The organism is Selenomonas sp. oral taxon 137 str. F0430 (genome assembly GCF_000183625.1).
GTDB classification, from domain to species: domain Bacteria; phylum Bacillota; class Negativicutes; order Selenomonadales; family Selenomonadaceae; genus Centipeda; species Centipeda artemidis.
Genome location: NZ_AENV01000015.1, coordinates 229257 through 285173 on the forward strand (window position 1 = coordinate 229257; position 55917 = coordinate 285173).

A 55917-nucleotide genomic window follows, 5' to 3' on the forward strand; every position below is an offset into this window, starting at 1 on the left:
CGGTCATTCGTACGCCGCAGGGCCTGTGCATAAATGATGCGCATGCTTCCCACGGATACTTGAAATATTATATCACTTATGTCCCCCCCCGTAAAGACACAGTATGATCATTTTTATTGGAATAAATTCCAATGGTTCGTTGTAAAATGAAGTTGAACAGCTAAACAAAAACAAAATCCATAGTGACATCCCGTGCTATAATGGTTCCGCTACAAAACATCAGCAAAGGAGCAATCACTATGGATTACGCCTATTCTACCACAATGGAAGCTGTTCGTAAATCGGGAAAGCACTTTACCCTTGACGAAAGGGGGCAAATACAGGCACTTCACCGCGAAGGATTCTCCCTTCGCGCCATAGCCGCACGGGTTGGATGCTCGCACACGGCGATCCACTATGAGCTTAAGCGGGGGACACCCGAACGCCAAGCTGCTCGCGGGCGGTCTCCACAATATACGGCAAGGCGTGGGCAACGGGCTTACCTCGAACATCGAAAGAACTCCAAACGACCGTATAAGCTTGACGGCGCAGACTGTGCGCCATTCCTGCGTTGGATGACCGAAAGAATCCGTAAGAACAAGCGGTCGATCGACATGTGCGTCGGGGATGCTAGGGCGAACAAACGGTTCGACGAGGATGGTATCCCATGCACCAAGACGCTTTACAATATGCTGTGGGCGGGTAGGATTCCGCTGACGCTGTTCGATGTCCCGCAAGCGCTCGGACGAAAGTGCAAGCGCAAGCCAAACCGCAAGAACAAGCGCCTGAAAGGGCGTAGCATACAGGAGCGTCCTGCCCTTGTGGACGAAGGCACGGAAATCGGACACTGGGAAGCCGACACCGTTGTCGGATCGCGAAAAGGGCGCGACACAGCCGTATTTACCGCTGTGGAAAAGGTGACGCACGACTACATCGCAATCCGCATCTCGGGTCGCACGTGCGCCGGCATTGAAGAAGCCATCGCCCATTTGAAATCGGAATATGGAGAGAACCGTTTCAGCCAAGTGTTCAAGACGATTACCGTTGACAACGGGACAGAGTGCGAGACGTTCACGCAGCTTGAGAGCCTCGGCACGAAGGTGTACTTCGCTCCCCCTACAGCTCATGGGAACGCCCGCAGAACGAGCGTCACAACGGCATCCTCCGCCAATATATCCCCAACGGGCATCGACGGATACAGTGACGAGGACATCCTAAACATAGCGGATGAGATAAACAGCCGCCCTCGTCGAGTGCTCGACTATCAAACACCAGCAGAACTGTTTAACACCTTCTTGGATGAAGTATACGCTATTGAAAACATTTCTTAATTAAATCACTGTTCAACTTGCTCTTGCAATTCACGGATTGAAAAAACTCCTCTCCTGTGTCAAAATTGGGAAAGAGAATGACAATGCAGGGGGGAGTATAGCAATGGCGAATTTGGGCATACTCGAGGAAATCAAGGACTTGCGGACGGTGTGGCCGCACGAGGCGGCGGATTTTACACCGTGGCTTTCGGAGGACGATAACATCGCGCTTCTTGCCGATGCCGTGGGGATTGATATTACGGTGGATGAAACGGAGTCGTTGGTCGGGGATTTTCATGTGGATCTTTCTGCCTCAGAAACCGGGACGGAGCGGAAAATCATCATCGAGAATCAGCTGGGTGATACGGATCACGATCATCTCGGCAAACTCATCACATATGCGTCCGGCAAATCGGCAGATGTCATTATCTGGGTCGTGAAGCGTGCGCGTGAGGAACACAAGGCGGCCATCGAATGGCTGAACTACCACACGGATGAAAAAATCGGATTTTTTCTCTGCGAGATCAAGCTGTACCGAATCGGCGATTCCGCGCCCGCCGTCAAGTTTGAGGTCGTTGAAAAACCGAATGACTGGACGAAAGAGGTCAAGAAGACCGAGATGACCGGCGCGACGCAGCAACAGAGATACGAGTACTGGGTGGCATTTCAGGACTACGCTTTCCAGAATGCACAATTCGCAAAAAACTTCAAGCGCAGAAAGCCCTCTACAGATCATTGGATGGACTTCAGCATTGGATCGTCTGCCTGCCATTTCGTTGTGTCTCGGATACAGAAAAGAGACGAATTGGACGTGGAACTTTATATTAACGAAGATAAGGATATGTTTCACGCACTGCTGCAGGACAAGGATGCCATCGAGCAGGAATGCGGACTCTCCTTTGATTGGCGGGAACTGCCGGAGCGCAAGGCGAGCCGAATCATTCTTGAGAAAAGCGTGTCCCTCTCAGACCGCAGTCAGTGGTCGGAACAGTTCGACTGGCTGATCGATGTCATGCTCAAAATGAAAGCAGTATTCAAAAATACATATGACGGGGCGACGAGATGTTCTGGTTCATTGTAAGGAGTGGAAACCTGTACGGTGCAGCCTCAATATGATGACCTGAACGCTCCGAATATAAATCATGAAAAACTCGGGTTCATGAGGCATACGGTACGCATAGATGCTGAAAATACAGAAACTCATATTCCGTAACGATGAACACGGCATCGTTATGAGGGAGGTGCAAATCTGCACACGGTGTGCGTGTGCATCGTTATGTGCGTTTGGGTGTTTCGTTAGATTGTATCAATTTAGATACAGCAATAGACCTCGCTGCCGGAGGATGCGCTCTGCTTACCGCCGTCTCCGCCGCCGCAGCCCATAACGCCCAGACAGAGCATCAGCCCTGCCGCGACGGCGGCGAATTTCTTTGATCCCTTCATGAAAATTCTCCTTTCAGCACTCGTCGGCGCTTACATGACGCCTTTTTGTAAGATCACACAGCCGTACGGCCGGCGTTCCCCTGTGGAAATGGTGACAAAGGCGGTCTTTGCCTTGTCGTAGAAACTGAAGCGGTCGATGAAGCCGACGCAGGATTTCCCCTTCGGCTCGTTCTTTTCGACGGCGGCGATGAACTCATCCCAGACCGCAGGTCTGCCGATCTCGGCGCGCTTTTCCTCCATCACGTCCATGATGAGCACGGGATGTTCCACATATTCGGTATCGAGCGGCATCAGCTGCAGGATCGCATCCAGCATGGCAGCGGCGCCGATGCCGTCCGCATCGACGGTGATGCCGTCCCGCGCCATCGACACGGAGGGATAAAAATCGTCCGCGATGACGACGAGATCTCCATGCCCCATGTCCGCAAGCGCTTTGAGCAGCGTCGGACTGATACACGACGGAATCCCCTTTAACATAGATAGGCCTCCTTTGCTCTCACTCGATATTGCGGTGGCGCGACTCCATGGTCTCCGGCGTCTGCCCCAGCCGCTCAGCCAGCATGATGATAATGATGTCAAACAGCAGGAAGAGATGCTGCTCGAATAAATTGCCCATCGGCTGTTCCGACGGCACGGTGCGCGGATCCGTTCCTTTATAGACGGCGGCGGGGACGAACACGCAGCATTCTGCTGACCGCGGCGTCCGCTCCTCCGGGGCGCCCGTGATGACGATCCGGCGCGCACCGGTGTGCTCCGCCCTATCGAGCAGATAGTCGATGTGCCCGATCCTGCCGGAGCCGTTCACAGCGAGGAACAGATCGCCCGCGTGCATCCCCGGGGTCGTGTCGTCCCACAGCCAATGCACTTCTTTGCCGAGATGCATGAGCCGCATGGCAAAGCTGCGTGCTGCAATACCCTCGCGCCCCGCTCCCGTGACAAAGATACGGCGTGCCGCGCACAACTCCTCAAGGAGCGTGGCAAGATCGTCCTCGCCCTGTGCGGCAAAGACCTGTTCGTGCTCGTGGAGCACACGTCGGAAAAGTTCTTCATAACGCTGCATCGGGACTTCCCCTCCATTTCTCAGAACCGCGCAGAATGAGCTCCGTCGGGATAAAGATTTCCTCCCTGCCCGTATCCGCGCTGCTTTGCATCCGCCGCACGAGCAATTTGACAGCGTCCCGCCCCATGCGGCAGGTATCGCGGTCAACGACGCTCAGCGAGATGCCCGCGTATCGGAGAAGATCGATGTCGTCAAACCCGATCAGCGAGACATCGCTGCCGAGCCGCAGCCCCGTCTCCGTGAAGTAGCGCACGCAGCCGAGCGAGGTCATATTGTTCGCGGAAAAAATCGCCGTCGGCGGTTCCTCCTGCTCCATGAGCATGTGCATCGCCTCATAGGCACGCTCCTGGTGGAAGTCGCCCTGCGCGATATAGCGTTCCTCCAAGGGGATGCCCCACTTCGAGAGTGCGGCCGCGTATCCCTGCCGGCGTTCGCTGCCGGGGCGGGAGTCCTCCGGGCCGCTGATCGTCGCGATGCGTCGGTGCCCCTCGCCGATCAGGCACTCCACTGCCGCCATCGCCCCGCGGAAGTCCTCGGAGAACACCCCGTCGAACCTGCCGTGCCTGAGGCTGCGGTCGACCAGTACAACGGGAACATGCTCTGTCTCAAAAGCGGTCAGCGCGCGGCACAGCGACTCGCTGCCCGCCTCTACGGGAATGACGAGCATCCCGCTCATGCGCTCTGCGCGCATAGACGCAAGATAGCGGCGCTCCTTCTCCGCGCTGTCCTCGGTACTGCACAAAAAGATGTTGTACCCGTGTTTGTCCGCCGCATCGGTGATGCCGCGCAGCAGATGCGTGAAAAACGGGTTCTCAATATCGGGGACAAGAAAGCCGATGCTGCCCGTATCGCCCGTACTGAGCTTGCGCGCCACTGCATTCGGCGTATAGTCGAGCTCCGCAATCGCCTTGACCACACGGCTCTTCGTGGTCTCACGCACATACGGGCTGCCGTTCATCACGCGTGAAACGGTCGCAGAGGAGACGCGTGCCTTTTTTGCCACGTCGTAAATGTTGACCCCCACAATACCCGCTCCTTACCGTTGCCCTCTTTCCTGTAACCGATTACAATTTTAGTCTATTTTATTTCTTGCAAATTGTCAATATATTTTTATATTACTTTCCATGTAATTTTCATATACTCGTATTGGAAGGAGATTCATCCCGCAGAATCTGTGCCTCCTTCTCAACGGAGAGCGCCGTCCGGTACCGATCGATGAATCGGTCGTACCCCGCGGTGCCCGCAGGATCCGGCACACAGACAAACGTTCGCGCCGTGCCGAAGACGACATTGTCGAGGAAGTCCGGCAGCATCCGCCCCTCCCGCGCACAGAGAGCAAAGACGGCGAGCACCACCATGCCCCACGGGCCGCCCTCATGCACCGTCTCCATGACGGCAATGGGCACGTTCAATGCATCCGCGAGGATTTGCTGCGCGACGACGGGTGTTTTGAAGAGACCGCCGTGCGCAATCATGCGCGTCGGGCTAACGCCCTCTTCCCGGACAAGGATCTCCATGCCGATCCGCAGCGGTGCAAACGCCGCGTAGAGCTGCGCCCGCATGAAGTTCGGCAGTGTAAACCGGCTGTGCGGCGTGCGGACAAAGAGCGGCCGCCCTTCGCGCACCCCCGTGATATGCTCTCCCGAGAGGCATGCATAGTTCAAGAGGTCGCCCGCATCCGCATCGCCTGTTCCCGCTGCGGCAAAGCGCTTTTGATAGAGCTCGTCCGGCGTGAGCGCGGTGCCGATCGCTGCGGCAAACGAGCCAAAAAGCGCCGCCCATGCGTTGATATCCGAGGAGCATTCGTATGCACCATCGCAACGGGCGCGCCGTCGGGCGTCATAACGATGTCGATGTCCTTATGTACCTTGCACAGCGGTGCTTCAAGGACGTTCATGGAGAACGCCGAGGTTCCGACGGAGATGTTCCCCGTTCCCCTGCGCACAGCATTCGCCCCCACCATGCCCGTCCCGGCATCACCCTCGGGCGGCGCCATCCGGCTGCCCGCACGAAGCTGCCCGCTCGGATCGAGAAGCGCCGCGCCGTGCGGTGTCAGCGTTCCGGCAGGCTCCCCTGCACGCAGAACGCGCGGCAGGATATCCGCAATGTCCCACGGGAGCGCTTTCACCGCTGCAAGGCATCGGAAGGTCTCCAGCACACTGCCGTCATAGGTGCCGCGCTCCGCATCAACGGGGAACATGCCGGACGCATCGCCGATGCCGAGCACCCGCTCTCCCGAGAGCTGCCAATGTATATAGCCAGCGAGCGTAGTGAGAAGCCCGATTTCTCCGACATGCTCTTCGCCCGACAGGATGGCATATAGAGATGCGCGATGCTCCAACGCTGCGGGATATGAAAGTGAAAACACGCCGTAAGCGTATCCGCAGCCTGTGCCGTCATATTGTTCCGCCATGTGCGGAAGGGAGCGAGCTGACGCCCATCGCGGTCAAAGGCAAGATAGCCGTGCATCATGCCGCTGATCCCGACCGCGCCGATGCGCGTGAGCAGCGTTCCATAACGCGCCTGCACATCTGCCGCGAGCGCCGCATAGGCAGCACGCACGCCCTCCCATGCCGTATTTAGGTCATACATCCAGACACCGTTTTCGAGACGGTTCTCCCATGTATAGCTGCCGCGCGCAAGGACGCGGCAGTTCATATCCGTGAGAACCGCCTTGATCCGCGTCGAGCCAAGCTCCAGCCCGAGCGCCGTTTCACCTGCGGCAATCGCCGCACGATGCGCGTCCATGATGCCCTCCTTTCTAGGAACGTGTGTCAAAGGAAAGAGGCTCGTGCGAGGCGATGAACGCTTCCACCTCCGCTTTCGTCGGATAGGACATCTGCGTCCCCTTCGCCGTAACGCTCAGTGCTGCAAAGGCGCTCGCCGTCTGCATGGCCGCCCGCACATCCCCGTGCCGCACATAGCAGCCTGCGAAACAGCCGATGAACGCATCCCCTGCCCCCGAGGTATCAACGGCAGCAACCTTGTACGCCTCCAGGCGGTATGTCTCCCCGCCCGTCATCCAAAGGCTCCCGCGTCCGCCCATTGTGACAATGACGTTCTTCAGTCCCCGTGCAAGCAAGGTCTCGGCTGCACGCTCGATCTCCTCAACGGTCTCCGCAGGCATTCCCGTCAGGATCGCAAGCTCCGTCTCGTTCGGCACGAAGAAATCGCACGCGCACACCTTCTCTATGGAGAGATCCTTTGTCGCAGGGGCAGGGTTCAGCAGAACGGGAATGCTGTGTTTCTGCCCGAAGTCGATGGCATAGTAAACGGTTTCAAGAGGAACCTCGAGCTGCAGCAGAATCATGCCGCATTTTTTCAGATCCGCCTCCGCCTCGTCGATGTCACGCGGCAGGAGACGATTGTTCGCGCCTTTGATGATCAGGATGCTGTTCTGTCCGCTGCGATCCACGAAAATGGGCGCAACCCCGCTCGAGCCCTCCGTTTTCCGCACGTAGGTTGTATTGACCCCGCACGCGTTGAAATTCGCGATCGTGTTGTCGGCAAAGATGTCGCTGCCGACCTTCGTCACCATCCACACGTCGGCATCGTACTTCGCGGCGGCAACCGCTTGATTCGCCCCCTTGCCGCCGCAGCCGAGTGCAAAGTCCGGTGCCTCGAGCGTCTCGCCGGGCGCGGGCATCCGATCAATATACGCCGTCAGATCCACCATGTTCGAGCCGATGACTGCGATCCTCATCACAGATCCCTCCTATCCCACAATATCCACGCCGCGGCTCGTACCGATGCGCGTGGCACCTGCGGCGATCATCGCCTCCGCGTCCGCGCGCGAGCCGATGCCGCCCGCCGCCTTAACGCCCATCTCCGCACCGACTGTTTCGCGCATGAGACGAACATCCTCCACAGTCGCACCGTGCGTACTGAATCCCGTCGAGGTCTTAACGAAATCCGCCCCCGCTTCCTTGGCGAGACGGCACGCAATTTTCTTCTCCTCATCGGTGAGAAGGCAGCACTCGATAATGACCTTGACCAGTGCCTTCCCCTTGGCAGCGCTTACAACGGCGGCAATGTCTTTCTTCACATAGTCCTCGTCGCCGTCCTTCAGCATCCCGACGGCGATGACCATATCGATCTCCGTCGCACCGTCCGCGATCGCCTTTTGCGTCTCGAACACCTTTACTTCGGTCGGTGTAGCGCCCTGCGGGAACCCGACGACGGTACAGACCGCAACACCCGTCCCCGCGAGCCGATGTGCCGCGTACGCCACGCGAATCGGGCTGACGCAGACGGAGGCAAATCGGTATGCCTTCGCCTCGGTGAGCAGTTTGTCGAGATCCTCTTTCCGTGCATCCGTCCGCAGCAGGGTATGATCGATACACTTTGCAAGTTCCATACAGCTGACCTCCTAAATTTTTAGATATTTCAATGCTTAAATTGTAACATTGAATCAAAAATAAGTAAATACAATAAATAGTCTGCACTTATAGAAAAATGATAGATTGATTAGTTTTTAAAACTGTGATATTATTCTATTGTTGTTAGAATCAATCTCATTTACTTGACGAATCCACAGGAGGTATTCCGATGACTCGAATGACGCGCCGCCGCATACTCCCACTCCTCGGTCTCTTGCCGGGGCTTGCGCTGATGAGCGCACATGCTTATGCGGCGGACACGATGCGCAATATGAATATGTCCGGTATGAACGGGATGACGGGGTCTGCACCTGCGCAGGCAGTCCCCGACGAGTCCTATGCGTTCACGCTGCCGGAGATCGTTGTGACGGGCTATCGCTCCGAATCGCCGTTGACGATCGTGACCGATCCGAGGAGGCCGCGCCAGCCGATCCCCGCGGCGGATGGCGGCGGCTATCTGAAATCCATCCCCGGCTTCTCCGTCGTGCGCAAGGGCGGTATCGGCGGCGATCCGATGATGCGCGGCATGGGCGGTTCGCGCATGGTGATGCAGATGGACGGCATGAGCATGGCGGGCGGCTGCCCGAACCGCATGGATCCGACGGCGACGTACGCGTTCCCGGAGACCTACAGCCGCATCATCGTGAACAAAGGACCGCAAAGCGTGCGCTACGGCGCAAGCATCGCGGGCAGCGTCATCTTTGAGCGCGAAACGGAGCGGTTCGAAAAACCGGGCGTGCGCGGCAGCGTCTCGCTGATGGGCGCCTCCAATCACCGTTTTGACGAGATCGTCGATGTCACGGCGGGCGGCAAGGAGGGCTATGCGCGCTTCATCCAGACGCGCAACTATTCGCAGGACTACAAGGACGGCGACGGGAACCGCATTCACTCCGGCTACGGGCGCCACAGCCTTTCAGGCATCATCGGTCTGACCCCCGACCGGGACACGCTGTTCGAGGTCGCCTATGATTCCAGCCGCGGCTGGGGCAAGTTTGCTCACGGCATGATGGACGGGAGCAAGTTCGACCGCGACAGCTGGGCGGTAAAGTTCGAGCGTGCGCATATGTCTCCTGTGGTTGAAAAGCTCACGCTGAATTTTAACCACGCCGATATCGATCATCTCATGGACAACTATACGTTCCGCAAGGGCATGATGGGTACGGATGTCAAGCGCCGTCAGTACGGTGTGCGCGTCGTCGCCGATCTGAAGTTTTCCCCGCGCACGACGGGTGCCGTCGGCATCGAACTCGGGCAACAGGCGCATTCGTTTGCCGAGGCGCATAAGAACAAACCGCAGAGCGCCTTCACGAACGACATGACGATCAAGAACCTCGGCATTTTCCTCGAGTACAACCGGGAGATGAGGGAGCGCGACCGCCTAAAGACCGGGCTGCGCTATGACCACATGACGGACGCGTACCATGCAAATATCTTTCATAACCCCATGGGGATGGTCACGCGAAATCTCATTCCCGGAAAGACCTCCGACAACGCCGTGAGCGGCTTCGTTCGCTGGGAGCACAGGGCGGCAAAACAGCCGCTGACCTTCTATGTCGGGCTCGGTCATGCCGAGCGCCCCGCCGACTACTGGGAATCGTTCCACACGTGGAATTTTTACAGCAACCGCAGAACAGGCGGCACAGTAGGCCCCGAGGCGCATCGCCCCAAAAAAGAGCGCAATACGCAGCTCGATCTTGGCTGGGTTTATACGACAGAAACGACAAATGCAAGCCTTTCGCTCTTTTACAGTCATGTGAAGGACTTTATCCTGCGCTATCCCACGGTCGGTACAGGCATGATGAGCCGCACGCGGTACGGCAATGTGAATGCGCGTCTCTACGGATTTGAGGCGGAACTGACGCGCAGCATATCCGAGCGCTGGACACTCGGCGCATCGCTCGCCTATACGCGCGGCGACGACCGCACGAACGACGCAGCGCTCCCGCAGATCGCACCGCTCGAGGCAAATCTCACGGCAAAGTACGCACGCGGCAAGGCCGAGGCGAACGCCGTGTGGCGGCTCGTTGCCCGGCAGAACCGTTTCCACAAGGGCTACGGCAGCGTCACGGGGACGGACAGCGGCGCAGCGGGCGGATTCGGCATTCTCTCGCTGAGCCTCGCCTACCGCCCCGACACGAACCTGACATTCTCGCTCGGCGTTGACAATCTCTTTAACAAGACCTACAGTGAATTCGTCAACCACACGGAGCTGGCGGATGTCGCCGGTTTCTCACCGCCCTCCAAGGCACATATCAACGAGCCGGGGCGCACCGTATGGTTCAAGACCAATTATCGGTTCTAAGACGGTATAAGAAAAATATCGTTCCGAGGCTTGTCATTCGGAAATGAACGTGCTGCAATGCAGTCAGCCAAAAGTGAAACAGTGTCAATGGCACAAAAAGCGAACCCCTAGGAGCGGCTACTCCTAGGGGTTCTTCTCATTTTGCGGTTGAGCATCCGAGGCTAGTTGCCGTGGAAGAAAGTTCTGTGTTTCGGATTTTTCGGGCGGCAACGGAGAGCGTACAGCAAATTTTATCATCTGCCGCAAAAGTATCCCGCGCCGCCTTTCACTTTTGTCCGCGGTATGTTATAATGATTTTAATTTCAACTGCGGCAGGAGGTGATTGGTCGTGACAGAGGCGGCCAAGGCATTCGAGGAATACATCAAGAAGGAAAACATCACGGGATTTCAGATTCGCGAGCCGGGAGATGAGCGCCAAACCACCGTCTTTGAGAGCGAGCTCGAGATCGAGGGGCGGCGACTCCCGATCCTCGTCATCATTGACGCCACCGCGTACGCGACCGTGCGTATCCGTCTCGCGCAGAACGCCGTCGACGATACGAACGCCATGCTCCTCACCGGCTGGCTCATGCGGCAGAACCAGGACAGCCGCCTCGTGAAGTTCTACCTCACCTCCGACACGACCATCATCGCCGACGTCGTTGTCCCGCATGCGCCCGAGCAGTTCGATCCCGACGTTATGGGGAGCGTCCTGCGCGTCTTTGTCCGCGACATCACCGCCCTCATGCCCGAGCTCATCCAGCTCCTGCCCGAGGCGGAATGAACGATTGACAAAACGCCGGGTGTCTGCTATCATGTAGAACGTCGCGGGCATAGTTCATCGGTAGAATGAAAGCTTCCCAAGCTTTAGAGGTGGGTTCGACTCCCATTGCCCGCTCCATAGGAAATGACAAGCCGTCCGTTTGGACGGCTTTTTTCGTATATTTTCATATTACAGATATACGCCATCAGCAAGAACCGAAGCATCGAAACTCGTCACATCACTAGTTAAATGGAAATGCTCACATGCCCCCCCTTCTTTCCTGCGACCGGATTCATGATACAAAAACCGTATAGAGTCCGCCGATGACCATCCCGAGCGGCAGCGGCCAAATCCAATACGTGCCGCGCGTCAGCCAAAGACTGAGGGAGCGATGCCGCGCATCCAGCGGAGGCAATTCGCCGAGAGCTGTTCCTTTCAGATAGCGCCGATACCGGCAGCCCGGGTACCAACTAGTTAAGAGTGTGCATCCTATATAGAACGTAAGCAATCCACTCCCGACATCCGTTAAATGTCGCGGCAGGATAAAAGCGGCGGCAAATCCCCATAGCGCCAACATCCCCGCGGCAAGCGTCTGCCCGATGAGCCAGCATACCGCCTGCCTGCTGACACGCCCCTCCCGCTGCGCCGCCCGCGCACGGTACGTCAGCCGGCCGAGGCCGACGGACATTCCAAGAAACAAAGATAACCAAAGCGCCGCAAAAATCATCCACATAGCGCGCATCCCTCCTCCCGGCGATACATTTTTCTCACGAACAGCTACAGCGATGCGGCGACCATCAATATCCCGATCAGCATGACGAGATGTTCATACCGATTTTGATACAATCGCATATCACTCAAAAAGCCAGAAACCCTACGGTACAAGCTGTCTCGGGCCTTTTTTATGTTGTGAATGGTCGTCTGGCTGGTGCCGAACGTCGGAAAGTCAACCTCCACTTACCGGAAAACGAGCCTCCTCTGAGGAGAGGACGGGGAATAATTAAAAGGTTGGGGGATTCGTTAAATTGTTTGAGGGAAAATTGAAAGGTATTGCCGCTTTTCCTTGACTTTTGATAGTTAGACTCAAAACTACAGATCTTTGAGTTTTGTTCCCTCTCCTGTTTTCCATGCTTCGTTACCATTTACGGAATGCCCCTTTACAACATCTGCGGCTGCCGGTGGAGATTTGAATTCATAATCCTTCTGAAACACACCATCGATAATCGTGCCATCATTCTCCAATTGCTGACGTAGCAATGCATAGAAATGGAGATCGTGTATCTTTTCTGTCTTCTTTGCCATGGCGACCACCTCGTAGCCAAGGCCGTGAATATTCAAGAGCGATGCCGGGGAACAGAACCATGTGTCAAACAGGACGTGGCGCGCCTGGATAGCGGTAGCCTTCGCTTCCTGCAGGAGCAGCATCACCTCGGTTGCCTTCTGCTGGGCGAGTTTTCGTTGCTTGCCGCCGGTGGAACGAGCGTCTGCTTTCTGTGATCCATCACGGAGGTGATTCTTCGCATTCTCGGCAGAGAGCAGCGTATGGCTGACGGGCAGGAGCGTATTGCCATCTGACCAGCAGAGCGTGAGCATGCGGAAGCCATAGGAGAACTCCTTCTTGGCATGGTCGTAGAAGCGGGCGAGAAGCTCCACCTTCTTGGAACGGACGCGATGGTAGATGGAATCGTCGAGGATGAGCACGTTGATGCGATCCGCCTGAGTCAGGGGAGCGAGCGTGGCATGAATGATGGCGGCGGCAAGCTCTGTCGTGAACCTGCGCCAGTGGATTCGGCAAGAGTTCATGAAGCGGTAGAACGTATCCTTGCCGAAAGGCATGGCGGCGCTTTGGAGATGCATCTGCGTGTAGACGGAACGCTGCTGGAACACCATGCGGAAAACCAGCAGGAAGATGCTAAGGACAGGGACGCCACGAAGCTTGTACGCATTTGCTGCACGGAGGATGCGACTGACTTGATAGCGACGGAAAAAGACCTGCATTTTCTTAGAAAGCAGCTTCTCGTCTTGGTGATTTTGTGTTATACTGTTCATAGCATGAGCCTCCATTGGATGTTTTTTGTTTGACACTTAAAATTATACCAAATGGATGTCGCTCATGCTATTTTATTTGCCAAGACGATAGATATTTCAAGGGTTACAGCAGATTATTCATCTGCGAAGTTTGAGTTTATAATTATGCCTATCTATGATAAGTATATCATATAGATACATTGTCAACAGTGATTGACGATGCGAACATATATTGCTATAATATATCCATCAAATTTGTCGCCGCATTCGATTTCTTCGTGTTTCGTCTGATTAAAGCGAAAAAGAAATTGAGCGCGATGGCTAGGAAGATTTTTCTAAATGAGGTGAATGTATGAGAAAACAAGGCATTCTCGCATTCCTGGCAGCAGTTCTGTGTACAGTCCTGCTGGTTGGGTGCGGCGGCGGTCCCCAGCAAAGCGGCGGTGCAAGCGGCGGCAAGAACAAGCTGGTCATCTACACATCCATGAAGGAATCTCTGATCGGCGGCATCGTCGAAGGATTCAAGAAAAAGTATCCTGACATCGAAGTCGACTACCAGTCGGCAGGTGCAGGAAAACTGATGGCAAAAATCGCTGCAGAGAAGCAGAGCGGCCACATTCTCGCCGATGTCATCTGGACGAGCGAAGTGCCTGACTTCTACAAGATGAAGGCGGACGGTGTTCTCGAGAACTACAAGACGCCGGTGTTCGGCGAGCTGCTGAATCCGTTCGATGACTACGACGGTACGTTCACGGCGGCACGCCTCGGCACACTCGGCATTGCGTACAATACGGACAAGATCCAGTCAGCACCGACGCAGTGGGCCGATCTCACGCAGCCTGCATTTACGAATGCATTCGGCATCGCTGACCCCGCACTCTCCGGAACCTCCTACATGAGCATTGCGCTCCTGCAGAAGCAGTTCGGCTGGGAGTTCTTTGAGAAGCTGAGCGCAAATCAGACGCGCATCGGCAAGGGCGCCGGACAGGTCATTGACGATACCTCTTCGGGCGAGCTCTCTGCCTGCCTTGCCGTTGACTACATCACGAACAACAAGGTGAAGAAGGGCGCACATGTGGCACTCGCATATCCGCCCGAACTGCTTGTTGTTCCGAGCCCGGTTGCAATCTTCAAAGAGTCCAACAACATTGACGCTGCGAAGAAATTCGTCGACTACCTCCTGAGTCAGGAGGCACAGACGATGATTGCAAACGAGGGGACGCTGCCGGTGCGCAGCGATGTTGAGATCCCTGAGAAATTCGGACTGCCGAAACCTGAGGAGGCGCTCCAGCGTGCGATCAAGGTGAACTATACGGAAATTCTCCCGCAGAAAGAGGAGACTATCAAAAAGTTCACGGAGATCATCGGCAAGAAATAAGCGCATAAACTTGGAAGCAAGGAGGCGGCGGAATGAACTCGTTCGTTCCGTCGCCTTTTGAGTGGAGGCCGGCAACTGTGCCGTGCCAAAGGCTGCCCGCCGGTACAGCGCGTGCCTTGCGGGCTGGGGGAGGTCTGTATGGATATTATCCGTGTGGAGGATGTCAGCAAGAGCTATGGAAGCCGCAGTATATTGAACAATCTGTCACTGACGATCAAGAAAGGGGAGTGCTTTACGCTGCTCGGTCCGTCCGGTTGCGGCAAGACCGTTCTCCTTCGTCTGATCGCGGGATTTGAGTCGCCGGATGCGGGCAGAATTTATCTCGACGATACACTTGTCACTGATCCTGCTGCGCAGGTCGAGGTGCCGCCGGAGAACCGCGGCATCGGGCTTGTGTTCCAGGACTATGCCGTATGGCCGCACATGACGGTATTTGACAATGTTGGATATCCTCTGAAGATCGCAAAGCGCCCGAAAGAGGAGATTCGCGAGCGGGTTATGGAGATGGTCGAGATCGTCGGCATGAAGGGCCTTGAGAAGCGTCTGCCGTCGGAGCTGTCCGGCGGACAGCAGCAGCGTGTTGCGCTGGCCCGTGCACTGGTTGGCAGGCCTGCCCTCCTCCTTCTGGATGAGCCGCTTTCGAATCTGGATGCGAATCTGCGTGAGGAGATGCGCTTTGAGATCAAGGAGCTGCAGCGCAAGCTGAATGTCACGGTGCTCTATGTTACGCACGATCAGGAGATCGGCCTTGCGATCTCGGACCGTGTGGCAATCATGGACGAGGCCGGGGCGATACAGCAGATCGGCACGCCGTGGGAAATCTTTGAGCAGCCGGTGAACCCGTTCGTATTCAACTTCATGGGGATTGCGAATTTCATCGACGTGCGCCGCGAGAACGGTGCGTTCCTCGTCGGCAGCGGCAGCCAGCCCATCCATTGGGAGACCCCGGAGGGGGATGCGGAGCGCTGGGCGGGCGGATTCCGGCCGTCGGATGTCGTGCTCGCACGCGAGGGTGAGGGGCTGACCGGAACGATTAAGCGTGCGAACTTCCTCGGTGCGATGATGGACTATCTCATTGAGATCGACGGCACGCATCTCCGGACGAGCGTTGAGACACACATTGCACTCAGTAAAAATCTGATGTTCCAGGCGGGCGATGCCTGCAAAGTTCGTTTCCTCAACCTACTCTGGTTTGAGGCGGATCAACTGAAAAGAGGGGTGATCGAATGAGCTCCATGAGCAAGCCAAATAGTTTTGGAATGGCGCAGCTGATTCTGTTCCTTGCGATTGCCATTCTTGTCATTGTCGTTGCATTCCCAGTACTCCTGATCTTCTTCAATGCATTCTGGGCAGACGGGGAGTTTAATTTCGCGAGTGTGGTCGACATACTCAAGGAACCGGAGACATTCCAGGCACTTCTCAACTCGCTGATCATCGCGACCTGCACGACGGTCGGCAGTACCATTGTCGGTACGTTCTTTGCGTGGCTAGTTACGCGCACGGATCTGCCGCACAAGACCTTCATGAAGAGCATGTTCCTTGTGCCCTTCATGCTGCCCTCATTCATCGGCGCACTCGCATGGAAGATGCTCCTCTCGCCGAATGCAGGCTTCATCAACCAGTTCTTCATTGACAACTTTGGTTTTACCGGACCGATCTTCAACATTTACAGCTACTACGGCATCAGTATTGTGGAGATTATGTATCTGTTCCCGTTCGTATTCATTCAGGTGTGCGGTGCGCTCGAGCGCATGGACCCGACCCTGGAGGAGTCGGCGCGCATCTCGGGCGCAGGGCTCTTTACGATCACGCGCAAGATCACGATCCCGCTGGTGCTGCCGAGTATTCTCTCGGGCGCACTCCTCATCATGCTCTACTCAATGGCGCATTTCGGCACGGTTGCCGTTCTCGGTATTGAAAACGGCATCTACAACATCCCGACGCTGATCTACGAACGCATTCACCAGAGCGGAGGAAGCTTTGAGGCAATCCGTACGGGCACAGTGCTTGCAACGGTGCTCGTTATCAGTGCGGCGCTCATTATCTGGCTGCAGAGGAAGATTCTCGGGTCAGGTCACTACCAGATCATCGGCGGCAAGAGTTTCCGCCCGATGGAGCTGAAACTGCGCGGCCTGCGCTATCCGCTCCTCATTTTCTGCCTCGCGTATATTGCGTTCACAATTTTACTCCCGACGGCGGTCATCTTCCTCGTCGGCAGTCTCAAGACGTACGGGCTCTCGTTTGCGCTCAGCAATCTGTCGCTGGATAACTATAAGTTCATCCTCTTCGACTACAAGGTTACGCGCGACGCGATCTTCAACAGCGTGACGCTTGGCTTCAGCGCGGCAATCATTACGATGTTCGCCGGTGTCATGATCTCCTACGTCATTGTCAAGATGAAGGTGCGCGGGAAGGGGATTCTCGAGTTCCTCGGCATGCTACCGTTCTCCGTCCCCGGCTCGGTCATTGCGCTCGGCGTGATCCTCGCATGGAGCGGCCAGTTCGGCATTAATCTTTACAACACGGTATGGATCATCCTCGTTGCCTACATCGCACGCTATATGGCATTCTCACTGAAGGCAAACTCTGCCGCACTCGAGCAGGTGCACGACTCGCTTGTCGAGGCATCCCGTGCCTGCGGTGCGACGATGTGGCAGTCGCTGCGCGACGTCGTTCTGCCTCTGGTCCGGCCGGGCATGTTTGCGGCATTCTTCCTCATCTTCCTGCCGTCGCTGCGCGAGCTGACGGTCTCCATCATGCTCTATGCGCCGACGACGCGAACGATCGGCGTTGCGATCTACACACTCAACGAGGACGGTGAGACCGTTATGTCCGCAGCGCTTGCGGGCATTGCGCTCATCATCATCATTGTCGGTCAGAGCATTATCAACCACTTTACGAAGAAGGCGGGGATGTGAGTCATGTCGTATGTACGTTTAGTCAATGTTACAAAGCGGTTCGGCGACGTGACCGCCGTCGACCATCTGAATTTTGAGATCGAAAAGGGCAGCTGCTTCTCCATGCTCGGCCCGTCGGGCTGCGGCAAGACAACGACCCTGCGCATGGTCGCCGGGTTTGAGGATCTCTCCGACGGTGAGGTTTGGGTTGGCGACCGTCTGCTCTCTTCGCCGAAGAAGAACCATTACCTTCCGCCGGAGAAGCGCAACTTCGGAATGGTGTTCCAGGCGTTTGCCGTCTGGCCGCATCTCTCGGTCTATGAGAATGTTGCGTTCCCTCTGCGCATCCGCAAGCTCCCTGAGGAGGAGATCAAGCAGCGCTCGACGGAGGCGCTCAAGGCGACCAATCTCCTCTCGGCGGCAGATCAGAGCCCGGACTTCCTCTCGGGCGGCGGCAAGCAGCGCGTTGCGCTTGCGCGGGCCCTTGCCATCAATCCTGATGTGATGCTGCTCGATGAGCCCCTCTCCAGTCTCGATCCGCATCTGCGCGAGGAAATGCGTTTTGAGATTAAGGAACTCCAGATGAAGTACGGCTTCTCGATCATCTATGTTACGCATGACCAGTCGGAGGCAATGGCGCTCTCGGACAACATTCTCGTTATGAAGAACGGCGTCATGCAGCAAGTTGATACGCCGCTCAACATCTATAACCATCCGGTCAACAAGTTCGTCTTTAGCTTTATCGGTCTCTCAAACTTCCTGAAGGCATCGTGGCAGGATGGCCGTCCTGTGCTCGAAGGAAGCGTGCTGGACGCTTCCTTCGAGCCGCCGGAGAATCTGCGCAATGAGACGGCGATTTCGCTCGCAAGCCGTCCGTCTGAGATTGACTTCGCAGAGGAGGGGGCATCCGATGTCCTGTGCGGCGTGGTAACGCGCAAGTCCTACCTCGGTGAGATCATCGACTATCAGATTCAGATCGGAGATCAGTTCCTTCGCGTGCAGAAGGGGCGCCGTGCGTCCGGCCCGAATGAGGGAGAGAACTGTGCTGTACGTCTCCTGCGTCCATTCTGGTACTCGGACAAGGACTGACAACAGGACGTCTTGTGTATAAGAAAAAACATATGAAAAGGGCTCTGCTTTCAAAAAGTGGAGCCCTTTTTCATGGAGTGTCATTACAAGATTGCCCCGTCGGCACCTTTTCTCAAGGAGGAGCTGCTTTCCCTGGATGAGAAGAATAAGGAGGCGCAGTGGATACCTATCAGACGAGTTCAAAGACCATCTAAAGAGGAGTGATAACGCCCTCGGACCCGTAACGGAAAAGTGGGCATAGGAGAAAGTCACCCTCCATATGGGGGCGGCTTTCTCATGAAATTTGTGTTATGCGACGGTGTAGATGCGTATGTCGGGGGCAGCATTCAGATACGGCTTGAGCCCGATGACGACATCGTCGCTGAACATGGCGCTCGAGAGATATGCCTCTGCGTGTGCAGCGCTGTCGAAGCCGTGCAGCACCTAAACGTCTCTTCGGCGGAAAGTGGAAGTCGCGCGTGATATTACACGGTACATTTTGACGAGCAGGAGCTCACGGCGAAGGCAATTCACGCGCTCGATGCGCACCTCACTGTCTCGCGTCTCTATGTGAATATCTCTACGGGGATGCAGGCGGACACACTGACCTCAAAGCAGCAGCTCACGGACGGCACAGGCTTTACGCAAGGATATACCGTGCGCGAGGAGATCGCTCCCTACGGCAAAAAGGACGCGCCGCAGTCCGTGCGCTGCGATCTCGTGGGCAAACTCACCGCCGATACGGGGCTGACGCGGCACGCGATTGTCACCATCTTAACAGGGATAAAGCCCACGACCTTTGACCTCTTCCGCATGAATCCGGAGGAGTTCATCCTGCGCACCGCACGCCTCATCAACGAGCAAAAGGCGACGACGATCATCGAGCACGTCAGCTACAACAAGCTGGAGGAACATTACTCAACGGATATTTTCACCGCGCCGGAACTGCGGCGCGGCGTGCGCGGGGTGAACGCCATGCCTGCCGAGCGGCATCTCTACGATCATGTGATCTATGACTCAACGAACGAGAAGGAGTTCGCCGAAAAACTCGAGGAGCATCGCGGCGAGGTTGAGGTCTATGTGAAGCTCCCGCGCGGATTCTACATCAGCACACCCGTCGGCAGGTACAATCCCGACTGGGCGATCGCATTCCGCTCGGGCAAGGTGAAACATGTCTACTTCGTCGCGGAGACGAAGGGCAGCATGTCCTCCCTCCAGCTGCGCGCAATCGAGCAGGCAAAGAAGGAATGCGCCGCAAAGCATTTCCGCGCCGTCAGCGGAGAGGGCGTGACTTACAGCGTCGTCTCGGACTATGAGAAGTTATGGGAAATCGTGCGGGGATAAAGTCATTCCACACCCTCCTCTTTATCGGCATACGCGCCATTCCACGAGTATGAAAAAGAACCTGCCACGCCGGCGGGTTCTTTTTCTGAGGAGCAAGCCATATCCTCTCCCAGTATAGGTTTTTGTACATGAAAACTCGAACTTGAACGCTGCCAATCAAATACTAATAGCTCCTCTAAAATTGCTCGGTGCAGATCAGCCACAACAAATAAAGCAGGGCGAACATCGAAAGGGGAACGCCCCATGCGAGAATTTCCAACCGCCATAGGAACGCAAAGTACTTGCGGTCAACGCGCGGCAGCAGCCCATCAATCAAAACACGCCGCCAATAACGCGTATAGACGCTAATCCCATAGCACGGGATGAGGTTCATCATCCAAACATAGAAGACAAAGACCTTCCCCCCTAAATCTGTATGTACAAATGAAAGAACAATACCGGAATACAGATCCACAAGATAGGGGATCACCCCCATCATCACCGCGCAAAAGATACTCGACATTACAAAGAGCAACGGCGTACTCGCTTCGCCCTTATGATGCCAATACAGGACATGAATAAACGCGCGCCCCGAGAGAATGGCAACCGCCGCAATCAGCGCGCGCATGAAATATACTTCTGATTCGCTCATATGCGCTTCCTCTTTTAATATAGTATCTCATGTCAGCCAAACAGGATCGGTACAGGCGAGCGCCTGCGCGGGCGATTCGACAAAGATAAAGACAGCACCGATCGAGATCAGCCCCATCATAAAGATGAAGTAGTCGAGTATCTGCCCGCAGACGAATGATTGAGCACAGCAGCGAAGGCAATCGCCGTTAAAAGCATAAGCAGCAGTTTTTTGAAGAACCGGTCGCCGACTTGTATGTTGGGAGGAGATTCTACGGCAGCCTCCTTTGACTAAACCGCAGCCATTGACGCCATTATAACATAGACTGCCGTGCCGCGATAGAAAGAATCCGCGCGGCACGATCGTTTTTCCTGCGGCGGACTTGCGGGCAGCGGTACGATCTGCTATAATGGACACAGAAAGAACGCCCCCGGGCGGCATCTTTCCAAAATCGAATCGTTATTTACAGAGAAATAACCGCTCGACCTGGGAGAAGGGCGGTTATTTCTTTTGTATGATGAGCAGGTAACCAGTTGCCGCGACCAGTAAAACTATCGCATCAAATACAGTCATTGCCATCACCCCCTTTCGGGGGAAAGACACCGCCTCTGTCCGAGGAACGTTCCACGCACATGATAGCCGATACGCGGCTAAAAATCAAACATTTTTTCTGATTTGTCGAAAAGAATCCGTGCGCCAGCGGTTTTGTGCCGTGGATCCTTTTCGGACTGAGGCCGATCTCACGATGTGAAAAACGTATAGAGGCCGCCGATGACCATCCCGAGCGGCAGCGGACAAAGCCAATACGTGCCGCACGTCAGCCAAAGACTGAGGGAGCGATGCCGTGCGTCCGGCGGGGGCAGCGCACCGACGTCCGGCCCTTTCAGATAGCGCCGATACCGGCAGCCCGGGTACCAACTAGTTAAGAGTGTGCATCCTATATAGAACGTAAGCAATCCACTCCCAACATCCGTTAAATGTCGCGGCAGGATAAAAGCGGCGGCAAATCCCCATAGCGCCAACATCCCCGCGGCAAGCGTCTGCCCGATGAGCCAGCATACCGCCTGCCTGCTGACACGCCCCTCCCGCTGCGCCGTCCACGCATGGTACGTCAGCCGGCCGAGGCCGACGGACATTCCAAGAAACAAAGATAACCAAAGCGCCGCAAAAATCATCCACATAGCGCGCATCCCTCCTCCCGGCGATACATTTTTCTCACGAACAGCTACAGCGATGCGGCGACCATCAATATCCCGATCAGCATGACGAGCCCCCCGATAGGCCATATACAGAACCCATGCATTAAATATCCGTAGGAACGATAATGTTCCGCATCCATCGGAGGCAGATCATGCATATCCGTCCGCTTCAAATAGCGAATATACCTTCGATCCGTATACGATGCAATAAAAATTACACTCCCCATGCAAAAAACAAGCATTCCTCTCGCCATCCCCGTTTGCATAAAGGGCGCCGTCCGGATCAGCGGATCCAAAAGGCCTAAAATCAGCACGATGACGATACCGTATAGCCGCCCCGCCATACGACAGAGCCTCCGTCCGCTGACCCGCCCTTCCCGATAATAGCCGACGAACCTGCACAGCCGCCGACCATAGAGGAACGTCCCCGCTGCAACGAGCAGAATACATAAAATATTTCCCCACATGGGAACCTCCCTCCCCGCTCCTGGTCATACGGTATTTCCTTCAGAATATCCCTTGATCATGGCACTGTCAATTGAAAAATGGTACCCTCACTCATGCATGCCGCTCCGACATAAAGTGCCGACATGAAAAGCGCGCGTCACCGCCCCATCTGCTCCATATACGCACGTGTCTCCCTCACAACGACGTCCGAAAGCGCGAGCAGGGCGATGAGGTTTAGGATCGCCCCGGAACCGTTGACGATGTCGGCGGACACCCAATCGCCTCGAGTTTGAGGAACGCGCCGAGCACAATGCGCATGATAAAGACGAGGCGTTACCGGGGCGTATGCCTCCGTGCCCATCATCCCTCCCTACCGCTGTAACACAACAAAAAGAAGGGGCTGTAACGAAATACTACAAACAAAGATTGGGTACATATCAGCCGGAAGCCCTGTATTTATTGCATAAGAAAAGGACTGTAACGAAAGTGCGAAAAACGCTATTTCGTTACAGTCCCCAATTCCACTTATCATAATGCTGCTTATTTTTAGAACGATGCTCAAAATTTTGCAAAGAACACAATAAATCCGATCCCAAAAAGGATCAGACCCCGCCGAGCCACAACAATGCCAATCCTTGCCCCTATGATATATTCTACATCCATCAGGGACTCCTATCTTTTGCCGAGATCCTTTTTAATTTTTACGCTGTTTTTTTAGGATCGTCATACGGGTTTTCAGAGATTGACAACGTTCTGCGGCCGGCCTTCGATGAATGTACGCACGTTGTCTGCGGTGATCTGCATGATGCGTTCGCGGGCTTCCTTTGTCGCCCACGCGATGTGCGGGTTGATGATGCAGTGCGGTGCGTGCAGGAGGGGATTGTCCGCGGCGATGGGTTCTGCGGATACAACGTCGACCGCCGCCCACGCGACCTTGCCGCTCCTGAGGGCGGCGGCGAGATCCTCTTCAACGATGAGCTGTCCGCGCCCGTTGTTGACGATGATGACGCCGTCCTTCATCCGGGCGATCGCCGCCGCGTCGACGATCCCCTCGGTCGCGGGCGTCAGCGGGCAGTGGAGGAAGATGAAGTCGGAGCGCGCAAAGAGCGTATCGAGCGGCACATAGTCCGCGACGGCGCGCCCCTCGTCCGTCTCGGTGCGGCTGTAGGCGATGACGTTCACGTTCAGCGCGCACAGGACGCGCGCGGTGGCTCTGCCGATGCGCCCAAGTCCGATGATGCCCGCGGTCTTGCCGCTGACCTCGATGAGGGGACGCTGCCAATAGCAAAAATCGATGCTGGACGTCCATTCGCCCGCATGGACGGAGCGGTCATGATGCCCGACCTGCGAGCACGCCTCGAGGAGGAGTGCGATTGCATTCTGACTTACATTGTCCGTACCGTAGCCGGGTACATTCATGACATCGATATTCTTTTTGCGTGCATAGGCAGCGTCGACTGTGTTGTATCCCGTAGCGAGTACGGCAACGGCACGCAGGTTCGGACAGGCGTCCATGGTTGCGGGGCTAATCGGCGTCTTGTTGATGACGATGATCTCGGCGTCGCCGATGCGCTCAGGGATGAGCGGCGATTCGTCGTACGATGTGCGGTCGTAGACCGTGAGGTCGCCGAGCGCCGCGAGGGGCGACCAGCTGATGTCGCCCGGATTCTCCGTATATCCGTCCAAAACAACGATCTTCATGCGCAGTCCTCCTATGAGATTGTTTCGGTCATATTCCTTCTCAATAGGATTCGACGGTGCCCACACTCAGTCCTGCTTTTCCATGTATTTCCGCGTCTCGCGGACGACGACGCCCGAGAGGGCGAGCAGGGCGATGAGGTTCGGGATCGCCATGAGTCCGTTCACGATGTCGGCGAGAATCCAAATCGCCTCGAGTTTCAGAAATGCGCCGAGCGCGATGAGTACGATAAAGACGACGCGATACGGGAGGATGCCGCCGCGCCCCGCGAGATAGACGACGGCGCGCTCGCCGTAGTAGTTCCAGCCGAGAATTGTGGTAAATGCGAAAAGGGCGAGCGAGACGGTGAGAAGCGCGCCGCCAACCGTGCCGTAAAAACTCGTGAACGCCGCGCCCGTCATGGCGGCGCCCGCCGTGTCCCCGTTCCATGCGCCCGTGAGTACAAGAACCAGTCCGGTCATAGAGCATATAATGATGGTGTCAATGAATGTGCCGGTCATGGAGACAAGTCCCTGCTCGGCGGGTTCGTTGGTCTTTGCCGCAGCCGCCGCGATCGGTGCGGAGCCAAGTCCCGATTCGTTCGAGAATACGCCGCGCGCGATGCCGTTTTTCATCGCCATCATGACGGTCGATCCTGCAAAGCCGCCCGCAGCCGCCGTTCCGGTAAAGGCACCATCAAGGATGAGCGCGATCGCGCCGGGGATCTCGCCGAGATGCGCGAGGATGATGCCGAGGCAGATGACGACGTAGAGCGCCGCCATAAAGGGGATGACGCGCGCCGCGACCGCTGCGATGCTCTTGAGTCCGCCAATCGTGATGGCGGCGATGACGAGGGTCAGCGCGATGTCCGTATAGAGACGCGGCACGCCGAACGACAGCTCCACCGAGTCCACGATCGCGTTGACCTGCGGGAATGTGCCGATGCCAAAGAACGCGACGAGGACGGTTGCCGCGGCAAAAAACGCGGCAAGCGGGCGGTATTTCTCTCCCATGCCGCGCCGGATGTAGTACATGGGGCCGCCCGCGATCTCGCCGCGCGCGTCCGTTTCGCGGTATTTGACGGCGAGCAGCCCCTCGGCGTATTTCGTCGCCATACCGAAGAACGCCGCCGTCCACATCCAAAAGATCGCGCCGGGGCCGCCGACCTTCACCGCCGTGGCGACGCCGACAATGTTGCCCGTGCCGATGGTCGCGGCGAGTGCGACGCAGAGCGCCTTAAAGCTCGATATGTCACCGAGCCCCCGGCTCTTTGCTCGGAGAATCAGGCGCAGCGCCTGCGGCAGACGGACGACCTGGATCAGCGAGAGCCGCACGGTCAGCAGAATGCCCGTGCCGACAAGGAGCACGATGAGCGGCGCGCCCCAGAGAAAGGAGTCGATCGCATTTAGGATGGGAAGAAAGGATTCCATGGCACATACCTCCAAAAAAATGAAAATATGCGTGTATCGTATCAAAAATTGGCGCGAATGTCCAGGTATACAAAAAGACCTCTCTCCGGCAAGCGGATAAGAGGTCTTTGATCGTCGGCACTACACCGCCCTATTGACCAGTGCGGCAACGGCGCCTGCGCCCTGTGCTGCGCGAGAGGCAAGCAGGGACGCACGCCCGGGGAGGTATCCGGGTACGGGTATCCCGCAATGCTGCGCAAGAGCCGGCGCTGCGCGGCTGCATTCGCCCCGCGCATGTGAGTCTCCGATATGAGCTGCTGCCCACGGTAAACCTGCACAAGAACCGAACCATCCGTGAGGAGACGCGTAAAGACGGCATCGCCCTCCGCCTCGGCGGAATGATTCGTTTCCGCAGGCTTAGAGCGCCTAAAATCCTCCAGGGCATCCTCGAATGCGCCCGAAGTGCCTTTCTGGGCAGCACGCTGCACCGGTTTCACCGGCGATACAATGCGGTCGACATCAATTTTGTCAAGTACCATCAAGGTCTCCTCCTTTCACGGATGCGATTATTCTGTGCATCTTGTAAATAGTATCGGGGATATAGGTTAAGTCTTGCTTTGTAGAATGTTATGATACCATTTATAATTTATATGTCGTTAAAGTTAATGTATCCATCATACGCGTCTTCATACGTCTAAATAAGTACAAAAGACCTCTTATCCGGTCATCGGATAAGAGGTCTTTGTTGGCTTTTGCGATTTACATTACCGTGTTCATCACGGCTGCCGCCGCTCCCATTGCGCCTTGTGCGGCGCGTGAGGCGAGCAGAGGATTTTGTACGGCTTCGTCCGCTTTCTGTGCGATCGTTTCAACCTGCGTGCTCAGGATTTCCTTGCCCGCCTCGGGATCGGAGCCGCGCGTCATATTCTCCGAGATGAGCTTTCCCTCGCGGAAGATCTGCACGACGACCGATCCGTCGGCGAGGATCCGCGTGACGACGGTATCGCCCTCGGCGTCCTCCCGGCTGCGGCTGTTGGCGGGCTTCGCCTCGCGCATATTTTGCAGCATACGCGCAAATGTGTCGCTCGTGTCCTCGCTCTGCGCGGTGCGGCGTACGGGAGACGTCGCCGTCGCTGCCACAGCACGCGCGCCGCGTCCGGGATACAGCTTTTCAAATTCCATCGTTTTCCCTCCTTTCGCGCTCCTGCAAATTTTTCGCTTCCTTTGATCATATCATCGGAATTTTTCACATAGAGTTTAAGTAAGAATTTGCTGAGCGAGCAGCATTGTGTTTTGCTTCGCAGCACCGTATAATGAACGCATGGAATGGAGGAATACCAATGAGTAAAACGAATCGTCCCGGCTTTACGTCGGACTATATGGAGGGGGCGCACCCGACGATCCTGCAGCGTCTCGTCGAGACGAATATGGTGCAGGCGGCGGGCTACGGCTGCGATGAATTTTCCGAGGCGGCGCGTGAAAAAATCCGTGCAGCGTGCGGCGTGCCCGATGCGGAAATCCACTTCCTCGCAGGCGGGACGCAGACGAACATGACGGTGATTTCGGCGATGCTGCGCCCCTATCAGGGCGTCGTTGCGGCAGAGACGGGCCACATCGCGCTGCACGAGGCGGGCGCGATCGAGCGCGGCGGGCACAAGGTACTCGCGCTGCCTGCCGTGGACGGGAAACTCACGGCGGAGGATGTCGCTGCGTGTCTTTCGGCCTATGCGGACGATGAGAACCGCGACCACATGGTGATGCCCGGCATGGTCTATGTCACGCACCCGACGGAGTACGGCACGCTCTACACGCGCGCGGAGCTGACCGCCATCAGCGAAATCTGCCGCGCACACGGCGTGCCGCTCTTCCTTGACGGCGCGCGCCTGGCGTACGCGCTCGGCTGCGGCGCGAACGATGTGACGCTCCCGGACATCGCGCGGCTGACGGATGTGTTCTACATCGGCGGGACGAAGTGCGGCGCGCTCATCGGCGAGGCGGTCGTCTTCCCTCAGCCGGGAACGGTGCCGCATTTCTTCTCCATCGTGAAACAATGCGGCGCGCTTCTCGCGAAGGGACGCCTGCTCGGCATCCAGTTCGACGTGCTCTTCACGGACGATCTCTATCGGCGCTGCGGAGCGCACGCGATCGCTGGCGCCGACCGCATCCGTACAGCGCTCCGGGAACGCGGCTATCGGTTCGCATGGGAAACGCCGACGAATCAGATTTTCCTCGTGCTGAGTTCCGCGGAGCGGGAACGCCTCGAACGCGATGTGCAGATCGATTTCTGGGAGAAGGTCTCGGACGAGACGACCGTCATGCGCATCGCCACGAGCTGGGCGACGCGCGCCGAGGATGTCGACCGGCTGATCGCAGTACTGTAAACACTGGGCTTTCTGAATGGGAGGCACACCACCGGAACTACCGTGCGGCAGCAGCACGCTATCCTGTACCGTTCCCCGGGGAGGAAGTCCCCTGCGATAATTTTATTGCACGTTTATAGAACGCCGCTTTGCGGTTTTCCCACACAACAAAAAGACACGTTGCATGCGTGTCTTTCCACTGATATAATGTGTACAGGCGCTGCCACAGCGGTAGGCGGTCGAATCTTGCCCCTAGAGAGGGGCGATGCTTATGCAGCTCTACGATTTTTTATCGTTGGTTTTCCTCGTTACAATTTGCATTGTAGCGTTACGAGCATAAGAATCCCCGCCTCTAGTCTCCAGCTCTAGGCGGGGTTCTTCCCGATTAAGTGTTTGGGGCTGACCGTCTGCCGGCAGCGCCTTTTTCTATGCTCATTATAGCTTTTCCCCGGAGCTTCGTCAAGCCCTCACCCGACGGAGCGCTTGAACTTGCGGACGGCGACGCCGAAAAAGAGGAGTGTAAAGCCCGCAAGGAAGAGGGTCTGATGCCAGAGCGCGGCGATGCCGCCGCCCTTGAGAAAGATCATGCGCTGGATCTCGATGTAGTGGGTCATGGGGATGGCGAGGCTGATGTATTGAAAAATCGCCGGCATGGCATCGCGCGGAAACATGAATCCCGAGAGGAGAACGGCGGGCAGGAGGGTCGCGAGGCTGAGAAGCCCCGCCTGCAACTGGCTGCGCGCGAGTGAGGAGATCATGAGTCCCATCGTGAGGGAGGCGAGCAGGAACAGGGTCGTGAGCGCATAGAGGAGCGGAATGCTCCCGCGCAGCGGTACGCCGAACACAGCAAGCGCAACGATGATCGAGACGGTTGCCTGGATATAGCCGAGGGCGATGTACGGCAGTATCTTTCCAACGAGCAGCTCCCACACATGCAGCGGCGTGACAAGAAGCTGCTCCAGCGTGCCTGTCTCGCGCTCGCGCACGATCGCCATTGAGGTCATGAGCACCATCGTGAGACTGAGGATGATGCCCATAAGCGCGGGCAGCATGTAGTAGGCGGTGACGGCATCCGGGTTGTACCACGCACGGATGCGCACATCGTACGCGGGCGTGATCGCCGGTGTGCCGCGCGCGGCAACGGGTCGGACGTGTATGCCGAGCCCTGTAAGCGCAGCGATCGCAGAGGTCGACCCGATAGAGTCGGAAGCGTCCACGATCGCCTGAATCGGCACCGTCCGCCCCCGGTTTGCCTCCGCCGTGAGATCAGGCGGGAAAACGATGCCGATGCGTGCATCCCCGTTTTGAATCCGCTCATCAAGCTCCTCATAGCTGTAGGCGATATAGCGCAGGTCAAAATACCCGCTCGCCGTCATGGCCGCAAGGAAACTGCGGCTCTCCTCACTCCGCGACTGGTCGAACACGACGGTCGACTGATGCTTCACATCCGTACTGATTGCCATCCCGAACACGATGAGATAGACGAGCGGCAGAAGGAAGGTCACACCGATCGTCATGGTGTCACGCCGCATCTGTATCAGCTCCTTGCGCAGGAGCGCAACAATGCGCATCATCTCCTCACCCCCTTTGCTGTCGGTCGTAATAGATGAAGACATCCTCCATCGAGAGTGCTGCGGGCTGTGCCTGCACCTCCGACGGCACTTCCGCGCCCCTTGGGATGAGCGCACGCACCTGGCGTCCGAACACATAAACCTCGTCATACTGCGCATGTGCCGCACGCAGCGCGGCCTCCGCCTCTCCCGTGCTCTCATAGGGCAAAACGAACAGGCGCGCCGGCAATTCATCCTTGAGCTCGGCGGGCGAACCCGCGGCAATCTTGCGCCCCGCCTGTAAAAAGGCGATCTCATCGCAGTGTTCCGCCTCGTCCATGAAATGTGTCGTGACAAAGACAGTCGTGCCCTCGCCGCCCGCCATCTCCGAGAGCAGGTTCCAAAAGAGCCGCCGCGACGTAGGATCGACGGCAGACGTCGGTTCGTCAAGGACGAGCAGTGCCGGACGGTGCAGGATCGCACAGCCGAGTGCGAGACGCTGTTTCTGCCCGCCCGAGAGCCCGCCTGCGAGGACGTCCCGCTTTTCAACCAACTGCATCTGCGCGAGCACGTCCGCGCAGCGGCATCGGCGCTCCTCTTTTGCAAGGCCGTAGAGCCCGCCGTAGAACATCATATTCTCCCACACCGTAAGGTTCTCATAGAGACTGAAGCGCTGCGACATATAGCCGATCGACTGTTTCACCCGTTCAGGGTGTACGGCTGTATCGCAGCCGAGGACGAGCGCTGTGCCGTGCGTCGGGGAGAGCAGCCCGCAGATCATGCGGATCGCGGTGGATTTTCCCGAGCCGTTCGACCCAATGAAACCAAAGATCGAGGCGCGCCGCACGGTAAGGTTCAGCCGATCGACGGCCGTATAGCTGCCGAATACGCGAGTGAGGTCGTGCGTCTCGATGACGGCGCCTTCGGATATTTTATCTTGCATGATGCCAGTCCAAATCTACATCAGCCGGCATGCCCGGCTTCAGCGCGCCGTCCTCGTTGTGCACCGCGACCTTAACCGCAAAGACAAGATTGGCACGCTCGTCCTTCGTGATGCTCTGACGCAGTGTGTACTCGGCCGCATCGCTGATCTCCTTGATCGTCCCGTTGAGCGGTTCCGCACGGCCGTCGATGTAGACAAGCGCCGCATCCCCGATGCGCAGATCGCCGAGGACGTCGGTCGTCACATAAACCTTCACCCAAACGTCCTGCGGGTCGATGATGGTCGCGAGCGCCGCGCCCGCACGGACGTATTCACCCGGCTCATAGTTCTTCGTAAGGACGACACCGTCCGCGGGTACGCTGACCGTGAGGTCGCCGACCGCAGCGTCGTCGATCGCGAGGATCGCCTGCTGTCGCTTCACATCCTCGGCGGCCATGTGGATATCCTCGGGGCGGCTGCCATTTTTGAGAAGCGCTTCCTGCTGCTCGGCAGCGCGCAGATTTGCCTCGGATGCCTCCCGTTCCTCACGCAGGGCATCGAATGCCTGCGGTGCGATCGCTCCCTCCGCGAGGAGCTGTGCCCCACGTTCATAGTCTGCCGCCGCCTTATCCGTTGCCGCGCGTGCCGCCCGCGTGCGTGCCGCCGCCGCAGAGATATCCTCCGCCCGGCTGCCGTGCACCGCACGGTCGAGATGTGCCTGTGCATACGCAAGTGCCGCCTCATCCCGCAGCCGTGCTGCCATAAGATCGTTGCGCCGGATGCGTGCAGCAATATCCCCTTGATGTACCTCCATCCCCTCCGCGAGCAGCAGCTCCTCAATGGTTCCGCTCTCCTTCGCACTGATGTCGATGCGCGTTGCTTCAACTGTGCCCGTGAGGAGATTCGTCCGTGCTGTCTGCGCACTGTAAGAGCGGTAGGCGATCACAGACAGTATGATGACCGCGATAAGAATGAGCGCAATACGTATGTGTTTTAGTTTCATCCGGTTCATCCTTTCTAGGGCGATAAATATACTCTGTTGTTGGTATAATAATTGCTGAATTAATAGAAAATATTATAGTATACGATTCTACGGGGTAATCACTAATTTTCGATTAGATACGCGGATCAACATATTATATATACGCCTATACATGCTAAACCACGCTTCATGATTGACAGCACGAGGTACGCGTCATACAATGGATGCAGAAGCTTTTACAGCACTCCCCGAAAGGAGCATGCACCATGAAGAAGATGCTCACTCTGCTCGTGTTGGCGGTTTTCCTGCTCAGCGCTGGGGGCTGCGGCTCTGCACAGGAAGCCGATGTGCCGGCACAACATGCGACGGCAAATGCCTGGTCGGCTCCCCCTGCGCTAAAAACGAAAGTACTCTTCATCAACACAAGCCGTGACCCAAACGGCAATACGTACAAGATGGGAGAAGCGTTCCTCGCCGGCGTTCCGCACGACACGCTCTTTCTGAACGACTACAAAATCTACCAGCTCGGCCAGCACTATGACGACGACCGGCTCACCGACGTTCTTGCGGCGACATAGCAGGCGGATACCATCGTCATCGGCACGCCCGTCTACTGGCACACGATGAGCGGCGCGCTCAAGACCTTCATCGACCGCACCGTCCTCTTCCTCCACGGCGGCGGCTATATCGGCGGTCTGCATGACCGCTACCGCGACTGGGGACTGCACCAGGGCGATCTCGCAGACGCCGGCACGCTCTTTTCCGTGGATTACCGTCTCGCACCCGAGCACACCTATCCTGCGGCGCTTGAGGATGCCGTGACCGCATATCGCGCAATTCTAAAAGCGGGAACCGATCCGCAGCAGATTGTGCTCGTCGGAAACTCCGCCGGCGGAAACCTCGCCGCAGCGCTGCTCCTCTCTCTGCGCAACAACAACATGCCGCTGCCAAAGGCGGCCATCCTCATATCGCCATGGGGTTATCTCGGCAGCGACCTGCCGTCGCATATGAACAACATCCCGAAGGATCAGGTGCTCGGCGAAAAGAACGTCCGCCTCGGCGGCGAGGTTGCGCATCCCTCCTATCGTAAGGATGCGCCCGTCACCGATCCGTACATCTCCCCCGTCTGCGCCGACCTCACGGGGCTGCCGCCCATGCTGATCACGTCGGGCGGCGACGAACTCTTCCTCGATGACGCGGCGCTCCTCGCGGCACACGCGACGGCCGCGGGCGTCCCCGTGCAGTTTACCATCTACCCGCATATGTCGCACGACTGGACGCTCCTCCTGCCCGAGCTGCCCGAATCCGCCGCGATGGACGCGGAGATCCGGCAGTTTGTCGATGCGCAGCTGAGATAAACAATCGCGCCGTCTATATCGATTATAGCGTCGTGACATGGATGGGCGGCATCATCGACATCGCACCTGAGACGCTGCACGACTAGAGCGAACCGATACCGGAACCGAATCCTGCATAATTTACACAATATCAAAAGCCTCCGTACGGACACCCTATACGGAGGCTTTTACATATACAATAGATGTCGATTCGTGACACTAGATGTCAATTCGTGACACTCATGCGGTTACCGGAAAGTGGGACGATAGCAAGCGTTTTCCCAAGCGGCGCCAATACCTTGAGCAGTGTGCCAAGCTGCGGGTTCGCATCCCCGCGCTCCATTCTCGCGATTTGCGGTTGTTTGATCCCCGTCAACTCCTCGAGTTGACGCTGACTGATGCCTTTCTCCTCACGCGCGTTGACGAGTGCCGTAATCAGCGCTGCCTGCATATCGCTTTCCGCGATTTCCTCCGCCGTATAATGCGCGCGGTCGAAATCGTCATCCCATATGGGAAATCCGCCTTTGGTGCAGTTCATGCCTGTCCCTCCCTTGCTTTGAAATCCGCCAATTCGCGCTCGGCTTGCTCTATTTCTCTCTTCGGTGTCTTTTGGCTCTTTTTCACAAAACTGTGGAGCAGGACAAATGCGCCGTCATGCCAGCCTGCAAATAAGATGCGATCCCTTATGGGGCGCAGTTCCCAAATCTCTCCTTCTAGGTGTTGGCAATATGTTTCGGGAAGTCGTGTGCCATTCATCGCAAGAGCCTTCACATACGCGCGGATTTTGGTGCGCTTGATGCGGCTGTCCTTGCTGCCATCATTTTCTAATGACTCTATGTTCAAGCAGAGGCGACTTCCCGTTCCTATCGACGTAAATGATAATTTGATGCACCCGTCTCCCCTTCTCTCTTCCCTCAAGATAATTCATATGTTATCGCCTGTCAAGCTCTCTTTACATTATCCAAGTAACGATTCCTGACTACAAGTGCATATACAAAAAGCCCCCGAAAGTGCCGCCCACACTCTCAGGGGATTCGTCGTTTGGTGACAATTTTATCGGGATGTTTCCGCGGTGAGCGTCAACTTCTCGAGATAAACCAGCAGCACCGAAACATCCGCCGGCGACACACCGCTGATGCGGGACGCCTGCCCGATGGAGTGCGGACGAACGGCGGCGAGTTTTTCCTGCGCCTCAAGACGCAGGCTCGTAATAGCGGCGTAGTCGATCTCTTCCGGGATACGGCGCCGTTCGAGCCGCTCCATGCGCGCGATCTGCTCCCGCTGTTTGCGGATATAGCCGTCGTAGCGCACGGTGATCTCGACTTCTTCCTTCACATCGTCCGCGAGTATTGGGAGGTCAAAGATGCGTGCGAGCACGTCGTAGCTGCCCTCGCGGCGCAGGAGCGCGGCGAGATTCATCGGCGTGCGCAGAGGGAGAAGTCCCGCATCCGCAAGCCGCCCTTCCGTCGCCGCGTCAGGCGTGAGTTTCGTCGTCTCAAGGAGATGCAGTGCCGCCTCGATGGCGTCGCGTTTCGCGGTAAACTTCGCCCAGCGCGCATCGCTCACGAGCCCGATCTCGTGCCCGACGGGCGTCAGACGCAGATCGGCATTGTCCTGCCGCAGGATCAGCCGATACTCGGCGCGGCTCGTCATCATGCGGTAGGGCTCCTCCGTTCCCTTCGTCACGAGATCGTCGATGAGAACCCCGATGTAGCCGTCGCTGCGCCCGAGGATGAGAGGTTCCTCGCCTGCAATCTCCCTCGCGGCGTTGATGCCCGCGATCAGCCCCTGCGCCGCCGCCTCCTCGTAGCCGCTCGTACCGTTCGCCTGTCCGCAGCTATAGAGCCCCGCAACGCCTTTGACGGCAAGTGACGGTTCGAGTCCAAGAGGGTCAAAACAATCGTACTCGATGGCGTAACCGGGGCGCATGATGCGTGCGTGCTCCAGCCCCGCAATCGTCCTGAGAAATTCCTCCTGCACGTCGGTCGGCAGACTTGTAGACATCCCCTGCACATACAGCTCATTGGTATGCAGCCCCTCGGGTTCGAGGAAGAGCTGATGCCGCTCCTTGTCGGGAAAGCGCGCGATCTTCGTCTCAACGGAGGGACAGTAGCGCGGCCCGATGCCCTCGATGACGCCGTTTGCCATCGGCGCGCGGTGGAGATTCACGCGGATGACCTCGTGCGTCGCGGCATTGGTATAGGTGAGCCAGCAGCGCACCTGCTCTTTTGGCATCTCCTCGGTCATAAAGGAAAAGGGCGGCGCGCTCTCCTCCCCTCCTGCACCTGCGTCCGCGCAAAATCCACCGTGCGCGCATCGACGCGTGCGGGCGTACCGGTCTTGAACCGCATGAGTCTCAGCCCCAGTGCGCGCAGAGAATCCGAGAGCTGCATCGCGGGACGCTGTCCGTTCGGCCCCCCGTCGTAGATGGTCTCTCCGAGGATGATGCGCCCGCGCAGGTACGTCCCCGTCGCTAGGATAACGGCGCGCGCGGCGAGCTGCTCCCCCGTCTCACAGCAAATGCCCGTGACGCGTCTGCCGTCCTCCGTCTCCTCGCTCAGCAATTCCGTTACAAGAAGCTGACGCACATCGAGGTTCGGCGTATTTTCGAGCGTTTCTTTCATGATGCGCTGATAGAGAAATTTATCCGCCTGCATCCGGAGCGCGTGGACGGCGGGCCCTTTACCCGTGTTGAGCAGACGCCGCTGGATGGACGCCCTGTCCGCCGCGATGCCCATCTCGCCGCCGAGCGCGTCGATCTCGCGCACGAGGTGACTCTTGCCGGGGCCGCCGACGGACGGATTGCAGGGCATCATCGCGATGTTGTCGAGTGAAAGCGTCACGCAGAGCGTACGCCGCCCGAGCCGCGCCGCTGCGAGCGCCGCCTCGACACCCGCGTGCCCCGCACCGACGACGATAATGTCGTAATCTGTCGTGCTGTTCATAATTCCTTCCAAAACTTTCCGGTTGATTCAGACAAGAAAAAATCCGTCCCGGCGGACGGCTATACTCATGGCAAAGTAAAACTTGCACGGTATGTTTCATTTTGCTATACTTACGATAAGGCACTGTCAGTCACAGGCAGGCGGTCAATTCTCGCCCCCAATATTCAGAGGGGGTGATTGGTATGGAGATATATGAGTTCCTAACGGTTCTTGTGCTGCTCCTCGCGCTAATCGTAGCGATTAAGTCGTAAACGAGAAATCCCCGCCTTCGCATCTCCAAGCAGTAGGCGGGATTCTCGTTCACTTGCTCTGGGGGCAATCGCTTGTCGACAGTGCCCCTTTTATGCTCTTATTTTACCATCCAACATATATTTCGTCAAGCGTCCCTACTTCCCGATGCAGAACTCGCTGAAGATCTTGTCGATGAGGTCGGTGTCTGCCGTTTCGCCCAATATCTCGCCGAGGATCTCGTACGCGGCGTGCAGGTCGATGGACACAAAGTCTGTGCCCATGTCCCCCGCAAGCGTCTCCTGCGCCGCCTGCAGATGCTCTGCCGCACGGCGCAGTGCCTCCGTCTCGCGCTCCACGTTCGGGAGCGCGCCGTCACCGAGGTCTCCTTCCATCCGCCGGACGATCTCCGCAATCGCGCGGCGCAGGTCGTCCAGCCCCGTCCCAGCCTGTGCCGAGATAACGAGCACGGGCGCATCGAGCATCGAGAAATCCGCCGCTGTGAGGACAGAATCGCGATCCTCCTTGTTGCAGAGGACAATCATCTCCGCCGCGCAGTTCCGGAGACGCACGATCAAGTCCTCGTCCTCCGGCGTAAGCGGAGCCGCCCCGTCAAAGACGGCGAGGACAAGCTCGGCATCGGCGAGGTGCCTCTGTGTTCGCGCGACGCCGATCTGCTCCACGGCATCCTCCGCCGCGCGCAGTCCCGCCGTATCGAGCAGACGCAGAGGGATTCCCTCGATCACGATCTGCTCCTCGATCACGTCGCGCGTCGTCCCCGGCACATCCGTCACGATGGCACGCTCCATGCCGAGCAGGGCGTTGAGGAGACTCGATTTCCCGACGTTCGGCCGCCCGACGATCACGGTCTTCATCCCCTCGCGCAGAATGCGTCCTGCATCCGCCCCTTCGAGCAGCCGCGCGACATCCGCGGATGCCGCTGCGATATCTGCCGCGAGCGCCCCTGTTCGTGCCTCCGGAATATCGTCCTCAGGGAAATCAATCCCCGCCTCGATGTGTGCGATCGCCCCGAGGAGACGCGTACGGATCCCCGCAATTTTCTCCGCGAGCGCCCCCGCCATACGCTCCCGCGCCGCACGCACCGCACGCGCGCTCTTTGCAGAGATCAGCTCCATCACGCCCTCGGCGCGCGAGAGATCGAGCCGCCCATTCAGGAAGGCGCGCTTTGTAAATTCGCCTGCCTCGGCAGGTCTTGCCCCCGCCTCCCATGTGCGCAGCAGCACCTCACGCAGAACGAGCGTCCCGCCGTGGCATTGGAGCTCTGCGGTATCCTCGCCCGTGTAGGAATGCGGCGCGCGCATATAGAGCAGCACGCACTCGTCGATCACCGTACCGTCCGCCGCTGTGATATGCCCGTAGCGCGCCGTATAGGGCTCGATGCCCTCAAGCCGCCCGCCGCGTGCAGGACGGAACACCGCGCGCGCCACATGCAGCGCATCCGCCCCGCTCACACGGACGATTCCAATGCCGCCCGCCCCCGGCGGCGTTGCGATCTGACTGATGGTATCGCGCTCTCCTCGCATCATAGCTCCTTTACCCTATCGTCAAAAAAAGCAGCCCGCGGCTGCGCTGTTCCTGTGCACATTATACTGCCGCCCCGCCCAAACTGCAAGCATCGCCACGCAGTCCTTCAATCCCGCTCCGCGGTTATTTTCCTCCACAAGAGGCGCACAATATACAGGATAGAGACACATGCGGCAACGACCAGGATCAGTACCACAAACGCGGCATGAAGTCCGTTCCATAGGGTGACGCCAAAGAGAAACAGCCCCATACAGTTCATCGGGAACAGAACCATGACGATGAGAATCGTATGGTACGATTGGCATTTTCCTAATTTTTTCAGCGCTGCATTGAGCAGCAGCATAACGCCCGTGCCGACCGCAGTGTCCCCGAACACGGTTCCTACCATAAATCCCAGTTCATAGGGCGTAAGATGATTCATATGCTTCGTCCCCTTTCATGGTTGCACCGACCTTATATATTTGATTATAGCACATTCCCTCGCAATATTTCAGCGATGCTTTATGCGCCGTCCTCACAGCACAAAACCGCCGCACCTTAGCTTTTCCACTAAGATGCGGCGGCTTTTCTATAAAGGAGGGAGATTTTATGCCTTTGCCCTTTTCCCGCCCATGGTCATGAACAGGAAGAAAATGGCGAGGACGCAGGAGGTGAGGAGGCTGATGAAGCCGCCCGTCCATCCGAAGTGATCGACGACGAATCCCATATAGACGCCGGCGAACGCAGAGCCGACGATGTAGCCCATGAGCCCGGTGAGCCCTGTGGCGCCGCCGGTTGCGACGCGCGGCACCATGTCGGCAGCCTGCAGGCCGATCATCATGACGGGACCGTAGATGAGGAAGCCGATGGCGATGAGGGCGAGGTTGTCGACGAGGATATTGCCGGGCGGGTTGAACCAGTAGACGAGGATGGCGACGATGACGAGCGCCATGAAGATCATGGTCGCGGGCGCGCGCCGTCCGCGGAAGACGCGGTCGCTGAGGTAGCCGCTCACGAGCATTCCGGGGATGCCCGCCCATTCATAGAGGAAGTACGCCCAGCGCGAGCTCTCCTTGCTGAATCCTTTGATGGCAGCGAGGTAGGTCGGCGCCCAGTCGACGACGCCGTAGCGGATGAAGTAGACGAAGATGTTCGCGATGGCAAGATACCAGAGGAGTTTGTTCTTGAGGACGTACTTCATGAGCACTTCCTTTGCCGTCATTTGCTTCTCCATGACGGCGCCGTGCTCTTTCGGGTAGTCGTTCTTGTACTCCTCGATGGGCGGCAGTCCGCAGGACTGGGGCGTGTCGCGCAGGAGGAAAAAGGTGAGGATCGCGAGCGCGATGGAGATCATCGCGGGGAAGAAAAAGATGCTGTTCCACGTGCCAAAGATGGCGATGCCGATGGTCGCGAGCGGCGCGATGAGCCCGCCGCCGAGGTTGTGCGAGACGTTCCACCATGACCACCACGCGCCGCGCTCGGTCTGGGAGAACCATGTGACCATGGTCTTTGCATACGGGGGATAGCCCATGCCTTGGAACCATCCGTTCATAAAGCTCAGCGCGCACATGATGGGGATGCTGGTCATGACGCCCGGCACGACGCCGAACGCGAGGGTGACGAGCGCGCTGAGGAGAAGTCCGACGGTCGCAAAATACTTCGGATTCGACCGGTCGGAGATGTTCCCCATGACGAATTTGCTGACGCCGTACGCGACGGAGAGCATGGTGAGGACAATGCCGAGATCCGCCTTCGAGTAGCCGTAGTCCTGTATCATGTACGGGATCGCGAGGCTGAAATTCTTGCGGATGAGGTAAAATGTCGCATAGCCGATGAATGTGCCGAGGAACACCTGCCGGCGGATCGATTTGTACCGCTCGTCGACGAGGTGCGCGGGCAGCCGCTCGATATGCGGTGCGGGGGAAAAGATGGACATGCCGCTTCATCTCCTTTGTGTGTTTTTCATCTGTAATTAGTATACAGAATGAAAAATCGGGAGACCATCGGCAAAGTTCTTCTTTTTCATCAGATTTTCAGAGAAAAATTCCGCCCCCGCATCAGGAAAATTCTGATGGGACTATACGCCCGGTGTCTGTAAAAGTCCGTGGCGGATGGCGAGCGCGACGAGGTCGCTGCGGCGGCTGCATCCGAGTTTTTCGTAGATGTGCGTCTTGTGCGTGTCGACGGTCTTGCCGCTCAGGTGGAGCTGCTCTGCGGTCTCGGTGACTGTGTAGCCGCGGATGAGGCGGTCGAACACCTCTTTCTCGCGCTCGGTGAGCCGTGCGCGCGGGTCTTCCTCGGCGTCCCCGGGGCGGCTGAACATGGCAGCGAGGAGCGACTGTTGTGCGTTCGGGCTGAGGTAGCGGCGTCCCTCGGCGAGGGCGTGCAGGGCGTCGAAGAGTTCGTCGTCCGCCGAGGTCTTTGGGAGATAGCCCATCGCGCCCGACTGCATCGCCTTGTAGATGTATTCCTCGTCCTCGTGCATACTGGGGACGAGGATCTTCACGGCGGGATACTGCGCGCCGATGGCGCGGATGGCGGCAAGCCCGCCCATGCCGGGCATGGAGATGTCGAGGATCACGAGGTCGACGGGCGTCTCCGCGAGCAGCGTCAGCGCTTCCTCTGCGCTGCCCGCCTCGGCGGTGACGCGGTAGTCGCGCGCGTTCTTCAGCAGGAGCTTGATCCCCGCGCGGATCAAGAGGTGATCGTCGATGATCATCAGGTTCATCATGTGCGCGCCCCCTTTGTGCGAAATTCGATGCGGTAGACGGTCGCCCAGTCGGGCGGCTCGCTGCCGATCTCCATGCGTCCCGCGAGCAGGCGGACGCGTTCCTCGATGCCGTAGATGCCCATGTGGTTCTCGCGGCGTGCGGCACGCATCCGCTCGCCCGTGATGCCGACGCCGTTGTCCTTGACCCACAGGGTGATGCGCTCCCCGACGTCCAGGCGGACGAGTGCGCGCGTCGCGCCTGCGTGGCGGATGATGTTCGTGAGACATTCCTGCACGATGCGGTAGACGGCAAGGCTCTCGACGTCGCTGAGCGTGCCCTCGATGCGACAGGAGAGTGTGATCTCGGGCGCATCGCCGCCGCGGTAGTCGTGGACGAGCTTTTCCAGCGCCGCCTCGATGCCGAGCTCGTCGAGCGCGGGCGGGCGCAGCTCCACGGCGAGACGGCGGAGTTTCGTCAGGGTATCGGCGGTCTCGTCGCGAATGGCGAGGAGCGCCTTTTGCATATTTTCATCCGCGGTCTCGTTGGCGAGCGCGCGCAGAGAGAAGAGGAGCGCGGTCAGCGTCTGCCCGGTCTCGTCGTGCAGCTCCATCGCGATGCGCTTGCGTTCCTCCTCCTGCGCGGTGATGATGTGGCGGATCAGGCGGGTGCGCTCGCGGGCGCCTTCTTTCAGGTGCTCCTCCATGCGGTTCATGGCGTTCGCGAGACGTCCGATCTCGTCCGACGAGGAGAGCGCAATGCTGCGCGGGGAGAAATGCCCCTTTGAGATGTGCTCGGCGCGCTCCATGAGGTGAAAGAGCGGGCGCGTGAGGATTTCGGACAGGCGGAAAATGAGCAGCATCGCGAGCAGCAGGATACCGAGCGTGATGCCGCTGAGCTTGAACAGATTCGTTTTCAAGAGACCCGCGAGCGCGTCCTCACTCACGCCGACGCGCACCGTGCCGAACGCGCCGCCCTCGATGGGCGCACTGACGTCGCGGATGCGCCCGCGGTCGGTGCGAATCTCCATGACGTCGGGTTCTTCGCCCGCCGCCGGGTGCAGTTCGCGCAGGTGAAGCGGCATTCCCTTCGAGAACGTATGCGCCATGACGCGCCCCTGCTCGTCGAGGAGGAAGATGTACGCGACGAAATCGTTGTTGCGCTTCGTCGTGTGAATGAGTTCTTCGAGGGCAAAGAGATTGCCCGTTTGGATCGCCTCGCTGCTCAGCTCCGCCACCTCGACCGCGACGCTCGTGCCGCGCCGCTCAAGCGATGCGCGCATGACGTCTGAGATCGTCGACCAAAAGAGCAACCCCGTCAGGAGTGCAAAGAGGAGCACGATTGCCATCATGACGGCGGTCAGTTTCCCCGCAATGCGGAGTTTTGCAAACCAGCGCATCAGATCCCCTCTTCCGGTGAAAACTGCGGGTAAAGCTCGGGCTGCGGCGGGACGAAGCGGTCGATGAGCAGATGCTGCATCGCTTCTTTTGCCTCGGCATCCTCATTCAGATGGAGCAAAATCTCCTGTACCGCGTCCGCATCCCTCAGATCGCGGCGCGCGACGACGGGGCCCATCCCGCTGCCGGGCAGCGCCTCAAGCAGGCGGATCTTATCGAGGATCGCAGGCGCATTCACGCGGTAATAGTCATAGGTGAGACTCGCGATGACGCCGCCGTCCACAAGCCCGTCCGCGACGGCGCGCAGCGAATCGTCGTGACTGTAGGTAAAGTAGTACGAGCCGAAGAAATGCTCGGGATCTTCGCCCATTGTGCGCAGGCGCGCCCGCAGCTCGATGTAGCCGGAGTAACTGAGGGGATCGACATAGACGAACCGCCGCCCGCGCAGATCGCTCAGCGCCTGTGCGGGAGAGGTGCGCGGAACGATAATGTACGAAAAATAGCGGTTCGCCCCGTCCCGTTCCGGCATCGCGAGCAGGCGGACATCCTCCTTTTTCCCGTAGACCATGTACGCCCCGCTCGACAGGAACGCAACGTCGGCGTCGCCGCGCGCGAGGAGCTGATTGATCTCCGCGTAGCTGCGGCGGTGCAGCAGGAGCACCGGGCGCCCGAGGAGCCGCCCGATGCTGCGCACCATCGCGTGCTGATATTCGTCCGTCGTTTGATGGTTCAGCACCGAGATCATCGCGATCCGCAGCGGCTGCTCGCGCAGCTCGATCTTATACCCCGGGATCGCCTCCACCCGGTCAAAATAGACCTGTATCCGCTCCTCCGAGAGCGTGTGAACGAGGACGGCGGCGAGTACCGCCAGCACTGCCCCGACGAAGATATATTGCCGTACTCGCATCGCGTCCCCTCCTTTGGCTTTTCCCTTGCCTTTACTTCTTGCGCGCCTTCCCGGTCAGCGTCTCGATGTGCAGGCAGAGCGCCGCCGTCCGGTGCAGATTCGCGGCGATGTAGCGACGCCCCGCCCGCATATAGTCCGCGCTGTATTTCACGAGGAGATGTTCGAGCGCGGCTGTCTTTGCCGCCTCCTCCGTGATCTCCTCCATGCGCCCCGCCGCGATCACCGACCAATAAATCGTCGCGAACTGATCCGGCAGCACCTGCGTATCCGTCACAGCGGTAAAGACCGCGCGGCTGTCATGCGCCATGCAGTCCATCTTCGCGCCGCCCTCCGTCGTCTCATGGAAATAGATCGTGTCCCCGACCGCCGCATAGCTCATCGGCACGGCATACGGCGCGCCGTCCGCCGTCACGAGCGAGAGCACACCGTACTCTGCCCGCCGCAGCACCTCGCGCGCCTCCGCCTCCGTCATCTCCCTGTCTTTTCGTCTCATTTTCGATTCCCTCTCATCGTGCAGAAAAACAGCCCGCCGCGGCGGCAGGCTATAGAACCAATCACCATTCAACGTTGCAGAAATACGGCATATTTAAGTCGGTAAGCCGCAAGCTGGGCATCTCCGGGGATCACTCCGGCGCCTCACCTTCCTTTTCAGGAATGAAATAGTATCCAAATCTCACTCCACAGCATGTCCTCTCTCGATTTTATTTTACTGGATTGTTGCTATTCTTGCAAGAATCAGCACAATAAAACCTCCCGCTGCAGCTCTTTCTATTTTACAGCAAGAGGTTTTTCATGGTCAATTATTTAGAGCACCGTCCAATAGAGTCCTTTCAGAACTATTGGATTGTAATCGCGACGCCGTGCGGTTTCTCCGGATTCATTGCTTCCGGCAGTTCATCAATCGTAACGTTGAGATCCGTATCAGCCGCAACCTTTGCTTCAAAAACCGATCCCTCAGGAAACGATACATTTGCCCCCCTCATGAGTGCACCTCCGAGAATACTGACCACAGCGACGACAGCAACAGCACCGCCATCGTTGTGTCTCTTCCGCTCAGCAGTGTATTCAAGCGGAATCTCCACGCCATTGACAGCCTTTACGCTATCCACAGTGAACTCTAGTTTTCCCGCACGGCCAAACATACCGGATCTCGTGACGCGTGTGACTTTCGCAAACACCTTCGCCCCGGCCGGTACAACAACCACGCCATTGACGATTAAATTCTCTGCTAACTTCAAGGGAACCATATCCCCTTTGCGAGCTCTTTTGGATGTCAGTTCACTGGTCAAAATAACGGATAAAACGGTATCCTTTGGAATATATGCGTGGTCTTTAGGGATTTTAGAAATGACAGGCTTGCCCCCATCCAAAGACGGCTTAAACGGCTCCCATGTACCTGTCTCATGAGTACGCTGCACAGGCTCAGCAGCAAAGGCAGGCACAGCAGTGGACAGAGTTGCGGCACATAGTCCAAGTGCCATTGTTTTCTTAAATTTTCTCATCACGGTATCCTTTCCTGAACAAAACATCCAAAATATTGATTCAAATATATTATAATATTATTTTCACTTTAGGTCAAGACGTTCTATATACAAAATCATCTGCCTACTTGATACACTCTATCCCTGCCTTATCTCTTCCATAGCTCCCTATAAAATGCCGCCTTGCCCCGGAGGACGTCGCCGCCGCGCGTGCCGTCCGCCGACCACGGCGCGAACGCAGGGCTCTCGGGCGTGCCGAGATACTCGAGATCCCAACGCTCGCAGGTCGAGTGCGGTCCATAGGGCGCATGCGCGTACACGCCGTCCTCATTATCCGCCGCCTCGCCGTGCGTCATGATGCGTTCCTTATCGATCGTCAGCCACAGCCCCGCGGCAAGCGCGGCAATCGTCTGTGCCGCCGCCTCGATCTGCGCGCCCGTCGGCGGCTCATCCCCGAGATGCGAGGTCGTTGCCCCATAGGCGCAGAGGAGCGCGATGCTCACGCTCCCGCTGTTGCGCATGTAGGTCGCGGCGCGCAGTGCATCGAGCGCACCGTCCCCCACGACATAGACGCCGCCGTCCACATCAATCTGCACATGATAGTCCGCAAAGAACTGCCCATAATGCCCCGCCGTCCAGTGCAGGTACAGCTTCGTCTCGCGATTATATCGTGCCGCCGCATCACGAAGCGCGACGCAGTATGCCGCGCCAAGCGACAGGAGATCACGTAGCGTCACGCGCATCATCTCCGCGCGAGATACTACGCCGCTCATCGTTGCATCTCCTGGTTGTTAATGCCCTGCGGCACTTGAATCATCCGTCCTGAATGCGGTGCAGATACGTCGCGCGCCCGGTCGTCTTTCTCGCACACAGTGTGCCGCACATCTGCCCCCGCATCATCTGAGAACACGGTATTTTTGTGCCGCATCTCCTGCGACACGCATTCCTCCCGCCCGGCAACCGTCCGCCCGAGAAACCCGATCAGCCCCGCGGCGATATTGCTCGTCAGCTCCGCGCTCCCGTAGAACACTGACAGAATCGCAAGCGCGACCAGCCCCGTCCCCACCATCCAATCCACACGCGGCAATTTTTCATGCATATAGTTCGCTCCTTTCCTCTAATAGCTCAGCGGCATGTACTACCTATGTACCTGCATGAAGCGAAGAAAAAAAGAGGCGCACACAAAAAGAAGCTGTAACGAAAACGTGTTTTTACACAATCTCGTTACAGCTCTTTTTTGAACGCGTGAAAAATTGCCCTTGCAGAGCCGCATCACATGTACCGCGCCCTCCGCAACGAGAGACGCGCGTTGATACAACAGCTCCGAGGCATAAAAATCGTGAACGGTATTCGCCTGTGCAACAGCCTATGGACGGACGACACAGCAGCCAATGCAGGGTTTCAATACCGCAAGCGGTATTCGCCCGTGCAACCACTCTTTGATTTCGATGAGGCGAACATCTCGTAGTTTCAATACCGCAAGCGGTACATATCCTCGCAAATGCTACGCAATATACCGCCCTCGTAGGGGCACGGCGTGCCGTGCCCTTGATCGATATACGGCGGCATAGCAAAGCGAACAACACCTAACAACTAGCGTCTCTACGCCGATACATACCAACATAGAACGACAGAAACCGCTATCAAGGATTCCACGACGCCCGCCGTCTCCATGCATCGCACAAAACGATAGGCGCGCATGGATCGCACGTGGGCACGGCACGCCGTGCCCCTACAGCGCGCGCGTAAATCAATGGTTTTCACCGGGCGCAAAACCGCAAGCGGTATTCGCCTGTGCAACCAGACGAAGAATTCGGGCTGAACGGAAAGTTCATGTTTCAATACCGCAAGCGGTATTCGCCTGTGCAACGAAAATAGGAGGACGGCGGCGTGAAGCATAAGGAGTTTCAATACCGCAAGCGGTATTCGCCTGTGCAACCCCGGGAGCTTGAGGACACCGTTGGTAATATTTAGTTTCAATACCGCAAGCGGTATTCGCCTGTGCAACAATAAAAGGAGCGACTCAGGAATCCGGGAGGATTGTTTCAATACCGCAAGCGGTATTCGCCTGTGCAACATGAACAGGTCTTCAAGGCGGGGCAAATCCTGGGGTTTCAATACCGCAAGCGGTATTCGCCTGTGCAACCATGGTTTTCTTTCGGCCATTGAACCAACATCGTGCAGGTTTCAATACCGCAAGCGGTATTCGCCTGTGCAACGCAGTTTTGGGTCGACACGATGCGGGACTTTGTGGTTTCAATACCGCAAGCGGTATTCGCCTGTGCAACAGCATACCCGCTGAAGCCGCGCGGGTGCTAGCGTAAATCGGTACATTTTGAAAACCTCGACGGTGGAATGCGGCTCTCCGGTCTCGGCGGAGGTTTTCGCCCGATGTGTGTATTATAGCGATTTTTTCCCTTTTTGGCAATGGCTTTCTGCTGTTTTGAGAGGTGATTTGGGCAAATATGAGGCATTCTATACGTCCTTTTCCCATGGTTTGGCGAAACGAGGGAAAACCTCGACGGTAGAATGCAGGTCGCAGGGTTCGCAGGAGGTTTTCTATGTGGGTGCCAATTCTGAAAATTAGAGGTTTTATCGAACACATCGAGTGTTTCATTAATAATATGTTTATGTTTTTTAATAGGAAAGACGGTTACATGAATGTAACCGTCCGAGATATTTTTATGATGTTGTGTGAGGGATGAAATAAGTGACGCGGAAGTTTCGATGCATAGCTAGGAGATGAGGAGAACGCGAGGAAGGCGTAGTTTAAGACCTACGTCGACGAAGCGAAAGGCGTCACGACGACGTGAGAAGCGAAAATCCCGCGTCACATTACCGCAATCTGAGTGAAGCAGAAGTTTGGATGCAGAGCAGGGAATGAGAGAAACACAAGCGCCGGCGTAGTTAAAGCCCTACGTCAAGCGCAGTGTTTTTCGATATGACACAGCTATGCGCCAAAATCCTGCTTCACGCGGAGTCCCTGGGGGCGATCCTTCCCTTCAATCAGCATCTCCTTCGTCAATGTCCTCAGATAATTCATGACGAGGCGCACGTCGTCGAGGGTTTGGCGTCCTTTTTTGACGACGAGTCCGCTGTTGATGAAGATGGGGTCGAGCAGGGGGATCTGTACGAAGTCGTCGGAGGGGAGGACGGACGGGCGCGCGAGGATGGTGGAGGCGATGCCGCTGCGCACGAGATTTTTGACGGTGTGGAGATAGGGCGAGTAGTGAATGACGTTTGGTTTTTCGCCGATGTGTCCGAAGGCGTCCTGCACGAGCCGGTCGATGAAGAAGCTGCTGTCGAGCATGACGAGGGGTTCATCGCACAGTTCGCGGATGCTGACGGTGTGGCGTTTTGCGAGGGGATGTTCAAAGCGCGTGACGAAGGTGCATTCGCAGTCAAAGAGTTTGGAATAGTTCAGGCGCGCGCTGAAGTCGACGGTGTAGTTGGTGAGGGCGAAGTCGAGTTTTTCTTCTTCGACCATCTGAAGGGCGCTGACGCCGCCGGTTTCGATGATTTCAAGTTCGATTTCGGGGTGTGCTTCGTGAAATTCGCCGAGCAGGTAGGGTAAAAAGACGACGCCGAGCTGGAGGGGCATGGCAATGCGAACTTTTGCGTGGCGGTGCGCCATGTCGCGGATCTCGTCGTCGAGGCGAGTGACTTCGCCGAGGATGAATGAGATTTTGCTGAGGAGCTTTGCGCCGTCGCTCGTGACGGTGATTTTGCGCCCTTCGCGGTGAAAGAGGTTGAGCCCGGTCTCGGTCTCGATCGCCTGCATAGCAACGGTGACGGTCGGCTGTGAAACGTGCAGCTGCTCCGCCGCCTTGGTGATGTTTTGCCATTGACAAACTTCATAAAAATACCGCATTTGTACAAGCGTCATAGGGTCATCTCCTTCCGCCGCCTACGGGCGTCTCCAACCGTCCTATTTGATTAGTTTACTATATATATAAATATTCAAATATGATAAATATCACAAAAACGATAGTTTTCATCGATAGTCTAACACTATTTTTGATAAAAAAGGGGTATTTTTCTTTTTTTCGTGTTCGTGCTATGTTAAGCGTAGTTCAAACGCGCCCGTGTGCGGCGCTTTACGATATGTATGCGAAAGGGGAATTTACGATGGCGGTATATTTTGCAGATGCGGTGGAGCGTTTTGTTGAGGATATGCTGGAGGCGAATGCGGATAATCTGAAGGCGTTCGAGACGAAGCCGGGTGTGTATTCGAATGTCGATCCAGAGACGCATCACGAGGTCGAGATTCCCGATGTGCATCTGTCGAAGTAATTTGTGCGGTAAGGGCGGTCAGCGATGATCGCTCTTTTTTGTTGGTTTTTTGGGAGAATGTTGAGGGAACTCTATAGCGCGGCTCAAGATAGGATGATAAGAACGTCTTATAGTGCGGCTCAGGGTATCTTTCTCGCTGCTTCGCAAACGACGCGGCAGTGACGTGTCGTTATCTAGCGCATTCCGCCGCACAGTCCTTCGGACTGCAAAGCGGCGGTCTGACATATCCTCATCTCGCGGACAAATCGAGCCGCGCCGCCCCTGCGGGGTAAATGCTTCGCAGCTTCGATAAGATACCCGTTCGCCGCACGTCCCTGTTCCGTTCTATACGCGTGGATCGTATCGCCGCCCCTGCGCAGATAGGCGATCCACGGCGGCGTCACGTACCGCCAACGCTATGCGCCAAAATCCCGCATCCCGCCCTATGATATGCCGTAACCTGAGTGACGCGGAAGTTTGGATGCAGAGCAAGGAACGAGAAAAATACAAGCGCCGGCGTAGTTAAGAGCTACGTCAAGCGCAGTATTTTTCGCAGTGACACAGCTATGCGCCAAAATCCCGCGTCACCTTTAGCAAATTCTAGGGACGAGTTCCCCCGCCGGCATATCCACAACTCTCACTCCTCCGAGCGGGGTGCGTATGCCGACGGCGCCGGGGGCGTCGGCGGTAGTCTCGCCGATGACGACCGCCTCTTTGCCGTACGCATTCTCATGCATGACGGCGAGGACGCGCGCGGTATCCTCGGGCGGAACGAAGGCGAGGAGTTTGCCTTCGTTGGCAAGTGTGAGGGGATCGAAGCCGAGCAGTTCGCAAACGCCCTCTACTTCGGGGCGCACGGGGATCGCTTCCTCATCGAGGAGGATGCCGACGCCCGCGGCATTTGCGATCTCGTTGAGTGATGCCGCCGCGCCGCCACGCGTGGGGTCGCGCAGGACGGCGATGCGGGGCGCAGTTTTCAGCATTGCTTCGACCATAGAAGAAAGCGGTGCGCAGTCGCTCGTGATGCCGGGCGGGAGGGTCAGATTATGCCGCGCCGCCATGACGGTCGCGGCGTGGTCGCCGAGCGTTCCCGACACAATGATGTCCATGCCGGGGCGCACGTTCGTCGGGGCAATGTCCGCGCCCTCGATGAGCCGCCCGACGCCCGCGGTGTTGATGTAGATGCCGTCGCCCGCCCCGCGCGGGACGACCTTGGTATCGCCCGTGACGATGAGAACGCCCGCTTCCTCTGCCGCCGTTCGGATGTCCGCGACGACGCGGCGCAGGGTCTCTATGGGCAGGCCCTCTTCGAGGATGAGGGCGAGCGAGAGGTATTTCGGGCGCGCGCCCGTCATGGCGAGGTCGTTCACGGTGCCGCAGACGGCGAGCCGTCCGATGCTGCCGCCGGGAAAAAAATGCGGCTGGACGACGTATGAATCGGTGGTAAACGCGATTTTCCCCTCTGCCGGCAGAACCACGCCGTCATGCAGGCCGTTCAGCAAGGTATTGCCGAGCGCGGGGAGAATGACCTCCTCTGTCAGGGCGCGCGACAGTCTCCCTCCCGCGCCGTGCGCAAGTGTGATCATTTCATGCTCCATAGCGAAACCTCCCCGCACCGTATTTGTACCACGCGGCGCACGTTCCTTCGACGGACACCATGCAGGGTCCGACGGCGTGCTCCGGGACGCAGCTCCGTCCAAAAAGTCCGCAGTCCTTCGGCACGATTTTCCCGCGCAAGACCTCGCCGCAGCGGCATCCGCGCCGTCCGTCGGGGACGTCGATCGCGCCGAGGGGGCGCACGGCGGCAAAGTCATAGGCGGCGTATTCTGCGCGCATTCTGAGCCCCGATGCGGGGATCACGCCAAGCCCGCGCCATGCGGTCTCCGCGGGTTCGTAGACGCGATCCACCGCCGTCTGCGCGGTGGGATTTCCCTCAGGGCGCACGACGCTCCCGTAGGCGTTCTCGACGCGCGCTTCGCCCACCGCCAGTTGGCGCACGAGCATATGAAGGGCGCGCAGGATCTCGTCGGGGCGAAATCCGCCGACGACGCCGGGGACGTGATAATCCTCCGCGAGGAAGTCAAAGAGGCGCGTTCCTGTGACGACGGCGACATGCCCGGGCAGGAGGAATCCGTCGACCTGCGCGGTGGGGTCGTCGAGGAGGGCGCGCATGACGGGCGGGACGAGTTTTTGCGCGGAGAGCAGGAAGAAATTCGTGAGCCCTTGCCTCTGCGCCGCGAGGACTGCCGCCGCTTCGGTCGGGGCGGTCGTTTCGAAGCCGACCGCGAGGAATACGATTTTTTTCTCAGGATGCGCCGCCGCAACCACGAGTGCATCGAGCGGCGAGTAGACGACGCGGACGTCCGCGCCCGCCGCCTGCGCCGCGGCGAGGCTCGATGTACTCCCGGGGACTTTCAGCATGTCGCCGAACGTCGTGATGATGACGTCCTCCTGCCCCGCGTACGCGATCGCGGCGTCGATGTAGGCGTCGTGCGTGACGCAGACGGGACAGCCGGGACCCGAGACGAGCTCGATTTCCTCGGGGAGAATCTGCCGAAGTCCTGCGCGGAAAATCGCGACGGTGTGGGTGCCGCAGACCTCCATGATGCGGATGCGGCGTCCAAGGGGGGTGAGCAGGCGGTGTATTTCGCCGGTGACCTCCGCCGTGAGCGCGCGCATGTCGTTTGCCGTCCGCATCAGTGCGTCCTCAAGGCGTCGACCGTGCGCGGCGCGCCCTGCATCTCTGCGCGCAGGGCTTCCATCGCGCGCACCTCTTCCTCGTCTACGATCTGCATCGCAAAGCCCGCGTGGACGAGCACATAGTCGCCCACCGCCGCTTCGGGCAGGAGCATCAGGCTCGCCGCGCGGCGCACGCCCTGCACCTCCACCGAGGCGAGTTGGTCGTCGATTGAGATGACGCGGGCGGGTACTGCCAAACACATATTTATCCTTCTTTCTATCGATGACGCGGGATTTTCGCATCATTTAGGTTATGGTAAATCGGCGGGATTTTCGCGTTGCGTTGTTTGTTATTGTACGGCGGTAAGTTACGCCGCCGTGGATCGCTCGAGGGCGCAGCGGCGCGGCGCCCCTACGGGGGCGGTATAGATGCCGGGTTTGCCTATTTATCGGTTGGCGCGCGTAGATTGATAGGATTTGTAACGTGCCGCCGAGGCGTCCGCCGCAGCGATTTTTAAGCCCCGCTTTTTTCGCAAGGCGGATGCCTCGGCGGTGATACAAGCCCCGCGCGTAGATTGCGCCGCGATATTCCCTTTCCCACATATTTGTCGACGAAACGTTATGATTTTATAAACATTATGGTATTCCGGTCGATATTATAAACAGCAGGATTGATTGAACCATGGAGGTACGATCATGAGAATTCAAGGCACATCCTCTTTTCCGGGGAGCGAGACACATTCTATCATACACGGAGCGCAGGCGCGCCGCAAGACGCCCGAGACCGTCCTTTCCCGCGCCGCCGAAGTATTCGTCAGCAAGCGCGGGGCGCAGCTCCAAAAGGGCGATACGGACATGGACGCACTTTTGACCCCCGCGGAGCTTGCGCTTGCCGCCGATCAAAAGGAAATCGACGACAAGAGGGAAAAGAAGTCGCAGGCGGCGGATATCGAAGCGCGCATCCGCACGGACGTGACCCTGTCCGACGAGGATAAGAGCGTCCTGCAAAAGCAGGCGGACAAGCTAAAGAAAGAGGGCATGACCGACGAGGACAGGCTCGCGCAGCTCTATCGAGAGCGCGATGTTTGGGAAAAGCGTTCTATGAGCGATACCGCCGCGCCCGATGAGAAAATCGCCGCCGGCAGTATGATCGTGCACTACGACGGCAGGATCGATAATCTTAGGCGCACGATGCAGGAAAAAGAAACGCACAAGATGCACCTGCGCACCCAAGCGGTACAGGAGCGTGCCGATCTCGAAGCCGCCGCGCAAAAGGAACAGGAGAAGATCGACGACGCCGTGAACGGGGCGAGCGGCGACGACGCGTCTGCGCTCGAGACGCTGCTGCGATACGAAGCACAGCGCAAAGCCGCGAAGGATAAGGGCACGGCGAGCGAGGATCCCGCACCTGCGGGGCAGAGTCAAACGTCAAGTACATAGTGTGTCGTAAATGACGGGGAACATCGCCGTGAGGTGATGTTTCCTTTTTTATGCCCCGGCAGTGATATAAGGTTGGCGCGCATAAACGTCGATTTTGCCTGTTTATCGGTTGGCGCGCGTAGATCGGAGGAGGGCACGGCACGCCGTGCCCCTACAAGGCGCGCATATGTCGTATCCCTTGCCCACGAAGTGCGGAGATATAGAATGCTATGCGCCAAAATCCCGCATCACACCTACTGCCGCTTGTCCGTATGCAATCCCCCCGTCATTCGGCGGTACGGTATGCGGCAGGAGGACGCGGTATTTGTCGCGGATGAAGAGGAGCAGCAGTTCCACGAGGAGTGCGTTCTGGAACACGCCGCCGGAGAGGGCGACGGTGCGAAGCCTGGTCTCGCGTGAAAGGCGGTCGAGGAGGTCGTAGGTCGCGGCGGCGAGCGTGACGTGGAAGTCGAGGGCGCGCCCGGCGCGCTCTTCGTCCGAGAGCTTCTCCGCCCCGTCCGCGAGTATCCGGAGCGTGGGTATGAAGTCGATCGTGAGCGGTGCGCCGCGCCCCGCATCACGCCCGTACGCTTCCGCCGGCGATATTCCCCGCAAACATGCTGCCGCCCCCGCATCACGCGCGCCCAAACCGTACACACCTCCCTCGTGCACCCGGTAGAGGAGTATCCGCGGCCGCCGCCGCGCCCTGCGCGCGCATTGCTCTAGCTCGATTGCCGCCCGGCCCTCGTATGTGTTCACATAGGTGATGCCGAGGAGCGCCGCCGCGGCGTCAAAGAGCCGCCCGACGCTCGATGTGAGCGGCGCATTGATGCCCGCCGCCGTCGCCTGCATGAGGAGCTGCCATCCGGATGGGAGCTGCGCGGCGAATGCGGGACAACGCGCCGCGAGCGCATCTCCATGCACGCCGTAGAGTACCCACAGCGCGAGCCGCCACGGCTCTTCGGCGGCTTTATCCCCGCCCGGCAGGGGCAGATACACAAAATGCCCAAGCCGCTCATAGCCCCTAAGATCAGCAACAAGGAACTCCCCGCCCCACGCGCGCCCGTCGTCCCCGTAGCCCGTGCCGTCAAACGCCGCGCCGAGGACGCGCTCCGTGCATCCGTGTTCGGCGAGTACCGCGGCGATATGCGCATGATGGTGCTGTACTCGGACGAGGGGGATGCCCTCCGCCGCCGCGCGCGCCGTAAGATACCGCGTCGATAAATAGTTCGGGTGCAGATCGGCGACAAGGAGCTGCGGGCGCACGTCGAACAGCCGCTCATAATGCGCGATCGTCCCCTCGTAGGACGCGCGCACCTTTGCATTCGTGAGGTCGCCGATGTGCTCGCTGAGGAAGGCTTCGCGCCCGCGCGTGAGGCAAAATGTGCTCTTGAGCTCCGCACCGCCCGCAAGCACCGAGATTTTTGAATCAAAAGGAAGCGCGACGGGTGTCGGCGCAAAGCCGCGGCTGCGGCGCAAAATCATACGCCCGCCCGCCGCCATCCGTACGACGGAGTCGTCCACGCGGTGCGCGATTTCGCGATTGTGCGTGAGGATCGCGTCGGCAATGCCCCGGAGTTCTCGCTCCGCCGCCGCGTCCTCGTAGAGGATCGGTTCGCCGCTCATGTTCGCGCTCGTCATGACCCAGAGGTCGCCCGGCGCGAGCAGGAGGAGGTGCACGGGCGCATAGGGGAGCATCACGCCGAGGTACGCGTTCCCCGGCGCGACGGACGGCGCGACGCCGCCGTCGGCATCCCCCGCGCCATCCGCAGCATCCGCCGCATCCCGCCGATGCCGCCGCAGGAGGACGATGGGCGCGACGGGCGATGTGAGCAGCCACTCCTCGTCCGCCGATACTTCGCACAGCTCCCGCACGGTCTCCGGTGATCCCGCCATCACGGCGAGCGCCTTGTCCTCGCGGTGTTTGCGTGCGCGCAGACGCGTGACCGCCGCTTCGCTCCGTGCATCGCAGACGAGATGATAGCCGCCGATGCCCTTCACCGCGACGATGCCGCCCGCGGCGACGATGCGCCGCGTCTCGGCGATCGCATCTCCGTCAAACGCCCCCGTCTCCGTCAGCAGGCGGTACGCGGGTCCGCAGTCCGCGCAGGCGTTCGGCTGCGCGTGAAATCTGCGGTCGGCGGGATCGTCATACTCCTCTTGGCACGCATCGCACATGCGGAACGCCGCCATCGTCGTGAGCGGACGGTCGTACGGCACGCCGCGGATGATGGAGTAGCGCGGGCCGCAGTTCGTACAGTTCGTAAAGGCGTAGCCGTGCCGACGATCGCGCGCGTCCATGGTCTCACGCCTGCAGTCGGCGCAGACGGCGAGATCGGGCGAGACGAGCGTGCGCGGCGCGTCCCCCTCAGGGCTTGGCAGGATGCGAAAATCCTGTGCTCCAACGGGGGGAATCTCGCGCACGGTCACTGCCGTCACGGACGCGGCGAGCGGCGCCTCGTCGCGCAGAGCCGCCGCGAACGCATCGAGCGACGCCGCCGCGCCCTCCGCCTCGATGCCGACGCCCGCGCTGTCATTGAGTACCCATCCGGTGAGCATATGACGCATAGCAAGCCGATAGACAAACGGGCGAAACCCGACCCCCTGCACGATCCCTGAGACACGAAAGGCGCGCCGCTCAGCGGCGCACCTCTCTCCGCTCTGCGCGGACAATCGTTCCTCCATCAGGCGATCCGCACACTGCACTGCATCCCGCGCGGAGACGGCACCGCGCCCCAACGCACGAGCTCCTCCACCGCGCGCGCGGCAAAGGACGGGAGCGCCGCCGCCATCTCGGGGCTGAGCGTGAGTCCCGCCGACAGCTCGTACGGCTGCATCCCGAGCACTACTACCTGCGGGATCGCGCGATCCGTAACGGCGAGCCACGCGAGCACGTCCTGAATGCCGATCTCGTGCGAGGAGAGCTTTTCCTGAAAATGCGCCATCACGGCGTCGTTCTCGAAGCGGTAGACTTTGCCAGGATGCCCGTCGCCCGAAATCGCGTCCAGAATGAGGAGACGCTGCGTCCCCGTGACGAAGTGCAGGAGCTCGGGGCCGAGCGTGCCGCCGTCGAGCAGACGCACCTCCTCGGGGAAGTTCCACCCCTCCTGCAGGTACTCCATCGCGCGCACGCCGAATCCCTCGTCGCGCAGGATGATGTTGCCGATGCCGAGCACTGTGATGGGCGCAACATCAACGAGCGATTCATAGTTCATCGTGCTCCCCCTTCCCTCTTTGCGGCGGCCGCCGCGCGCAGCCATGCAATCCAGTCCGCCATGCCCTCCTCCGTGCGTGCGGAGACGGGCAGAACGGCGATGCCCGGATGCAGCGCCTCGATGTCCCGCCGCGCCGCCGTCATGTCAAAATCGGTGTACGGCAGGAGATCGCATTTATTCAGCAGCGCCGCCGCAGACTCTTTGAAAATGAGCGGGTACTTGAGCGGTTTATCGTCGCCCTCCGTGACGGATAGGACAACCGCCTTTGCGTCCTCGCCGAGCGCGAACTCGGCGGGGCAGACGAGATTGCCGACGTTCTCGATGACGATGAGGTCGAGCGCGGTGAGATCGAGCTGCGCAAATGCCGCCGCGACCATCGCCGCGTCGAGATGACAGCCGCCGCTCGTGTTGATCTGCACGACGGGCGCGCCGCAACGCTCAATGCGCGCCGCGTCCTTATCCGTAAAGAGGTCGCCCTCGACGACCGCGATGCGGAGCTCTCCCGAAAGAGCGGCGAGTGTCCGCTCAAGCAGCGTTGTCTTGCCCGCCCCGGGCGAGCCGAGGAGGTTCAGCACGTAGATCCCATGCCGCGCGAGGAGCGCGGCGTTCTCCGCCGCCGCGTTCTCGTTGCGTCCGAGGATGTCCGCCTTCACGAGTACCTTCATCGTATCATTCCATCTCTATGTAGTCGACACGCATCTCGCGCCCGCCGGTGATC

56 protein-coding genes, 1 tRNA gene, 2 pseudogenes and 1 CRISPR repeat array (1 of these 60 cut by a window edge) are annotated in these 55917 nt (G+C 58.3%); of the genes and pseudogenes, 16 read left to right on the forward strand and 43 right to left on the reverse strand.

Translation table 11 applies throughout. The features are described from left to right. Nucleotides 1-263: 263 nt before the first annotated feature. Both HMPREF9162_RS11315 and HMPREF9162_RS11320 read left to right on the forward strand, forming a co-directional pair. A complete protein-coding gene (locus HMPREF9162_RS11315; RefSeq protein ID WP_254655400.1) occupies nucleotides 264-1310 on the forward strand; it encodes an IS30 family transposase in 1047 nt (348 codons plus the stop codon). A gap of 103 nt (nucleotides 1311-1413) precedes the next feature. Next, nucleotides 1414-2370, forward strand: a complete 957-nt coding sequence (locus tag HMPREF9162_RS11320; RefSeq protein WP_037350666.1) for a DUF4268 domain-containing protein — start codon at nucleotides 1414-1416, stop codon at nucleotides 2368-2370. A gap of 230 nt (nucleotides 2371-2600) precedes the next feature. Here HMPREF9162_RS11320 and HMPREF9162_RS12885 read toward each other — a convergent pair whose 3' ends face one another. From HMPREF9162_RS12885 to deoC, 8 genes are all read right to left on the reverse strand, one after another. Then, nucleotides 2601-2732: a hypothetical protein gene (locus HMPREF9162_RS12885; RefSeq protein ID WP_009439303.1), complete on the reverse strand. Its 132-nt coding sequence runs from the start codon at nucleotides 2730-2732 to the stop codon at nucleotides 2601-2603. 30 nt (nucleotides 2733-2762) lie between these two features. Next, nucleotides 2763-3209 (reverse strand): RbsD/FucU family protein, encoded by a 447-nt coding sequence (locus HMPREF9162_RS11325; RefSeq protein WP_009439554.1) that lies wholly within the window; start codon nucleotides 3207-3209, stop codon nucleotides 2763-2765. A 19-nt stretch (nucleotides 3210-3228) separates the two neighbouring features. Further along, nucleotides 3229-3792 (reverse strand): SIS domain-containing protein, encoded by a 564-nt coding sequence (locus HMPREF9162_RS11330; RefSeq protein ID WP_009439332.1) that lies wholly within the window; start codon nucleotides 3790-3792, stop codon nucleotides 3229-3231. Beyond that, the gene (locus HMPREF9162_RS11335) at nucleotides 3779-4816 is read right to left on the reverse strand and encodes a LacI family DNA-binding transcriptional regulator (RefSeq protein WP_009439349.1); all 1038 of its coding nucleotides are present in this window, start codon (nucleotides 4814-4816) and stop codon (nucleotides 3779-3781) included. Before HMPREF9162_RS11335 ends, HMPREF9162_RS11330 begins: the two co-directional genes overlap by 14 nt. A 109-nt stretch (nucleotides 4817-4925) precedes the next feature. After that, the gene (locus HMPREF9162_RS12840) at nucleotides 4926-5582 is read right to left on the reverse strand and encodes an FGGY-family carbohydrate kinase (protein WP_254655401.1); all 657 of its coding nucleotides are present in this window, start codon (nucleotides 5580-5582) and stop codon (nucleotides 4926-4928) included. A gap of 334 nt (nucleotides 5583-5916) precedes the next feature. Further along, entirely contained in the window at nucleotides 5917-6540 is a 624-nt protein-coding gene (locus HMPREF9162_RS12845) for an FGGY family carbohydrate kinase (RefSeq protein ID WP_009439325.1), read from the reverse strand. 13 nt (nucleotides 6541-6553) lie between these two features. Next, on the reverse strand, nucleotides 6554-7495 hold the full coding sequence (gene rbsK, locus HMPREF9162_RS11345; RefSeq protein ID WP_009439498.1) for a ribokinase: 942 nt from the start codon (nucleotides 7493-7495) through the stop codon (nucleotides 6554-6556). A gap of 12 nt (nucleotides 7496-7507) precedes the next feature. Next, the gene (gene deoC / locus HMPREF9162_RS11350) at nucleotides 7508-8149 is read right to left on the reverse strand and encodes a deoxyribose-phosphate aldolase (protein WP_009349410.1); all 642 of its coding nucleotides are present in this window, start codon (nucleotides 8147-8149) and stop codon (nucleotides 7508-7510) included. A 191-nt stretch (nucleotides 8150-8340) separates the two neighbouring features. Here deoC and HMPREF9162_RS11355 point away from each other — a divergent pair, with 191 nt between their 5' ends. The 3 genes from HMPREF9162_RS11355 (at nucleotide 8341) to HMPREF9162_RS11365 (ending at nucleotide 11353) form a co-directional block, all read left to right on the forward strand. Then, nucleotides 8341-10473 carry a TonB-dependent copper receptor gene (locus HMPREF9162_RS11355; RefSeq protein ID WP_009439436.1) on the forward strand — a complete coding sequence of 711 codons (2133 nt, stop codon included), beginning with the start codon at nucleotides 8341-8343 and terminating at the stop codon, nucleotides 10471-10473. Between the two features lie 328 nt (nucleotides 10474-10801). Further along, nucleotides 10802-11236 carry a hypothetical protein gene (locus HMPREF9162_RS11360; RefSeq protein ID WP_009349413.1) on the forward strand — a complete coding sequence of 145 codons (435 nt, stop codon included), beginning with the start codon at nucleotides 10802-10804 and terminating at the stop codon, nucleotides 11234-11236. Between the two features lie 43 nt (nucleotides 11237-11279). Beyond that, nucleotides 11280-11353, forward strand: a tRNA-Gly gene (locus HMPREF9162_RS11365). 154 nt (nucleotides 11354-11507) lie between these two features. On the opposite strand, the gene HMPREF9162_RS11370 is transcribed toward HMPREF9162_RS11365, so the two are convergent. Both HMPREF9162_RS11370 and HMPREF9162_RS12630 read right to left on the reverse strand, forming a co-directional pair. Then, on the reverse strand, nucleotides 11508-11948 hold the full coding sequence (locus HMPREF9162_RS11370; RefSeq protein WP_009439377.1) for a hypothetical protein: 441 nt from the start codon (nucleotides 11946-11948) through the stop codon (nucleotides 11508-11510). Nucleotides 11949-12304: 356 nt separating this feature from the next. After that, a complete protein-coding gene (locus HMPREF9162_RS12630) occupies nucleotides 12305-13264 on the reverse strand; it encodes a DUF4357 domain-containing protein (protein WP_009439507.1) in 960 nt (319 codons plus the stop codon). A gap of 331 nt (nucleotides 13265-13595) precedes the next feature. On the opposite strand from HMPREF9162_RS12630, the gene HMPREF9162_RS11385 reads away from it, so the two are divergent. From HMPREF9162_RS11385 to HMPREF9162_RS11400, 4 genes are all read left to right on the forward strand, one after another. Further along, nucleotides 13596-14621: an ABC transporter substrate-binding protein gene (locus HMPREF9162_RS11385; protein WP_009349386.1), complete on the forward strand. Its 1026-nt coding sequence runs from the start codon at nucleotides 13596-13598 to the stop codon at nucleotides 14619-14621. Nucleotides 14622-14759: 138 nt separating this feature from the next. Further along, a complete protein-coding gene (locus HMPREF9162_RS11390) occupies nucleotides 14760-15851 on the forward strand; it encodes an ABC transporter ATP-binding protein (RefSeq protein WP_009439331.1) in 1092 nt (363 codons plus the stop codon). A gap of 5 nt (nucleotides 15852-15856) precedes the next feature. Continuing rightward, nucleotides 15857-17539 carry an iron ABC transporter permease gene (locus HMPREF9162_RS11395; protein ID WP_232208086.1) on the forward strand — a complete coding sequence of 561 codons (1683 nt, stop codon included), beginning with the start codon at nucleotides 15857-15859 and terminating at the stop codon, nucleotides 17537-17539. A 3-nt stretch (nucleotides 17540-17542) separates the two neighbouring features. Next, entirely contained in the window at nucleotides 17543-18607 is a 1065-nt protein-coding gene (locus HMPREF9162_RS11400) for an ABC transporter ATP-binding protein (RefSeq protein ID WP_009439394.1), read from the forward strand. 288 nt (nucleotides 18608-18895) lie between these two features. Here the strand turns inward: HMPREF9162_RS11400 and HMPREF9162_RS12890 are convergent, their stop codons facing one another. Next, nucleotides 18896-19030, reverse strand: a complete 135-nt coding sequence (locus HMPREF9162_RS12890) for a hypothetical protein (RefSeq protein WP_009439435.1) — start codon at nucleotides 19028-19030, stop codon at nucleotides 18896-18898. A 126-nt stretch (nucleotides 19031-19156) separates the two neighbouring features. On the opposite strand from HMPREF9162_RS12890, the gene HMPREF9162_RS11405 reads away from it, so the two are divergent. Then, nucleotides 19157-19930, forward strand: a complete 774-nt coding sequence (locus tag HMPREF9162_RS11405) for a hypothetical protein (protein ID WP_009439471.1) — start codon at nucleotides 19157-19159, stop codon at nucleotides 19928-19930. Between the two features lie 175 nt (nucleotides 19931-20105). Here HMPREF9162_RS11405 and HMPREF9162_RS11410 read toward each other — a convergent pair whose 3' ends face one another. The 8 genes and pseudogenes from HMPREF9162_RS11410 to HMPREF9162_RS11445 all read right to left on the reverse strand — a co-directional run bounded on the left by HMPREF9162_RS11410 (nucleotide 20106) and on the right by HMPREF9162_RS11445 (nucleotide 26455). Further along, nucleotides 20106-20561: a hypothetical protein gene (locus HMPREF9162_RS11410; protein WP_009439359.1), complete on the reverse strand. Its 456-nt coding sequence runs from the start codon at nucleotides 20559-20561 to the stop codon at nucleotides 20106-20108. Nucleotides 20562-21280: 719 nt separating this feature from the next. Beyond that, complete coding sequence (locus HMPREF9162_RS11415) at nucleotides 21281-21721, reverse strand: hypothetical protein (protein ID WP_009439545.1); 441 nt, start codon at nucleotides 21719-21721, stop codon at nucleotides 21281-21283. 44 nt (nucleotides 21722-21765) lie between these two features. Further along, nucleotides 21766-22206, reverse strand: a complete 441-nt coding sequence (locus HMPREF9162_RS11420; RefSeq protein WP_009439462.1) for a hypothetical protein — start codon at nucleotides 22204-22206, stop codon at nucleotides 21766-21768. Nucleotides 22207-22343: 137 nt separating this feature from the next. Continuing rightward, nucleotides 22344-22519: pseudogene (locus tag HMPREF9162_RS12440) on the reverse strand (alanine:cation symporter family protein); the annotation flags it as partial. A 402-nt stretch (nucleotides 22520-22921) separates the two neighbouring features. Next, a complete protein-coding gene (locus HMPREF9162_RS11430) occupies nucleotides 22922-23887 on the reverse strand; it encodes a D-2-hydroxyacid dehydrogenase (RefSeq protein WP_037350677.1) in 966 nt (321 codons plus the stop codon). A 66-nt stretch (nucleotides 23888-23953) separates the two neighbouring features. After that, nucleotides 23954-25294 (reverse strand): sodium:alanine symporter family protein, encoded by a 1341-nt coding sequence (locus HMPREF9162_RS11435; protein ID WP_009439535.1) that lies wholly within the window; start codon nucleotides 25292-25294, stop codon nucleotides 23954-23956. Nucleotides 25295-25335: 41 nt separating this feature from the next. Next, nucleotides 25336-25812 carry a hypothetical protein gene (locus tag HMPREF9162_RS11440; RefSeq protein WP_009439333.1) on the reverse strand — a complete coding sequence of 159 codons (477 nt, stop codon included), beginning with the start codon at nucleotides 25810-25812 and terminating at the stop codon, nucleotides 25336-25338. A 220-nt stretch (nucleotides 25813-26032) separates the two neighbouring features. Then, the gene (locus HMPREF9162_RS11445; RefSeq protein ID WP_009439534.1) at nucleotides 26033-26455 is read right to left on the reverse strand and encodes a hypothetical protein; all 423 of its coding nucleotides are present in this window, start codon (nucleotides 26453-26455) and stop codon (nucleotides 26033-26035) included. 158 nt (nucleotides 26456-26613) lie between these two features. Between HMPREF9162_RS11445 and HMPREF9162_RS11450 the strand changes: the two genes are divergently transcribed. Further along, nucleotides 26614-27654, forward strand: a complete 1041-nt coding sequence (locus HMPREF9162_RS11450; protein WP_009439450.1) for a low specificity L-threonine aldolase — start codon at nucleotides 26614-26616, stop codon at nucleotides 27652-27654. Between the two features lie 446 nt (nucleotides 27655-28100). On the opposite strand, the gene HMPREF9162_RS11455 is transcribed toward HMPREF9162_RS11450, so the two are convergent. Genes HMPREF9162_RS11455 through HMPREF9162_RS11465 form a run of 3 tightly spaced genes read right to left on the reverse strand, consistent with a single transcriptional unit; the run spans nucleotide 28101 to nucleotide 31108 of the window. After that, on the reverse strand, nucleotides 28101-29207 hold the full coding sequence (locus tag HMPREF9162_RS11455; protein WP_009439550.1) for an ABC transporter permease: 1107 nt from the start codon (nucleotides 29205-29207) through the stop codon (nucleotides 28101-28103). A gap of 4 nt (nucleotides 29208-29211) precedes the next feature. Beyond that, nucleotides 29212-30126 (reverse strand): ABC transporter ATP-binding protein, encoded by a 915-nt coding sequence (locus HMPREF9162_RS11460; RefSeq protein ID WP_009439469.1) that lies wholly within the window; start codon nucleotides 30124-30126, stop codon nucleotides 29212-29214. Next, nucleotides 30116-31108 carry an HlyD family secretion protein gene (locus HMPREF9162_RS11465; RefSeq protein ID WP_009439294.1) on the reverse strand — a complete coding sequence of 331 codons (993 nt, stop codon included), beginning with the start codon at nucleotides 31106-31108 and terminating at the stop codon, nucleotides 30116-30118. Before HMPREF9162_RS11465 ends, HMPREF9162_RS11460 begins: the two co-directional genes overlap by 11 nt. Nucleotides 31109-31353: 245 nt before the next feature. Here HMPREF9162_RS11465 and HMPREF9162_RS11785 point away from each other — a divergent pair, with 245 nt between their 5' ends. Next, on the forward strand, nucleotides 31354-31665 hold the full coding sequence (locus tag HMPREF9162_RS11785; protein WP_009439293.1) for a putative lipoprotein: 312 nt from the start codon (nucleotides 31354-31356) through the stop codon (nucleotides 31663-31665). A gap of 45 nt (nucleotides 31666-31710) precedes the next feature. Then, on the forward strand, nucleotides 31711-32445 hold the full coding sequence (locus tag HMPREF9162_RS12110; RefSeq protein ID WP_009439522.1) for an alpha/beta hydrolase: 735 nt from the start codon (nucleotides 31711-31713) through the stop codon (nucleotides 32443-32445). A gap of 205 nt (nucleotides 32446-32650) precedes the next feature. Here the strand turns inward: HMPREF9162_RS12110 and HMPREF9162_RS11480 are convergent, their stop codons facing one another. The 13 genes and pseudogenes from HMPREF9162_RS11480 to HMPREF9162_RS11540 form a co-directional block, all read right to left on the reverse strand. Beyond that, the gene (locus HMPREF9162_RS11480) at nucleotides 32651-32962 is read right to left on the reverse strand and encodes a helix-turn-helix domain-containing protein (protein WP_009439516.1); all 312 of its coding nucleotides are present in this window, start codon (nucleotides 32960-32962) and stop codon (nucleotides 32651-32653) included. Then, on the reverse strand, nucleotides 32959-33267 hold the full coding sequence (locus HMPREF9162_RS11485) for a type II toxin-antitoxin system RelE/ParE family toxin (protein WP_254655397.1): 309 nt from the start codon (nucleotides 33265-33267) through the stop codon (nucleotides 32959-32961). Before HMPREF9162_RS11485 ends, HMPREF9162_RS11480 begins: the two co-directional genes overlap by 4 nt. 210 nt (nucleotides 33268-33477) lie before the next feature. Further along, nucleotides 33478-35369, reverse strand: a pseudogene (gene mnmG, locus HMPREF9162_RS11490) (tRNA uridine-5-carboxymethylaminomethyl(34) synthesis enzyme MnmG). 386 nt (nucleotides 35370-35755) lie between these two features. Beyond that, nucleotides 35756-37141 (reverse strand): tRNA uridine-5-carboxymethylaminomethyl(34) synthesis GTPase MnmE, encoded by a 1386-nt coding sequence (mnmE, locus tag HMPREF9162_RS11495; RefSeq protein WP_009439350.1) that lies wholly within the window; start codon nucleotides 37139-37141, stop codon nucleotides 35756-35758. A gap of 107 nt (nucleotides 37142-37248) precedes the next feature. Then, nucleotides 37249-37563 (reverse strand): hypothetical protein, encoded by a 315-nt coding sequence (locus HMPREF9162_RS11500; protein WP_009439284.1) that lies wholly within the window; start codon nucleotides 37561-37563, stop codon nucleotides 37249-37251. 165 nt (nucleotides 37564-37728) lie between these two features. Further along, complete coding sequence (gene glpT, locus HMPREF9162_RS11505) at nucleotides 37729-39057, reverse strand: glycerol-3-phosphate transporter (RefSeq protein WP_009350782.1); 1329 nt, start codon at nucleotides 39055-39057, stop codon at nucleotides 37729-37731. Between the two features lie 141 nt (nucleotides 39058-39198). After that, nucleotides 39199-39852: a response regulator transcription factor gene (locus HMPREF9162_RS11510; protein ID WP_009439301.1), complete on the reverse strand. Its 654-nt coding sequence runs from the start codon at nucleotides 39850-39852 to the stop codon at nucleotides 39199-39201. Then, nucleotides 39849-41228, reverse strand: coding sequence for a histidine kinase (locus tag HMPREF9162_RS11515; RefSeq protein WP_009439452.1), 1380 nt, complete (start codon nucleotides 41226-41228; stop codon nucleotides 39849-39851). The genes HMPREF9162_RS11510 and HMPREF9162_RS11515 overlap by 4 nt, the downstream gene beginning before the upstream one ends. Next, on the reverse strand, nucleotides 41228-42133 hold the full coding sequence (locus tag HMPREF9162_RS11520; RefSeq protein ID WP_009439504.1) for a PhnD/SsuA/transferrin family substrate-binding protein: 906 nt from the start codon (nucleotides 42131-42133) through the stop codon (nucleotides 41228-41230). Before HMPREF9162_RS11520 ends, HMPREF9162_RS11515 begins: the two co-directional genes overlap by 1 nt. Before the next feature lie 31 nt (nucleotides 42134-42164). Beyond that, on the reverse strand, nucleotides 42165-42626 hold the full coding sequence (locus tag HMPREF9162_RS11525; protein WP_009439310.1) for a pyridoxamine 5'-phosphate oxidase family protein: 462 nt from the start codon (nucleotides 42624-42626) through the stop codon (nucleotides 42165-42167). Between the two features lie 343 nt (nucleotides 42627-42969). Then, nucleotides 42970-43662 carry a hypothetical protein gene (locus tag HMPREF9162_RS11530; protein ID WP_071530719.1) on the reverse strand — a complete coding sequence of 231 codons (693 nt, stop codon included), beginning with the start codon at nucleotides 43660-43662 and terminating at the stop codon, nucleotides 42970-42972. Nucleotides 43663-43763: 101 nt separating this feature from the next. Beyond that, entirely contained in the window at nucleotides 43764-44387 is a 624-nt protein-coding gene (locus HMPREF9162_RS11535; RefSeq protein WP_009439517.1) for an N-acetylmuramoyl-L-alanine amidase, read from the reverse strand. Further along, the gene (locus HMPREF9162_RS11540; RefSeq protein WP_009439461.1) at nucleotides 44384-44713 is read right to left on the reverse strand and encodes a hypothetical protein; all 330 of its coding nucleotides are present in this window, start codon (nucleotides 44711-44713) and stop codon (nucleotides 44384-44386) included. Before HMPREF9162_RS11540 ends, HMPREF9162_RS11535 begins: the two co-directional genes overlap by 4 nt. Before the next feature lie 240 nt (nucleotides 44714-44953). Between HMPREF9162_RS11540 and HMPREF9162_RS12895 the strand changes: the two genes are divergently transcribed. Then, complete coding sequence (locus HMPREF9162_RS12895) at nucleotides 44954-45082, forward strand: hypothetical protein (protein ID WP_009439538.1); 129 nt, start codon at nucleotides 44954-44956, stop codon at nucleotides 45080-45082. A 298-nt stretch (nucleotides 45083-45380) separates the two neighbouring features. Next, nucleotides 45381-45902: direct repeats of the CRISPR family, unit length 35 nt; unit sequence GTTTCAATACCGCAAGCGGTATTCGCCTGTGCAAC. Between the two features lie 662 nt (nucleotides 45903-46564). On the opposite strand, the gene HMPREF9162_RS11550 is transcribed toward HMPREF9162_RS12895, so the two are convergent. Further along, nucleotides 46565-47500 (reverse strand): LysR family transcriptional regulator, encoded by a 936-nt coding sequence (locus tag HMPREF9162_RS11550; protein ID WP_009439385.1) that lies wholly within the window; start codon nucleotides 47498-47500, stop codon nucleotides 46565-46567. A 242-nt stretch (nucleotides 47501-47742) separates the two neighbouring features. Here HMPREF9162_RS11550 and HMPREF9162_RS12450 point away from each other — a divergent pair, with 242 nt between their 5' ends. Next, nucleotides 47743-47907, forward strand: a complete 165-nt coding sequence (locus HMPREF9162_RS12450; protein ID WP_037350684.1) for a hypothetical protein — start codon at nucleotides 47743-47745, stop codon at nucleotides 47905-47907. A gap of 569 nt (nucleotides 47908-48476) precedes the next feature. Here the strand turns inward: HMPREF9162_RS12450 and hypE are convergent. The 3 genes from hypE to HMPREF9162_RS11570 are packed head-to-tail and all read right to left on the reverse strand — an operon-like array spanning nucleotide 48477 to nucleotide 50828. Then, on the reverse strand, nucleotides 48477-49484 hold the full coding sequence (gene hypE, locus HMPREF9162_RS11560) for a hydrogenase expression/formation protein HypE (protein WP_009439421.1): 1008 nt from the start codon (nucleotides 49482-49484) through the stop codon (nucleotides 48477-48479). Beyond that, the gene (hypD, locus tag HMPREF9162_RS11565) at nucleotides 49474-50583 is read right to left on the reverse strand and encodes a hydrogenase formation protein HypD (RefSeq protein ID WP_009439396.1); all 1110 of its coding nucleotides are present in this window, start codon (nucleotides 50581-50583) and stop codon (nucleotides 49474-49476) included. Before hypD ends, hypE begins: the two co-directional genes overlap by 11 nt. Continuing rightward, on the reverse strand, nucleotides 50583-50828 hold the full coding sequence (locus tag HMPREF9162_RS11570; RefSeq protein ID WP_009350794.1) for a HypC/HybG/HupF family hydrogenase formation chaperone: 246 nt from the start codon (nucleotides 50826-50828) through the stop codon (nucleotides 50583-50585). Before HMPREF9162_RS11570 ends, hypD begins: the two co-directional genes overlap by 1 nt. 433 nt (nucleotides 50829-51261) lie before the next feature. On the opposite strand from HMPREF9162_RS11570, the gene HMPREF9162_RS11575 reads away from it, so the two are divergent. Next, nucleotides 51262-52005 carry a hypothetical protein gene (locus HMPREF9162_RS11575; protein ID WP_009439345.1) on the forward strand — a complete coding sequence of 248 codons (744 nt, stop codon included), beginning with the start codon at nucleotides 51262-51264 and terminating at the stop codon, nucleotides 52003-52005. 207 nt (nucleotides 52006-52212) lie between these two features. Here HMPREF9162_RS11575 and hypF read toward each other — a convergent pair whose 3' ends face one another. The 4 genes in view from hypF to hypA are tightly spaced (at most 4 nt apart) and all read right to left on the reverse strand, a layout consistent with a single transcriptional unit that may run on beyond the window. Continuing rightward, entirely contained in the window at nucleotides 52213-54669 is a 2457-nt protein-coding gene (hypF, locus tag HMPREF9162_RS11580) for a carbamoyltransferase HypF (RefSeq protein WP_037350718.1), read from the reverse strand. Continuing rightward, nucleotides 54669-55199 carry a HyaD/HybD family hydrogenase maturation endopeptidase gene (locus HMPREF9162_RS11585; protein ID WP_037350687.1) on the reverse strand — a complete coding sequence of 177 codons (531 nt, stop codon included), beginning with the start codon at nucleotides 55197-55199 and terminating at the stop codon, nucleotides 54669-54671. Before HMPREF9162_RS11585 ends, hypF begins: the two co-directional genes overlap by 1 nt. Further along, nucleotides 55196-55864 (reverse strand): hydrogenase nickel incorporation protein HypB, encoded by a 669-nt coding sequence (gene hypB, locus HMPREF9162_RS11590; RefSeq protein ID WP_009439305.1) that lies wholly within the window; start codon nucleotides 55862-55864, stop codon nucleotides 55196-55198. Before hypB ends, HMPREF9162_RS11585 begins: the two co-directional genes overlap by 4 nt. Nucleotides 55865-55868: 4 nt before the next feature. Then, nucleotides 55869-55917, reverse strand: the 3' portion of a protein-coding gene (gene hypA, locus HMPREF9162_RS11595) for a hydrogenase maturation nickel metallochaperone HypA (RefSeq protein ID WP_009439336.1). The gene runs 290 nt beyond the window's last position; only the last 49 of its 339 coding nucleotides appear in the window; its start codon lies beyond the right edge, outside the window — the gene reads right to left on this strand; it ends in the stop codon at nucleotides 55869-55871.

Coding starts and splice junctions, on each gene's coding strand:
- HMPREF9162_RS11315 (WP_254655400.1), top strand. CDS start 264: ATGGAAGCTGTTCGTAAATCGGGAAAGCACTTTACCCTTGACGAAAGG.
- HMPREF9162_RS11320 (WP_037350666.1), top strand. CDS start 1,414: ATGGCGAATTTGGGCATACTCGAGGAAATCAAGGACTTGCGGACGGTG.
- HMPREF9162_RS12885 (WP_009439303.1), bottom strand. CDS start 2,732: ATGAAGGGATCAAAGAAATTCGCCGCCGTCGCGGCAGGGCTGATGCTC.
- HMPREF9162_RS11325 (WP_009439554.1), bottom strand. CDS start 3,209: ATGTTAAAGGGGATTCCGTCGTGTATCAGTCCGACGCTGCTCAAAGCG.
- HMPREF9162_RS11330 (WP_009439332.1), bottom strand. CDS start 3,792: ATGCAGCGTTATGAAGAACTTTTCCGACGTGTGCTCCACGAGCACGAA.
- HMPREF9162_RS12845 (WP_009439325.1), bottom strand. CDS start 6,540: ATGGACGCGCATCGTGCGGCGATTGCCGCAGGTGAAACGGCGCTCGGG.
- rbsK (WP_009439498.1), bottom strand. CDS start 7,495: ATGAGGATCGCAGTCATCGGCTCGAACATGGTGGATCTGACGGCGTAT.
- deoC (WP_009349410.1), bottom strand. CDS start 8,149: ATGGAACTTGCAAAGTGTATCGATCATACCCTGCTGCGGACGGATGCA.
- HMPREF9162_RS11355 (WP_009439436.1), top strand. CDS start 8,341: ATGACTCGAATGACGCGCCGCCGCATACTCCCACTCCTCGGTCTCTTG.
- HMPREF9162_RS11370 (WP_009439377.1), bottom strand. CDS start 11,948: ATGTGGATGATTTTTGCGGCGCTTTGGTTATCTTTGTTTCTTGGAATG.
- HMPREF9162_RS12630 (WP_009439507.1), bottom strand. CDS start 13,264: ATGAACAGTATAACACAAAATCACCAAGACGAGAAGCTGCTTTCTAAG.
- HMPREF9162_RS11385 (WP_009349386.1), top strand. CDS start 13,596: ATGAGAAAACAAGGCATTCTCGCATTCCTGGCAGCAGTTCTGTGTACA.
- HMPREF9162_RS11390 (WP_009439331.1), top strand. CDS start 14,760: ATGGATATTATCCGTGTGGAGGATGTCAGCAAGAGCTATGGAAGCCGC.
- HMPREF9162_RS11395 (WP_232208086.1), top strand. CDS start 15,857: ATGAGCAAGCCAAATAGTTTTGGAATGGCGCAGCTGATTCTGTTCCTT.
- HMPREF9162_RS11400 (WP_009439394.1), top strand. CDS start 17,543: ATGTCGTATGTACGTTTAGTCAATGTTACAAAGCGGTTCGGCGACGTG.
- HMPREF9162_RS11410 (WP_009439359.1), bottom strand. CDS start 20,561: ATGAGCGAATCAGAAGTATATTTCATGCGCGCGCTGATTGCGGCGGTT.
- HMPREF9162_RS11415 (WP_009439545.1), bottom strand. CDS start 21,721: ATGTGGATGATTTTTGCGGCGCTTTGGTTATCTTTGTTTCTTGGAATG.
- HMPREF9162_RS11420 (WP_009439462.1), bottom strand. CDS start 22,206: ATGTGGGGAAATATTTTATGTATTCTGCTCGTTGCAGCGGGGACGTTC.
- HMPREF9162_RS11430 (WP_037350677.1), bottom strand. CDS start 23,887: ATGAAGATCGTTGTTTTGGACGGATATACGGAGAATCCGGGCGACATC.
- HMPREF9162_RS11435 (WP_009439535.1), bottom strand. CDS start 25,294: ATGGAATCCTTTCTTCCCATCCTAAATGCGATCGACTCCTTTCTCTGG.
- HMPREF9162_RS11440 (WP_009439333.1), bottom strand. CDS start 25,812: ATGGTACTTGACAAAATTGATGTCGACCGCATTGTATCGCCGGTGAAA.
- HMPREF9162_RS11445 (WP_009439534.1), bottom strand. CDS start 26,455: ATGGAATTTGAAAAGCTGTATCCCGGACGCGGCGCGCGTGCTGTGGCA.
- HMPREF9162_RS11450 (WP_009439450.1), top strand. CDS start 26,614: ATGAGTAAAACGAATCGTCCCGGCTTTACGTCGGACTATATGGAGGGG.
- HMPREF9162_RS11455 (WP_009439550.1), bottom strand. CDS start 29,207: ATGATGCGCATTGTTGCGCTCCTGCGCAAGGAGCTGATACAGATGCGG.
- HMPREF9162_RS11460 (WP_009439469.1), bottom strand. CDS start 30,126: ATGCAAGATAAAATATCCGAAGGCGCCGTCATCGAGACGCACGACCTC.
- HMPREF9162_RS11465 (WP_009439294.1), bottom strand. CDS start 31,108: ATGAAACTAAAACACATACGTATTGCGCTCATTCTTATCGCGGTCATC.
- HMPREF9162_RS11785 (WP_009439293.1), top strand. CDS start 31,354: ATGAAGAAGATGCTCACTCTGCTCGTGTTGGCGGTTTTCCTGCTCAGC.
- HMPREF9162_RS12110 (WP_009439522.1), top strand. CDS start 31,711: ATGAGCGGCGCGCTCAAGACCTTCATCGACCGCACCGTCCTCTTCCTC.
- HMPREF9162_RS11480 (WP_009439516.1), bottom strand. CDS start 32,962: ATGAACTGCACCAAAGGCGGATTTCCCATATGGGATGACGATTTCGAC.
- mnmE (WP_009439350.1), bottom strand. CDS start 37,141: ATGCGAGGAGAGCGCGATACCATCAGTCAGATCGCAACGCCGCCGGGG.
- HMPREF9162_RS11500 (WP_009439284.1), bottom strand. CDS start 37,563: ATGAATCATCTTACGCCCTATGAACTGGGATTTATGGTAGGAACCGTG.
- glpT (WP_009350782.1), bottom strand. CDS start 39,057: ATGTCCATCTTTTCCCCCGCACCGCATATCGAGCGGCTGCCCGCGCAC.
- HMPREF9162_RS11510 (WP_009439301.1), bottom strand. CDS start 39,852: ATGATGAACCTGATGATCATCGACGATCACCTCTTGATCCGCGCGGGG.
- HMPREF9162_RS11515 (WP_009439452.1), bottom strand. CDS start 41,228: ATGCGCTGGTTTGCAAAACTCCGCATTGCGGGGAAACTGACCGCCGTC.
- HMPREF9162_RS11520 (WP_009439504.1), bottom strand. CDS start 42,133: ATGCGAGTACGGCAATATATCTTCGTCGGGGCAGTGCTGGCGGTACTC.
- HMPREF9162_RS11525 (WP_009439310.1), bottom strand. CDS start 42,626: ATGAGACGAAAAGACAGGGAGATGACGGAGGCGGAGGCGCGCGAGGTG.
- HMPREF9162_RS11530 (WP_071530719.1), bottom strand. CDS start 43,662: ATGTTTTGTTCAGGAAAGGATACCGTGATGAGAAAATTTAAGAAAACA.
- HMPREF9162_RS11535 (WP_009439517.1), bottom strand. CDS start 44,387: ATGAGCGGCGTAGTATCTCGCGCGGAGATGATGCGCGTGACGCTACGT.
- HMPREF9162_RS11540 (WP_009439461.1), bottom strand. CDS start 44,713: ATGCATGAAAAATTGCCGCGTGTGGATTGGATGGTGGGGACGGGGCTG.
- HMPREF9162_RS11550 (WP_009439385.1), bottom strand. CDS start 47,500: ATGACGCTTGTACAAATGCGGTATTTTTATGAAGTTTGTCAATGGCAA.
- HMPREF9162_RS12450 (WP_037350684.1), top strand. CDS start 47,743: ATGGCGGTATATTTTGCAGATGCGGTGGAGCGTTTTGTTGAGGATATG.
- hypE (WP_009439421.1), bottom strand. CDS start 49,484: ATGGAGCATGAAATGATCACACTTGCGCACGGCGCGGGAGGGAGACTG.
- hypD (WP_009439396.1), bottom strand. CDS start 50,583: ATGCGGACGGCAAACGACATGCGCGCGCTCACGGCGGAGGTCACCGGC.
- HMPREF9162_RS11570 (WP_009350794.1), bottom strand. CDS start 50,828: ATGTGTTTGGCAGTACCCGCCCGCGTCATCTCAATCGACGACCAACTC.
- HMPREF9162_RS11575 (WP_009439345.1), top strand. CDS start 51,262: ATGAGAATTCAAGGCACATCCTCTTTTCCGGGGAGCGAGACACATTCT.
- hypF (WP_037350718.1), bottom strand. CDS start 54,669: ATGGAGGAACGATTGTCCGCGCAGAGCGGAGAGAGGTGCGCCGCTGAG.
- HMPREF9162_RS11585 (WP_037350687.1), bottom strand. CDS start 55,199: ATGAACTATGAATCGCTCGTTGATGTTGCGCCCATCACAGTGCTCGGC.
- hypB (WP_009439305.1), bottom strand. CDS start 55,864: ATGAAGGTACTCGTGAAGGCGGACATCCTCGGACGCAACGAGAACGCG.